At 72.5% G+C, this 56,788-nt stretch carries 50 protein-coding genes (1 of these 50 cut by a window edge); 28 read left to right on the top strand and 22 right to left on the bottom strand.

Annotation, left to right across the window (positions count from 1 at the left end):
* From ADK86_RS01525 to ADK86_RS42915, 5 genes are all read left to right on the top strand, one after another.
* Positions 1 to 176: the 3' portion of an ATP-binding protein gene (locus ADK86_RS01525; protein ID WP_030594971.1), read on the top strand. 322 nt of this gene lie to the left of the window's left edge; 176 of the gene's 498 nt are visible here — the last part of the coding sequence; its start codon lies beyond the left edge, outside the window; the stop codon is at positions 174 to 176.
* 321 nt (positions 177 to 497) lie between these two features.
* A complete protein-coding gene (locus ADK86_RS01520; protein ID WP_053694887.1) occupies positions 498 to 1,286 on the top strand; it encodes an LPXTG cell wall anchor domain-containing protein in 789 nt (262 codons plus the stop codon).
* 107 nt (positions 1,287 to 1,393) lie between these two features.
* Entirely contained in the window at positions 1,394 to 2,404 is a 1,011-nt protein-coding gene (locus ADK86_RS01515; protein ID WP_053694886.1) for a hypothetical protein, read from the top strand.
* Positions 2,401 to 3,558 (top strand): hypothetical protein, encoded by a 1,158-nt coding sequence (locus tag ADK86_RS01510; protein WP_053694885.1) that lies wholly within the window; start codon positions 2,401 to 2,403, stop codon positions 3,556 to 3,558. The genes ADK86_RS01515 and ADK86_RS01510 overlap by 4 nt, the downstream gene beginning before the upstream one ends.
* Positions 3,558 to 4,904 carry a hypothetical protein gene (locus ADK86_RS42915; protein WP_053694884.1) on the top strand — a complete coding sequence of 449 codons (1,347 nt, stop codon included), beginning with the start codon at positions 3,558 to 3,560 and terminating at the stop codon, positions 4,902 to 4,904. Before ADK86_RS01510 ends, ADK86_RS42915 begins: the two co-directional genes overlap by 1 nt.
* A gap of 89 nt (positions 4,905 to 4,993) precedes the next feature.
* On the opposite strand, the gene ADK86_RS01500 is transcribed toward ADK86_RS42915, so the two are convergent.
* A complete protein-coding gene (locus ADK86_RS01500) occupies positions 4,994 to 6,520 on the bottom strand; it encodes a peptide MFS transporter (RefSeq protein WP_030594959.1) in 1,527 nt (508 codons plus the stop codon).
* A 551-nt stretch (positions 6,521 to 7,071) separates the two neighbouring features.
* Between ADK86_RS01500 and ADK86_RS01495 the strand changes: the two genes are divergently transcribed.
* Together ADK86_RS01495 and ADK86_RS01490 are read left to right on the top strand one after the other, a co-directional pair.
* A complete protein-coding gene (locus tag ADK86_RS01495; RefSeq protein ID WP_003984832.1) occupies positions 7,072 to 7,752 on the top strand; it encodes a response regulator transcription factor in 681 nt (226 codons plus the stop codon).
* Between the two features lie 59 nt (positions 7,753 to 7,811).
* A complete protein-coding gene (locus tag ADK86_RS01490) occupies positions 7,812 to 9,062 on the top strand; it encodes an ATP-binding protein (RefSeq protein WP_053694883.1) in 1,251 nt (416 codons plus the stop codon).
* 33 nt (positions 9,063 to 9,095) lie between these two features.
* Here ADK86_RS01490 and ADK86_RS01485 read toward each other — a convergent pair whose 3' ends face one another.
* Both ADK86_RS01485 and ADK86_RS01480 read right to left on the bottom strand, forming a co-directional pair.
* Positions 9,096 to 9,638 (bottom strand): GtrA family protein, encoded by a 543-nt coding sequence (locus ADK86_RS01485; protein WP_053694882.1) that lies wholly within the window; start codon positions 9,636 to 9,638, stop codon positions 9,096 to 9,098.
* A 137-nt stretch (positions 9,639 to 9,775) separates the two neighbouring features.
* Complete coding sequence (locus ADK86_RS01480) at positions 9,776 to 10,213, bottom strand: protease inhibitor I42 family protein (RefSeq protein ID WP_053694881.1); 438 nt, start codon at positions 10,211 to 10,213, stop codon at positions 9,776 to 9,778.
* 95 nt (positions 10,214 to 10,308) lie between these two features.
* On the opposite strand from ADK86_RS01480, the gene ADK86_RS01475 reads away from it, so the two are divergent.
* The 3 genes from ADK86_RS01475 to ADK86_RS01465 are packed head-to-tail and all read left to right on the top strand — an operon-like array spanning position 10,309 to position 13,279.
* Positions 10,309 to 11,553 (top strand): 5-(carboxyamino)imidazole ribonucleotide synthase, encoded by a 1,245-nt coding sequence (locus ADK86_RS01475; protein WP_078951686.1) that lies wholly within the window; start codon positions 10,309 to 10,311, stop codon positions 11,551 to 11,553.
* A complete protein-coding gene (gene purE, locus ADK86_RS01470) occupies positions 11,550 to 12,086 on the top strand; it encodes a 5-(carboxyamino)imidazole ribonucleotide mutase (protein WP_003984827.1) in 537 nt (178 codons plus the stop codon). Before ADK86_RS01475 ends, purE begins: the two co-directional genes overlap by 4 nt.
* Complete coding sequence (locus ADK86_RS01465) at positions 12,083 to 13,279, top strand: dipeptidase (protein ID WP_053694879.1); 1,197 nt, start codon at positions 12,083 to 12,085, stop codon at positions 13,277 to 13,279. The genes purE and ADK86_RS01465 overlap by 4 nt, the downstream gene beginning before the upstream one ends.
* A gap of 66 nt (positions 13,280 to 13,345) precedes the next feature.
* On the opposite strand, the gene ADK86_RS01460 is transcribed toward ADK86_RS01465, so the two are convergent.
* Positions 13,346 to 14,686 carry a UDP-glucose dehydrogenase family protein gene (locus tag ADK86_RS01460; RefSeq protein ID WP_053694878.1) on the bottom strand — a complete coding sequence of 447 codons (1,341 nt, stop codon included), beginning with the start codon at positions 14,684 to 14,686 and terminating at the stop codon, positions 13,346 to 13,348.
* Between the two features lie 210 nt (positions 14,687 to 14,896).
* On the opposite strand from ADK86_RS01460, the gene ADK86_RS01455 reads away from it, so the two are divergent.
* Positions 14,897 to 16,069 (top strand): acyl-CoA dehydrogenase family protein, encoded by a 1,173-nt coding sequence (locus ADK86_RS01455; RefSeq protein ID WP_003983785.1) that lies wholly within the window; start codon positions 14,897 to 14,899, stop codon positions 16,067 to 16,069.
* 64 nt (positions 16,070 to 16,133) lie between these two features.
* Here the strand turns inward: ADK86_RS01455 and ADK86_RS01450 are convergent, their stop codons facing one another.
* The 7 genes from ADK86_RS01450 to ADK86_RS01425 all read right to left on the bottom strand — a co-directional run bounded on the left by ADK86_RS01450 (position 16,134) and on the right by ADK86_RS01425 (position 20,424).
* The gene (locus ADK86_RS01450; RefSeq protein WP_053694877.1) at positions 16,134 to 16,625 is read right to left on the bottom strand and encodes a hypothetical protein; all 492 of its coding nucleotides are present in this window, start codon (positions 16,623 to 16,625) and stop codon (positions 16,134 to 16,136) included.
* An 81-nt stretch (positions 16,626 to 16,706) separates the two neighbouring features.
* Complete coding sequence (locus tag ADK86_RS01445) at positions 16,707 to 16,937, bottom strand: hypothetical protein (RefSeq protein ID WP_053694876.1); 231 nt, start codon at positions 16,935 to 16,937, stop codon at positions 16,707 to 16,709.
* A 36-nt stretch (positions 16,938 to 16,973) separates the two neighbouring features.
* Complete coding sequence (locus ADK86_RS42910) at positions 16,974 to 17,288, bottom strand: hypothetical protein (protein ID WP_159393750.1); 315 nt, start codon at positions 17,286 to 17,288, stop codon at positions 16,974 to 16,976.
* Between the two features lie 62 nt (positions 17,289 to 17,350).
* Complete coding sequence (locus ADK86_RS01435) at positions 17,351 to 18,184, bottom strand: helix-turn-helix domain-containing protein (protein WP_053694874.1); 834 nt, start codon at positions 18,182 to 18,184, stop codon at positions 17,351 to 17,353.
* On the bottom strand, positions 18,174 to 18,698 hold the full coding sequence (locus tag ADK86_RS01430) for a DUF6879 family protein (RefSeq protein WP_030594929.1): 525 nt from the start codon (positions 18,696 to 18,698) through the stop codon (positions 18,174 to 18,176). Before ADK86_RS01430 ends, ADK86_RS01435 begins: the two co-directional genes overlap by 11 nt.
* Positions 18,682 to 18,891 (bottom strand): hypothetical protein, encoded by a 210-nt coding sequence (locus ADK86_RS44105; protein ID WP_078951684.1) that lies wholly within the window; start codon positions 18,889 to 18,891, stop codon positions 18,682 to 18,684. Before ADK86_RS44105 ends, ADK86_RS01430 begins: the two co-directional genes overlap by 17 nt.
* A 216-nt stretch (positions 18,892 to 19,107) precedes the next feature.
* Complete coding sequence (locus ADK86_RS01425) at positions 19,108 to 20,424, bottom strand: LCP family protein (RefSeq protein WP_053694873.1); 1,317 nt, start codon at positions 20,422 to 20,424, stop codon at positions 19,108 to 19,110.
* A 263-nt stretch (positions 20,425 to 20,687) separates the two neighbouring features.
* On the opposite strand from ADK86_RS01425, the gene ADK86_RS01420 reads away from it, so the two are divergent.
* Positions 20,688 to 21,239, top strand: coding sequence for an acyl-CoA thioesterase (locus ADK86_RS01420; RefSeq protein ID WP_030594923.1), 552 nt, complete (start codon positions 20,688 to 20,690; stop codon positions 21,237 to 21,239).
* 51 nt (positions 21,240 to 21,290) lie between these two features.
* Here the strand turns inward: ADK86_RS01420 and ADK86_RS01415 are convergent, their stop codons facing one another.
* A complete protein-coding gene (locus ADK86_RS01415; protein ID WP_053694872.1) occupies positions 21,291 to 21,986 on the bottom strand; it encodes a hypothetical protein in 696 nt (231 codons plus the stop codon).
* A 50-nt stretch (positions 21,987 to 22,036) separates the two neighbouring features.
* Positions 22,037 to 23,488: an LCP family protein gene (locus tag ADK86_RS01410; protein WP_053694871.1), complete on the bottom strand. Its 1,452-nt coding sequence runs from the start codon at positions 23,486 to 23,488 to the stop codon at positions 22,037 to 22,039.
* A gap of 304 nt (positions 23,489 to 23,792) precedes the next feature.
* Between ADK86_RS01410 and ADK86_RS01405 the strand changes: the two genes are divergently transcribed.
* The 3 genes from ADK86_RS01405 (at position 23,793) to ADK86_RS01395 (ending at position 27,684) form a co-directional block, all read left to right on the top strand.
* Positions 23,793 to 24,854 (top strand): glycosyltransferase family 2 protein, encoded by a 1,062-nt coding sequence (locus ADK86_RS01405; RefSeq protein WP_053694870.1) that lies wholly within the window; start codon positions 23,793 to 23,795, stop codon positions 24,852 to 24,854.
* Positions 24,855 to 25,084: 230 nt separating this feature from the next.
* The gene (locus tag ADK86_RS01400) at positions 25,085 to 26,515 is read left to right on the top strand and encodes an MFS transporter (protein ID WP_053694869.1); all 1,431 of its coding nucleotides are present in this window, start codon (positions 25,085 to 25,087) and stop codon (positions 26,513 to 26,515) included.
* A gap of 44 nt (positions 26,516 to 26,559) precedes the next feature.
* Complete coding sequence (locus ADK86_RS01395; protein WP_053694868.1) at positions 26,560 to 27,684, top strand: polyprenyl synthetase family protein; 1,125 nt, start codon at positions 26,560 to 26,562, stop codon at positions 27,682 to 27,684.
* Here the strand turns inward: ADK86_RS01395 and ADK86_RS01390 are convergent.
* The 4 genes from ADK86_RS01390 to ADK86_RS01375 all read right to left on the bottom strand — a co-directional run bounded on the left by ADK86_RS01390 (position 27,672) and on the right by ADK86_RS01375 (position 33,985).
* Complete coding sequence (locus tag ADK86_RS01390; RefSeq protein WP_053694867.1) at positions 27,672 to 29,648, bottom strand: LCP family protein; 1,977 nt, start codon at positions 29,646 to 29,648, stop codon at positions 27,672 to 27,674. The genes ADK86_RS01395 and ADK86_RS01390 overlap by 13 nt on opposite strands.
* A 108-nt stretch (positions 29,649 to 29,756) precedes the next feature.
* Positions 29,757 to 31,556, bottom strand: a complete 1,800-nt coding sequence (locus ADK86_RS01385) for an LCP family protein (protein WP_053694866.1) — start codon at positions 31,554 to 31,556, stop codon at positions 29,757 to 29,759.
* Positions 31,557 to 31,785: 229 nt separating this feature from the next.
* Positions 31,786 to 33,063, bottom strand: a complete 1,278-nt coding sequence (locus ADK86_RS01380; RefSeq protein WP_053694865.1) for an LCP family protein — start codon at positions 33,061 to 33,063, stop codon at positions 31,786 to 31,788.
* 169 nt (positions 33,064 to 33,232) lie between these two features.
* A complete protein-coding gene (locus tag ADK86_RS01375) occupies positions 33,233 to 33,985 on the bottom strand; it encodes a TIGR03089 family protein (RefSeq protein ID WP_053694864.1) in 753 nt (250 codons plus the stop codon).
* A 126-nt stretch (positions 33,986 to 34,111) separates the two neighbouring features.
* Between ADK86_RS01375 and ADK86_RS01370 the strand changes: the two genes are divergently transcribed.
* From ADK86_RS01370 to ADK86_RS01360, 3 genes are all read left to right on the top strand, one after another.
* Complete coding sequence (locus tag ADK86_RS01370; RefSeq protein WP_053694863.1) at positions 34,112 to 35,512, top strand: peptidoglycan recognition protein; 1,401 nt, start codon at positions 34,112 to 34,114, stop codon at positions 35,510 to 35,512.
* Between the two features lie 73 nt (positions 35,513 to 35,585).
* The gene (locus ADK86_RS01365) at positions 35,586 to 36,668 is read left to right on the top strand and encodes a nucleotidyltransferase family protein (RefSeq protein WP_053694862.1); all 1,083 of its coding nucleotides are present in this window, start codon (positions 35,586 to 35,588) and stop codon (positions 36,666 to 36,668) included.
* Positions 36,669 to 36,747: 79 nt separating this feature from the next.
* On the top strand, positions 36,748 to 37,662 hold the full coding sequence (locus tag ADK86_RS01360; RefSeq protein ID WP_053694861.1) for a DNA-3-methyladenine glycosylase family protein: 915 nt from the start codon (positions 36,748 to 36,750) through the stop codon (positions 37,660 to 37,662).
* A 22-nt stretch (positions 37,663 to 37,684) separates the two neighbouring features.
* On the opposite strand, the gene ADK86_RS01355 is transcribed toward ADK86_RS01360, so the two are convergent.
* The 3 genes from ADK86_RS01355 to ADK86_RS01345 all read right to left on the bottom strand — a co-directional run bounded on the left by ADK86_RS01355 (position 37,685) and on the right by ADK86_RS01345 (position 40,668).
* Positions 37,685 to 39,040: a coenzyme F420-0:L-glutamate ligase gene (locus ADK86_RS01355; protein ID WP_053694860.1), complete on the bottom strand. Its 1,356-nt coding sequence runs from the start codon at positions 39,038 to 39,040 to the stop codon at positions 37,685 to 37,687.
* The gene (cofD, locus tag ADK86_RS01350) at positions 39,037 to 39,993 is read right to left on the bottom strand and encodes a 2-phospho-L-lactate transferase (RefSeq protein WP_053694859.1); all 957 of its coding nucleotides are present in this window, start codon (positions 39,991 to 39,993) and stop codon (positions 39,037 to 39,039) included. The genes ADK86_RS01355 and cofD overlap by 4 nt, the downstream gene beginning before the upstream one ends.
* Before the next feature lie 177 nt (positions 39,994 to 40,170).
* Positions 40,171 to 40,668, bottom strand: coding sequence for a cysteine dioxygenase (locus tag ADK86_RS01345; protein ID WP_053694858.1), 498 nt, complete (start codon positions 40,666 to 40,668; stop codon positions 40,171 to 40,173).
* A gap of 688 nt (positions 40,669 to 41,356) precedes the next feature.
* On the opposite strand from ADK86_RS01345, the gene ADK86_RS01340 reads away from it, so the two are divergent.
* The 3 genes from ADK86_RS01340 to ADK86_RS01330 all read left to right on the top strand — a co-directional run bounded on the left by ADK86_RS01340 (position 41,357) and on the right by ADK86_RS01330 (position 47,306).
* On the top strand, positions 41,357 to 41,620 hold the full coding sequence (locus ADK86_RS01340; RefSeq protein WP_003983763.1) for a WhiB family transcriptional regulator: 264 nt from the start codon (positions 41,357 to 41,359) through the stop codon (positions 41,618 to 41,620).
* Positions 41,621 to 41,922: 302 nt separating this feature from the next.
* Positions 41,923 to 45,762 (top strand): glycosyltransferase family 2 protein, encoded by a 3,840-nt coding sequence (locus ADK86_RS01335; RefSeq protein ID WP_053694857.1) that lies wholly within the window; start codon positions 41,923 to 41,925, stop codon positions 45,760 to 45,762.
* Complete coding sequence (locus ADK86_RS01330) at positions 45,759 to 47,306, top strand: DUF5719 family protein (protein WP_053694856.1); 1,548 nt, start codon at positions 45,759 to 45,761, stop codon at positions 47,304 to 47,306. The genes ADK86_RS01335 and ADK86_RS01330 overlap by 4 nt, the downstream gene beginning before the upstream one ends.
* Before the next feature lie 191 nt (positions 47,307 to 47,497).
* Here the strand turns inward: ADK86_RS01330 and ADK86_RS01325 are convergent, their stop codons facing one another.
* Positions 47,498 to 48,034 carry a metallopeptidase family protein gene (locus tag ADK86_RS01325; RefSeq protein ID WP_226048696.1) on the bottom strand — a complete coding sequence of 179 codons (537 nt, stop codon included), beginning with the start codon at positions 48,032 to 48,034 and terminating at the stop codon, positions 47,498 to 47,500.
* Positions 48,035 to 48,305: 271 nt separating this feature from the next.
* On the opposite strand from ADK86_RS01325, the gene ADK86_RS01320 reads away from it, so the two are divergent.
* The 7 genes from ADK86_RS01320 to ADK86_RS01290 all read left to right on the top strand — a co-directional run bounded on the left by ADK86_RS01320 (position 48,306) and on the right by ADK86_RS01290 (position 56,148).
* Entirely contained in the window at positions 48,306 to 48,749 is a 444-nt protein-coding gene (locus ADK86_RS01320) for a DUF3499 domain-containing protein (RefSeq protein WP_078897859.1), read from the top strand.
* Between the two features lie 247 nt (positions 48,750 to 48,996).
* Positions 48,997 to 50,613, top strand: coding sequence for an L-lactate permease (locus ADK86_RS01315; protein ID WP_053694855.1), 1,617 nt, complete (start codon positions 48,997 to 48,999; stop codon positions 50,611 to 50,613).
* Positions 50,614 to 50,720: 107 nt separating this feature from the next.
* A complete protein-coding gene (locus tag ADK86_RS01310) occupies positions 50,721 to 52,079 on the top strand; it encodes a phosphomannomutase/phosphoglucomutase (protein ID WP_078951681.1) in 1,359 nt (452 codons plus the stop codon).
* A 184-nt stretch (positions 52,080 to 52,263) separates the two neighbouring features.
* On the top strand, positions 52,264 to 52,446 hold the full coding sequence (locus ADK86_RS01305) for a Trm112 family protein (RefSeq protein ID WP_030594873.1): 183 nt from the start codon (positions 52,264 to 52,266) through the stop codon (positions 52,444 to 52,446).
* A gap of 65 nt (positions 52,447 to 52,511) precedes the next feature.
* A complete protein-coding gene (locus ADK86_RS01300) occupies positions 52,512 to 53,654 on the top strand; it encodes an SIS domain-containing protein (protein ID WP_053694853.1) in 1,143 nt (380 codons plus the stop codon).
* A 208-nt stretch (positions 53,655 to 53,862) separates the two neighbouring features.
* Positions 53,863 to 55,065 (top strand): mannose-6-phosphate isomerase, class I, encoded by a 1,203-nt coding sequence (manA, locus tag ADK86_RS01295; RefSeq protein ID WP_053694852.1) that lies wholly within the window; start codon positions 53,863 to 53,865, stop codon positions 55,063 to 55,065.
* Between the two features lie 123 nt (positions 55,066 to 55,188).
* Positions 55,189 to 56,148, top strand: coding sequence for a cation diffusion facilitator family transporter (locus ADK86_RS01290; protein WP_053694851.1), 960 nt, complete (start codon positions 55,189 to 55,191; stop codon positions 56,146 to 56,148).
* Between the two features lie 168 nt (positions 56,149 to 56,316).
* Here the strand turns inward: ADK86_RS01290 and ADK86_RS01285 are convergent.
* Positions 56,317 to 56,788 (bottom strand): PTS sugar transporter subunit IIA (locus tag ADK86_RS01285; RefSeq protein ID WP_159393749.1); only part of this gene is annotated, 472 nt, incomplete at its 5' end.

Genomic DNA, 56,788 nt, shown 5'->3' with positions numbered 1-56,788 from the left:
TCGAAGTGACCGACCTGGGCGCGGGCTCGCCCGCTCCGCGCACCCCGCACCGGGCGGGGCGGCCCGGCGGGCACGGCATGTTCATCGTGCAGCGCCTGTGTCTGGACTGGGGGGTCGTCCGCAACCCCGACGGCACGGGCAAGACCGTGTGGGCGGAACTCGCAGCTCCCTCTTAGGGGCCCCTGGTCGGGGCCCCCGTTCGCGCCCTAAGGGAGTTCCGGCGGGACCGAGGGGGTTCCGGTGGGCAGGGGGGCTCCAGCGGGATGCCGTGGCCGTGTACGGCCTTCGATGACCCATGACGTACGGTCGTAACCCCGGGTAAGGGGACAGGCGCGTTGCGTGGTGCCGCTCCTGTGGCCGCTGATTTCCGCGCGCCGTACAGATCCGGCCTGTTCTGTGACTTCCCTCGACAAGGTCCCCGGCGTACCTTGAGCCACCGATCTGATGTGCCGTCAGTAACATCGGGCGGCGCTCAACCGCGAGAAGGGGAACTCAAGGTGGCCCGCTTCTACGAAGAGCACGCCGTGCGCCCCCGCCGCGCGGCCGGTCTGGCCGCGGCCGTGGCGCTGACGGCGGGGTCCGCGGTCCTGGTCGCCGCGCCGGACGCGCGGGCCGACGTCGTGGACGTCAACTACCAGTGCAGGACGCCGATCGGGAACAAGAGCGCGGTCTCGCCCATCGACATCCGGAGCACGCGCAGCGGCAGCGCGTACAAGCTCGTGATGTCGTTCCGGAAGGGCGTCTCCTCCAGCCCCGTCGAACTGGGCGCGGGCGCCATGAAGCCGAGCGCGCTCATCAAGCTGGGCGGCGCGGAGAGCGGCACGGTGCCCGTGTCCGGGCCGCCCAACGACAAGGCGATCCCCGCCAACACGCCGATCAAGGTCAGTGACCTGAGCGGGACGTACACGCCCAAGCAGAGCGGCAAGGTCACTTTCACCGCCTCCACGCTCACCATCAAGGCCCTCGGCACGACCACCACCTGTACCCCCGCCAACAACCCGAAGCCGTCGCTCACCCTGGACGTCAAGGGCTCGGGCGGAACGGACGGTTCCGGTGGTACGGGTGGCGGCGGCAGTACGGGCGGCAGCGACACCGGCGGCACGACCGGCGGCTCCCGGAGCGGCACTTCAGGGTCGGCTACAGGCGGCTCCGGCGGCGGGCAGCAGCTGCCGCAGACCGGCCCGGCCGACTCCGCCGTCGCCCTCGGCACCCTCGGCGGCACGGTGCTCCTCGCCGGTGCGGCGGGCGTGCTCTGGATCACGCGGCGCCAGCGCAGGGACGCGTAAGGCCCGCCCGGCGTCCGGTACGGCGACGGGAGACCGCCGCCCGGCGCCGTACGCCGCCGCCCCGCCAGCCGTACGCGCACGAGCCGCACCAGCACCAGGAGCCGCCCATGCCGTTCCGTACCCGCGCGGTGGTCACGGGGGCCGCCCTGACGGCCGCCGTCGCGCTGCTCAGCCCGGCCGGGGCATATGCCGCGCCCGCGGACGGCAGGCGGTGGACCGCCGCACCCGCGCCGGGCGGCGGCGCCCGGCCGAGCGCCCAGGACCGCCCGTACTTCTATCTGGAAGGCGCCCCCGGAGCGGTCCTGAAGGACCGCCTCGCGCTCACCAACCCGACCGGCAGCGCGGTGACGCTCCGGGTGGGCGGTGTGCCGGCCGGGCCGGGGCGCTGGCTCGCCACGGCGTCGAAAGAGGTACGGGTGCCGCCGCGGACCCGGGCGGACGTGCCCTTCACGGTGACCGTCCCCAGGGACGCGGCCCCGGGCGACCACCCGACCGCACTCGTCACCGAGGGGAACGGCCGGAAAGCCGCGGTCCAGGTGCACCTGCGGGTGACCGGGCCCGCGCTGGCCGCGCTGAGCGTCGAGGACGTGGTGGTGGAGCGCCGGGGAAGCGCGGCGGTCATCCGGTACGTGCTGGTCAACCGCGGCAACACCACGCTCGCGCCGCACCTCGCCGTCCATGCCGACGGGCTCTTCGGCCCGGCCCTGCACCGCGCCGCACGCGCGCTCCCCGTCACGCTGCCGCCGGGCCGCCGAATGCCCCTGACCGAGCCGTGGCCTGATCCGCCCGCGCTCGACTCGGTGGACGTACGGCTGACGGCCACGGCGGCGGGCGGCGCGCGCGGGACGGCCGGGGCGACCTACACGGCGGTGCCGTGGGTAGCCGCGGCGCTGCCGCCCGCCGGACTGCTGGCGGGCGCGGCCGTGTGGCGCGTACGGAGGCGGAGGCGGGCGGGGGAGTCCCGAGCGGTCGCCCAGCGGGCGGTGGCCCCGCAGGGGGCGGCCTCTCAGGTGGGGGCCTCCGAAGAGGCGGCCTCCGAAGCGGCGGACCCGCAGGTGGGGGCCTCCCAGGTGGGGGCCTCCCAGGTGGGCGCCTCCCAGGTGGGGGCGGACGCATGAGGGCCGGGGGCGGGCGCCGTACGGTACGGGTCCGCCGCCACCGCACCGCCGCCGTCACGAGCGTCCTGGCCGCCCTCGCCTTCCTGCTGCCCCTACAGGCCGCGCCCCCGGTCTCCGCCACCCCCGCAGCCGCCCTCGCCCCCACCCTCAGCCTCTCCGCCCAGCAAGCGGGCAAGGGCGGCACCCTCACCGTCACCGGCCGCGGCTGGCGCCCGAAGACGCTGCTCACCCTGCTGATCTGCGGGCAGAACATGATCGGCGGCACCAACGCCTGCGCCAACGGGTCGGGCCGGGCCGTGACCACCGGCCCGGATGGGGCCTTCCGCAAGGAGATCCCGGTCGCCGAGCCGCCCAAGCCCTGCCCGTGCGTCGTGCACGCCGCCACGGTGACCGGCGCGCCCGCCGCGGCCGACGCCCCGTTCACGGTGGCCGGGCACCCCGTCGCGCCGCTGCCGCAGGAGGATGCCGGCGGGCGGCTGAGCGTGCTGGCTCCGCCGCGCCTTGAGGGCTCCAGCGGGCTGCTGACCTGGTTCGGCGCGCCACCGCAGCGCCGACTGGTGATCACCGTGGGCAACCTCGGGTCCACCCCGGCCAAGGACCCGGTCTTCGAGGTGGGCACCTCGCACGGGGTCTACGCGCCGCAGTGGGAGGAGCGGCAGTGGCAGGGCACCGTGCCCGCCGGGCGCAGACAGCGCATCGAGCTGCCGGTGGAGCTGCCCGCCGGGGCGCACGGCGACTACCTCGTCTCGCTCAAGTACGGCGGCAAGGTGCTCGCCGAGCAGCCGTGGGGCGTCGGGCGGCCGTGGGGCGTGACGCTCTTCTGGATCCTGCTGTGCGTCGTCGTACCGGCCGCGGTCTTCCGTATCGGCATGGCGGTCGTCGACCGCGTGCGCCCGCGCGAGGGCACCGCCCGTACGCCGGGGAGAGCCATCCGTACGCCGGGGAGTCCCCTCCGTACGCCGGAGGGAGCCCACCGTAAGCCGGGAAGCGCCCTCCGTAACCCGTTACGGATGCGAAGGCGCGCCCCCGCACCCGACGCCGCGCCGCCCCCGGCGGACCCCGCCGCCACCCTGCCGTGGTTCACCCCGGACACCGCACCGTCCGCCACCACGTCCGATCCGGCCGACCCCCCGAGAGCGAAAGGTCCCATGTGATGAGGCGACACAGGAGAGCGGGCGCGGGCGGGATCGCCCTGCTGCTCGCCGGTGCGGGAATCCTGGCGGCCGCGGGGCCGGCCGGGGCCGCGGAGACGGCGTACCGCACCGAGTGCGTACCGCCGCCGATCTCGGGCCTGCCCGCGGTCCAGGGCACCACCAGGGCGGCGGTGACGGCGCCCGCGACGGCGAAGGTCGGCGACGAGGTGGAGGTCGTGTGGCGCACGGTCGAGGCCGCCTCCAAGAACCCCGACGTGCTCGACCTGGGCAAGGACACCGTGCGCCCCACCGGCACGATCAAGGTCGGTGGCGCGCAGAGCGGCGAGCTGAAGGTCCAGGGACCGCGGCAGAATCCGCCCATCCCCAAGAACAGCCCGATGAAGCTCCCGGACATGAAGGGCACCCTGAAGCTGGAGAAGCCCGGCGAGGTCACGCTGGCGCCCGGCGCCTACACCATCAACGTCAGCAAGCCGATCTCCACGGACACCAAGTGCGCCCCCAAGGAGGAGGTACGGCCCGCCGCCACGATCAAGGTGACCGACGGCGGGGGCAGCTCGGGAGGTACGACCGGCGGTAGCACGGGCGGCAGCGGTACGGGAGGCGGCGACACGGGCGGCGGCAGCACCGGGGCCACCACAGGCGGCAGCACCACCGGCTCCTCCGGCGGCGGCGATTCCGACGGCACGTCCCACGAAGGCAAGGTCGTCCAGGTCCCGTACGCCTGCAAGACCCCCATCGGCGACCGGAAAGCCACCTCGCCGGTGCAGATCAACGCCGTCAAGAAGGGCGGCGGCTACGGCCTGACGGTGAAGTTCGCCAAGTCGGTGATGGACAGCCCGGCGGACATCCCCGCGGGCGCCGTGAAGCCGTCCATGGACGTCCGGGTCGGCGGCGCCGACAAGGGCACGGTCAAGGCCGAGGGCCCGGCGAACAAGGAGCCCGTCAAGGCCGGGCAGCCGATCGCGATCCCCGACCTGAAGGGCACCTACACCCCGGGCGCGACCGGCAAGGCGACGCTGACGCCGGGCGTACTGACCGTACGGGCCCTGGGCACGACCACGACCTGTACCCCGGAGAAGGACCCGGGCGTCTCCCTCGCCCTGGACACCACCGCCCAGCAGGGCGGCACCGGCGGCACCACGGCGGGCGGCACCGGCACCACCGGAGGCACCACCGCGGGCAGCACGGCGGGCCCGGCGAGCGCGGGCGGCACCTCCGGCGACCTGGCCGAGACCGGCGCGGACGACCACGGCACCCTCCGCGCCCTGGCCCTCGTCGCGGGCACGGTGGTTCTGCTGGGCGGCGCGGTGTTCACCCTCACCCCGTGGCGGCGCCTGGGCCGGTGACCGGTCCGTACGGCCGGGAACGCCCGAGGGCCCCGGCGCGGAATCCGCGCCGGGGCCCTCGGGGAGTGAGGAGGAGGCAGTGTGCCGCCCTAGTTCACGTCGTTCATCTGCCCGTTGATCCGCTTCCGGTTCAGGAAGATGATCACGCCGGCCAGGGTGGCGAGCACCGCTTCGCCGATCAGCACTCCCTTGCCCGAGAGGTCGGCACCGGCCTGCCCCAGGAGGTTGACGACACTGTCGCCGGCGGTGTTGGCGAGGAACCACACACCCATCATCTGGCTGGCGTACTTCGCCGGGGCCAGCTTCGTGGTCACCGACAGGCCGACCGGGGAGATGCACAGCTCACCGATGGTCTGCATGCAGTAGATACCGATCAGCCACAGCGGGGTGACCTTCGCACCGTCCGAGGACAGGGTGATCGGCAGCAGGAAGATGAAGTAGGACGCGCCGATCATCACCATGCCCATGGTGAACTTCGCGGTGGTCTTGGGCTCCTTGCCGCGGTTGGCCAGTGCCAGCCACACCGAGGCGAAGACCGGGGCCAGCGCCAGCACCCAGATCGGGTTGACCGACTGCAGCCACGACGAGGGGAAGCTCAGCCCGAAGATCGTGTCCGCGGTGTTCTTCTCGGCGAAGACGTTCAGCGTCGAACCGGCCTGGTCGAAGATCATCCAGAACGCGGCGGCCGCGACGAAGAACCAGACGTAGCTGCTGACCTTGCTCTGCTCGTCGGCCGACAGGTCCTTGTCCCGCTTGATGCGGAACAGCACCACGAAGGGGACCAGGATGCCGATGATGCCGAGCGGCACCAGCAGCCACTTCTCGTTGAAGACGCCGGAGAACCCGATGACGGCGTAGAAGACCACGGCGAGGCCGGCCCAGAACAGGCCCTTGCGCAGCCAGCCGTTGCGCTCCTCGGTCGACAGCGGGGTCGGTACCTGGCTGCTCTTCGGGTCCAGGTGCTTGGTGCCGAACAGGAACTGGACCAGGCCCAGCGCCATACCGACCGCCGCGATACCGAAGCCCAGGTGCCAGTTGACGCTCTGGCCGATGCCGCCGATGACCAGCGGGGCGGCCGTGGACCCGATGTTGATGCTCATGTAGAAGACGGTGAAACCACCGTCCCGGCGCTTGTCCGACGGGCCGTTGTAGAGGTGGCCCACCATCGTGGAGATGTTGGACTTCAGCAGACCCGAGCCGAGCGCGACCATCGCCAGGCCGACGAAGAACGTCTGGCCGGGTATCGCGAGCACGACGTGACCGGCGATGACCACGGACGCACCGACGATCACCGTCTTGCGGGGGCCCCAGACGCGGTCGCCGAACCAGCCGCCGGGCATGGCGAGCAGGTAGACCATCGCCATGTAGACGGCGTAGATCGACAGGGCACTGCCCTGGGGGATGCCCAGACCGCCGCCCTGGGAGCCGTCCTTGGCATCAGGACCGCCCGAGATCAGATACAGGACGAGAAGCGCCCGCATCCCGTAGAAGCTGAACCGCTCCCACATCTCGGTCATGAAGAGGGTGGCCAGTCCGCGGGGGTGGCCGAAGAAGGTTTTGCCGTCGCTGGCAGGGTTCCCCTGCGCGGCGGCGTCCTTCGTCAGGCTGGACGCCATGGATTCTTCCTAGGTGTGCTCGGGACGCGTGGGGGGAGCCCGCAGCGCGCCCGGGTCGGGCTGACCGGCACCGGCGTCACCTTGCCCGCCCCCTACGTCCTCCGGGGGCCGACGCCACTGGAAGAGGAATCGGCGGAGCAGTCGTGACACCGGGATCCACGCCCCCCGTGCTGCTTGCGCGGTGGACCCGGTCGACAGGTCATTCACTGTGTAGCAGGACCGGTGGTTCCGGCCCGCACACAAGAGGGACCGATGACGTCTCTTGAGAGTCACTGGTCCCGAGGCTGTGCTACGGACGTTGGGACACCATACGTCCAGCAACCGCACCGGTGGGACGAGTGAGACAACGGTCACATGTGCAACCGGGAACCGCGAAGGGGGTCGCGGATGCGGCCCGCGGGCGGGCAGGCCAAGATCACCCGTCGGCCCCGGCATGTCGCGACCCCGCCCCGAAGCGGCCCCCGGGGCGCCACCCGGAGGTCGTTTTCCGGCCACCCGCGGGCGCACCGGGTCCCGCCCGAGGAGGTAAGACATCGGACTACCATCGGCCCATGACCCGTGTACTGCTCGCCGAGGATGACGCGTCCATCTCGGAGCCGCTCGCCCGCGCCCTGCGCCGCGAGGGTTACGAAGTCGAGGTGCGCGAGGACGGCCCCACGGCGCTAGACGCCGGTCTGCAGGGCAACATCGACCTGGTCGTCCTCGACCTGGGTCTGCCCGGCATGGACGGCCTGGAGGTGGCCCGCCGGCTGCGTAACGAAGGCCACTCCTTCCCCATCCTCGTGCTCACCGCCCGCGCCGACGAGGTCGACACCGTCGTCGGCCTGGACGCCGGTGCCGACGACTACGTCACCAAGCCCTTCCGGCTCGCCGAACTGCTCGCCCGCGTCCGGGCCCTGCTGCGCCGCGGTTCGTCCGCCGAGCCGCAGCAGCCGCCCGCGACCCACGGCGTGCGCATCGACGTCGAGTCGCACCGCGCCTGGATGGGCGACGAGGAACTGCAGCTCACGGCGAAGGAGTTCGACCTGCTGCGGGTGCTGGTGCGGGACGCGGGCCGGGTCGTCACCCGCGACCAGCTGATGCGCGAGGTCTGGGACACCACCTGGTGGTCGTCCACGAAGACGCTGGACATGCACATCTCGTGGCTGCGCAAGAAGCTCGGCGACGACGCGGCCAACCCGCGCTACATCGCGACCGTCCGCGGCGTCGGCTTCCGCTTCGAGAAGAGCTGAGAGGCCGCCGCCGGGCGGGAAGAAGTAGAAGAACCAACGCATCCCGCCCGGAGGACACCGTGCGCCGCCGTCTGATCAACTCCACCCTCGCCGTGGTGCTCGTGGTGATCGCCGTCTTCGGTGTGTCACTGGTCATCGTGGAGACCCGCACCATCCAGTCGGGGGCGCAGGAGAGCGTCGCCTCCGAGGCCGTACGGCTCGTCGGCATCGTGGAGAGCCGGCTGGGCAGCGGCGAGAAGCTGACGCCCGAGATCCTCTCGGAGCAGATCACCGCGAAGCGGTACGCCGAGATCGAGGTGCCCGGCCGGCCGCACATCGAGATCGGCTCCCGGCCGGCCGGCGACGTCATCGAGTCCACGCAGCACGGCGACCGCGGCGAGACGGTCACCGTGCAGGAGCCGCGCTCCACGGTCAGCGCCGAGATCGGCCGGACGCTGCTGGTCATCCTGGCCGTCGCGATCCTGGCGATCCTGGCCGCGGTGGTGCTCGCGGTACGCCAGGCCCGCCGGCTGACCGCGCCGCTGACCGACCTCGCGGAGACCGCCGAGCGGCTCGGCTCCGGCGACCCGCGTCCGCGCCACCGCCGCTACGGCGTACAGGAGCTGGACCGGGTCGCGGACGTGCTGGACGCCAGCGCCGAGCGGATCGCGCGGATGCTCACCGCCGAGCGCCGGCTCGCCGCCGACGCCTCCCACCAGCTGCGGACGCCGCTGACCGCGCTGTCCATGCGGCTGGAGGAGATCACCGTCACCGACGACCCGGACACGGTGAAGGAGGAGGCCACCATCGCGCTCGGCCAGGTCGAGCGGCTGACCGACGTCGTCCAGCGGCTGCTGACCAACTCCCGCGACCCGCGTTCCGGCTCCGCCGTCGCCTTCGACCTCGACGAGGTCGTCAAGCAGCAGGTCGAGGAGTGGCGCCCGGCCTACCGCAGCGCGGGCCGGGCCATCGTGCGCTCCGGCAAGAAGGGGCTGCGCGCGGTCGGCACGCCCGGCGCGGTGGCCCAGGTGCTCGCCACCTTGATCGAGAACTCGCTGATGCACGGGGACGGGACGGTGGCGCTGCGCACCCGCGTCACCGGCAACCAGGCCGTCGTGGAGGTCACCGACGCCGGCCGGGGCGTACCGCCGGATCTCGGCTCGCGGGTCTTCGAGCGTACGGTCAGTGGCCGGAATTCGACGGGGCTGGGCCTGGCCGTGGCCCGGGACCTCGCGGAGGCGGACGGCGGGCGGCTGGAGCTGCTCCAGCAGCATCCGCCGGTGTTCGCGCTGTTCCTGGCCCGCGAGGCGGAGCCGTCGTCGGGGGAGTGAGCGCCGGGCGGGCGTCTTTCGTAGCAGCGGGGGCTATTCGCGCGGACGCTTCGCGGCGGCAGCGCTCGCCGCCCGCCGCTCCTGCGCGCTCTCGGCCTCGGCCTCGGCGAGGAAGGACTCCGCCGTCGCCACGGCCTTGCGCGCGGGCAGCGCCCGGAACACCCAGGTGCGGTACGACCAGAAGCGGAACAGCGTGGCCAGGCCGATGCCGAGGAACTTGAAGACGTTGCTCTGCAGCGAGGAGTCCCAGCCGAACCCGTACGTCGCCACGTACAGGACGCCGTTCTCGATCACCAGACCGATGACGCTGAACAGCAGGAAGAGCGTCAGCTCCTTGGTGCGGCCGCTCTTGTCCCGGTCCCGGTAGGTGAAGTAGCGGTAGCCGAGGTAGTTGGTGCCGGTGGCCACCACGGTGGCGACGATGCTGGCCCGGACGACGGGCAGCTCGGTCAGGTGCCGTACGAGGTTGAACACCACGAAGTTGACGAGGACTCCCGCGCCCCCGACGGCGCCGAACTTCATGAGTTCGCGGGCCAGTGCGTCCAGTCGGGCCCGCAGTGCGCTCCGTTCACTCATAGTGATCGTTCAGCTCCTGGTGGTGGGCGTTCGTGGGCGTTCCGGTGCGGTCGTCAACCTGCATCCTGCCCGCTCATGCTAACCAGGGGAGATGTGTGCTGCCTGCCATCCGTGACCGGAGGGGCTCCGGGGTTATGTCAGTCCACGGTCACGCGGAACCGCCGCGTCCGGGCGTTCTCGTCCTGCTCGTCGGCCTGCGGGGTGCCGCAGCGGTAGCAGTACCTGAGAGTCACCTCGGTATGTCCGGTTCCGCGGGCCGTGAAATCGACGTAGCGGAAGCCGCCCGAGCCCGCGCGGGCCGGCTCGTCGGCGTCGTAGTGCCCGACGGCTCCTTGCAGTACGGCCGGGTCCGGCCGCGGTGCGGCGAGGACCCACCGGAAGCCGCTGGCCGGGTGGTCCTTGAGGCGGATGGAGAAGCGGGTGCCGGAGGTGACCGAGATCTCCCGGTCGCTCTCGTCGAACACGACCGGCCCGGTCAGCTGGGTGACCACCGCGTAGACGGCGGCGAGCAGGGCCGCCACGGCGAAGGCGATCCCCGCGGTCCTGGTGCGCCTGGGTATGCCACCGTCGTCCATGCGCTCTCCCCCTCCACGGCGGCGGTGAGCCTACCGCCCGGGTGATCTCCGCACACGGGGAACGGTGAGGGTGGCGCACTTGCGTTCGTGCGTTCATCCAAGGGGGCGGCGGTGCGCCACGGCCGTACGGATACCCTGGGGGCGTGACGTTCCCGGTAGTCGGCATGGTCGGCGGCGGCCAGCTCGCCCGTATGACCCACGAGGCGGGCATCCCCCTCGGCATCAGATTCAAGCTCCTCAGCGACACCCCGCAGGACTCGGCGGCCCAGGTGGTCGGTGACGTCGTCATCGGCGATTACCGCGACCTGGACACGCTGCGCGCCTTCGCCCGTGGCTGTGATGTGATCACTTTCGATCACGAGCACGTTCCCACCGAGCATTTGCGGGCCCTGGAGGCCGACGGCATCCCCGTCCGCCCCGGCCCCGACGCGCTGGTGCACGCCCAGGACAAGGGGGTGATGCGCGCGAAGCTGACCGAGATCGGGGCGCCCTGCCCCCGGCACCGCATCGTCGCCGATCCGGCGGATGTGGAGCGGTTCGCCGAGGAAATCAGCGGCAGCGGCGCGCAGCGCCTCGATGAGGGGCGGTGGCCGGGCGACGGGCAGGGCGGGGGATTCCCCGTCGTGCTGAAGACGGTCCGCGGGGGCTACGACGGCAAGGGCGTGTGGGTCGTACGATCCTCCAAGGAGGCCGCCGAGCCGTTCCGTGCAGGAGTGCCGGTTCTGGCCGAGGAGAAGGTCTCCTTCGTCCGGGAACTGGCTGCCAACATCGTCCGCTCGCCGCACGGCCAGGCCGTCGCGTACCCGGTCGTGGAGTCCATTCAGGTCGACGGCGTCTGCGACACGGTGATCGCGCCCGCCCCCGGTCTGTCCGAGGAGCTGTCCGGCCAGGCGCAGGAACTGGCGCTGCGCATCGCGCGGGAGCTGGACGTGGTGGGCCACCTCGCGGTCGAGCTGTTCGAGACCGCCGACGGCCGCGTCCTGGTCAACGAGCTGGCCATGCGCCCGCACAACTCCGGCCACTGGACCCAGGACGGCGCGATCACCTCGCAGTTCGCCAACCACGTCCGCGCCGTCCTCGACCTCCCGCTCGGCGACCCGCGCCCGCGCGCCACGTGGACGGTGATGGCCAACGTCCTCGGCGGCGACTATCCCGACATGTATTCCGCGTACCTCCATTGCATGGCACGGGACCCGCAGCTGAAGATCCATATGTACGGAAAGGACGTGAAGCCCGGCCGCAAGGTCGGTCACGTCAACACCTACGGCGACGACCTGGCCGACGTGCGCGAGCGCGCCGCGCACGCCGCCGGCTACTTGCGAGGAACCATCACCGAATGACAGCGAGCACTTCCCCCACGGTCGGCATCGTCATGGGCTCCGACTCCGACTGGCCCGTCATGGAGGCCGCGGCCAAGGCCCTCGACGAGTTCGAGGTCCCCTACGAGGTCGACGTCGTCTCCGCCCACCGCATGCCGCACGAGATGATCGCGTATGGCGAGCAGGCCGCCGGGCGGGGCCTGAAGGCGATCATCGCGGGCGCCGGGGGAGCGGCCCACCTGCCGGGGATGCTCGCGTCGGTCACGCCGCTGCCGGTCATCGGCGTGCCCGTACCCCTGAAGTACCTGGACGGCATGGACTCGCTGCTGTCCATCGTGCAGATGCCGGCCGGCGTGCCGGTCGCCACCGTCTCCGTCGGCGGCGCCCGTAACGCCGGACTGCTCGCCGCCCGGATGCTCGCCGCGCACGACCCGGAGCTGCAGGCCCGGATGCGCGAATTCCAGCAGCACCTGAACGAGCAGGCCACCGAGAAGGGCAAGCGGCTGCGCAACAAGGTCGCCTCCCCGGCCTTCGGCTTCGGGAGCGGCAAGTGAGCGCGTCCCTGGAGGCGGCCCGCGCGCTGCTCGCCGAGCACCCCGTCGTCGACGGCCACAACGACCTGCCCTGGGCCCTGCGCGAGCAGGTCCGCTACGACCTCGACCGGCGCGATATCGCCGCCGACCAGACCGCCCACCTGCACACCGACATCCCCCGGCTGCGGGCCGGCGGCGTCGGCGCGCAGTTCTGGTCGGTGTACGTACGGTCCGACTACGCGGGCGACCGGGCGGTCACCGCCACCCTCGAACAGATCGACGTGGTGCGCCGGCTCGCCGCGCGCTACCCCGACGACCTGCGCCTGGCCTACACCGCCGACGACATGGAAGCGGCCCGCGCGGACGGCCGGATCGCCTCCCTGATGGGCGCCGAGGGCGGCCACTCGATCGGCAACTCGCTGGCCACCTTGCGCGCGCTGTACGAACTGGGCGTGCGCTACATGACGCTCACCCACAACGACAACATCGACTGGGCGGACTCGGCCACCGACGAGCCGCGCGCGCACGGCCTCACCGCCTTCGGCCACGAGGTCGTCCGCGAGATGAACCGCCTCGGCATGCTGGTCGACCTCTCGCACGTCTCCGCCGACACCATGCGCGACGCGCTGGACACCAGCACCGCACCGGTCGTCTTCTCGCACTCCTCCGCCCGCGCGGTCTGCGACCACCCGCGCAACATCCCGGACGACGTGCTGGAGCGGCTGCCCGCCAACGGCGGCATCGCGATGGCCACCTTCGTACCGAAGTTCATCCTGCCCGCGGCCGTCGCCTGGACGCTGCGCGCGGACGAGAACATGCGCGCGCACGGCTTCCACCACCTGGACACCACCGCCGAGGCGATGGCCGTGCACCGCGACTTCGAGGCGGCGCACCCGCGCCCGCTCGCCACCGCCGCCACCGTCGCCGACCACCTCGACCACATGCGCGAGGTCGCCGGCATCGACCACATCGGCATCGGCGGCGACTTCGACGGCACGGCCTTCACCCCCGCCGACCTCGCCGATGTCTCCGGCTATCCGAACCTGATCGCCGAACTCCTCGACCGCAAGTGGTCCACGGCCGACCTGGCCAAGCTGACCTGGCAGAACGCGGTCCGCGTGCTGCGCGGGGCCGAGGACGTCGCGCGGGGGCTGCGGGCCGGGCGCGGACCGTCCATCGCGACGATCGAGCAGCTCGACGGCCTCGACGGCTGAGCGGCGCGCAGAACACCACGAGGGGCCGGACTCCGCGGAGTCCGGCCCCTCGCGTACGCATGTCCGCTACGCCTGCGGACGCCCCAGCGCCCGGTACGTCCAGCCCGCCTTGCGCCACAGCTCCGGGTCGAGCGCGTTACGGCCGTCCAGAATGCGGGGGCTGGCCACCACCTCGGCCAGCGCGGCCGGATCCAGCTCCCGGAACTCCCGCCACTCGGTCAGGTGCAGCACCACATCGGCGCCGCGCACCGCCTCCAGTGCCGTGTCCGCGTACCCGAGCGTCGGGAACACGCGCGCGGCGTTCGCCATGCCCTTGGGGTCGTACACCGTCACCTGGGCGCCCTGGAGATGGATCTGCCCGGCGACGTTGAGCGCGGGGGAGTCCCGTACGTCGTCCGAATCCGGCTTGAACGTGGCGCCGAGGACGGCGACGCGGGTACCGAGGAAGGAGCCGCCGACCGCCTCCCGGGTCAGCTCGACCATGTGGCCGCGGCGCCGCATGTTGATCGAGTCGACCTCGCGCAGGAACGTCAGCGCCTGGTCGGCGCCCAGCTCGCCGGCGCGCGCCATGAACGCCCGGATGTCCTTGGGCAGGCAGCCGCCGCCGAAGCCGATACCGGCGCGCAGGAACTTCTTGCCGATCCGCTCGTCGTGGCCGATCGCCTCGGCCAGCTTCACCACGTCGCCGCCGGCCGCCTCGCACACCTCCGCCATCGCGTTGATGAACGAGATCTTCGTGGCCAGGAAGGAGTTGGCGGAGGTCTTGACCAGCTCGGCGGTCGGGAAGTCGGCCACGACGAACGGCGAACCCTCGGCCACGGGCTTTGCGTACACCTCCCGCAGCACCTCCTCGGCCCGCCCGCCGTCGACACCGATCACGATCCGGTCCGGGTGCAGGGTGTCCTGGACGGCGAAGCCCTCGCGCAGGAACTCCGGGTTCCACGCCAGCTCCACGTCCTCGCCGGCCGGCGCCAGCTCCGCGACCCGCTTGGCCAGCCGCGCCGCGCTGCCCACCGGGACGGTCGACTTGCCGACCACCAGCGCGGGGCGCCGCAGCAGCGGGGCCAGCGACTCGACAGCCGACTCGACGTACGACATGTCGCAGGCGTACTCGCCGTGCTTCTGCGGCGTGTTGACGCACAGGAAGTGCACGTCGCCGAAGTCCGCCAGCTCTTCCCAGGAAGTGGTGAAGCGCAGCCGGCCGCTGGCGCCCTCGATGCCGGCGACGTGCGCCCGCAGCAGTTCCTCCAGGCCCGGCTCGAACATCGGGGTCTCGCCCCGCTCCAGCATCTCGATCTTCGCCGGATCGATGTCCAGGCCCATCACCTCGAATCCGAGCTCCGCCATGGCCGCGGCATGCGTCGCGCCGAGGTAGCCGGTGCCGATCACGGTGATCTTCAGGGCCATGGGTGCTCCAGGTGCATACGGGGAGATCTGAGCAGCCCGAGCATAGTCCGGCCGGTGTACGGGGCGGCCGGCCCGGTGGCCGGGACCAGACGGTCGGCTGTCGGCAAACTCACGTATCCCGCGTGTCATACCGCCCCTAGAATTCGGGTGACTCATCGAGTTACTTAACGGTAGTTAGCACTCAGGCAGCTCTCAGGGGAGTGAGAAACCTTGGCGGGAACCGCTGATTTCGATCTGTACCGGACATCCGAGGAGCACGACATGCTCCGCGAGTCGGTGCGCTCGCTCGCCGAGGCGAAGATCGCGCCGTTCGCCGCCGAGGTGGACGAGCAGGCCCGCTTCCCGCAGGAGGCCCGGGACGCGCTGACCCTCAACGACCTGCACGCCGTGCACGTACCCGAGGCGTACGGCGGCGCCGGGGCGGACGCGCTGGCCACCGTCATCGTCATCGAGGAGGTCGCCCGGGTCTGCGCCTCCTCCTCGCTGATCCCCGCCGTCAACAAGCTCGGCTCCCTCCCGGTCATCCTCTCCGGCTCCGAGGAGCTGAAGAAGAAGTACCTGGGCCCGCTCGCCAAGGGCGACGCGATGTTCTCGTACTGCCTGAGCGAGCCGGACGCGGGCTCCGACGCCGCCGGCATGAAGACCAAGGCCGTACGCGACGGCGACCACTACGTCCTCAACGGCGTCAAGCGCTGGATCACCAACGCCGGCGTCAGCGAGTACTACACGGTCATGGCCGTGACCGACCCCGAGAAGCGTTCCAAGGGCATCAGCGCCTTCGTCGTGGAAAAGTCCGACCCGGGCGTCTCCTTCGGCGCCCCGGAGAAGAAGCTCGGCATCAAGGGCTCCCCGACCCGCGAGGTCTACCTCGACAACGTCCGCATCCCCGCCGACCGCATGATCGGCGCCGAGGGCACCGGCTTCGCCACCGCCATGAAGACCCTGGACCACACCCGCATCACCATCGCGGCCCAGGCTCTCGGCATCGCCCAGGGCGCCCTCGACTACGCCAAGGGCTACGTCCAGGAACGCAAGCAGTTCGGCAAGCCGATCGGCGACTTCCAGGGCGTCCAGTTCATGCTCGCCGACATGGCCATGAAGCTGGAGGCCGCCCGCCAGCTCACCTACGCGGCCGCCGCCCGCTCCGAACGCATCTCCGCCGGCGGCAAGCCCGAAGACCTCACCTTCTTCGGCGCCGCCGCCAAGTGCTACGCCTCCGACGCCGCCATGGAAATCACCACCGACGCCGTCCAACTCCTCGGCGGCTACGGCTACACCCGCGACTACCCGCTGGAGCGGATGATGCGGGACGCGAAGATCACGCAGATTTATGAGGGGACGAATCAGGTGCAGCGGATTGTTATGGCTCGGAATCTGCCGTAAGGCGGTTCCGGCGGGGCTGGATGAACGCCCTGGCCCTGGGGGGCGGGGCGTTCGTCGTCTTTCGCTACGGCTGCCGACCGGGGCAGCTCAATTCGGTCGCGGTGGGGTTGGGGGTGCAGCACACCAGGGCCAGTGACAGAAACGAGGGGCGTTCGAGGTAGAAGCCGTGGGATACGTCTCGGCCCCGTCCCAGGCGCTCAGCGGCGGCGTTGACGAGTATGGCGAGGCGAGTGCTGTCACGATCTGCCTCGGAGGCGAATCGGAATGCGAACTCGGTCAGCCGTTCCCCGAGCCATTCGGCAGCTTCCTTCGGTTCGTCCCACGTACCCCGTACCAGCGTGCCGGGCTTGATGAGCCAGTAGGCCGTCTCCAGCGGTGGCAGGTCCATGACGGGAAACTCTGACCGCACCACTCGGTAGCGTTCGGCGAGCCGTTTCCCCACGGTGTCGTCATCACCCGCCGGAGCCGGCGGAGGAAGGGGGTGGGGCGGCCGTCTCAGCGCGTCCTCGTCGAAGTGCTGCTTGGGGCCGGCCCATAGATAGCCGTGGTAGTGCACCTGGTCGTCCTTGTCCGGAACAGGTGAAGGCGGCCCCCACCCTCCCTCGGAGGGCAGCGGCCGCCGGCCGGTGAGTGCCGGTCAGGCCGAGAGACCGAAGCGGGCCGGGTCGATACCGGCCGCGTTCAGTTCCTCGGTGGTGAAGCGCAGCGGGGCCATGTCGGGGCGCTTGTCATCGCCCAGCGCCCACGCGTCCGGGCCGATCCGCGCCAGCGTGGCGCAGGACTCGCCGTCCGGATGCGTGTTGCCTCCGCACGCCTTGGAGAACGTGGCTCCGTCGATCGGCAGGCTGTACAGGTCGGTTACGGGCATGGGTGCGCCTTCCTGGGAGATCAGTGACGGGCAAACTCAGAATCGGTACTGATCCGGCTTCGGCACGTACAGAACACCAGGAGCGAGAGCCGTCGCGGATTCCCGCAGCAATTCGTGCAGCATCGACCTGGGGTTGTCACGCAAAGCCCTGACCAGTCCGTCGATCAGCAAAGCCGCCTCGGACGGCAGCAGGACCATTTCCGTGTCCGCCATATGCCGACCGTTCTTCGTCAGCCACATCGGAACACGAATGTTCCCGTCCTCGTCCCGGTACGTCTGGCGGCTCGGGATGGGGTCGATGCGCCAATCCGGCGGGGTGTTTCGGCTGTGGTTCTTCGGTGCGGTCGGCATGGGTACATCGTCGATCGTTCAGCCTGAGATCTCCAGCTTTATTCGCGTTGTCTGGTAGAAGATCATGAACGGTATTGGGTGCTCCAGGAGGACAGGAGGTCTCTGGCTTCTTGGTTGAACAAGGCGCAACGCTCGTACTGGGTGAATACCCGGAGGTGCTCTGAAATGTCCCGGGCGTCCTGGAAAACTATGCGCCCGGTGAATGTCTCGACGGTCGCCAGTCGTTGGTCATAGACCGTGAACGTGTTCATGGGGCCACGTCCGAGAGCTGTCCCCAAGGGGAGTACGCCGATGCGCACATTGGGGAGGTGGGACAGTGAGGCGAGGTGGTCGATCTGCGCTGTCATCGCCGGGCGTGGGACAACGGCCCACCTGACGGCCTGTTCCGTCAACAGGAACGTGAACCGCTTCCCGGCGTCGTGGAGAACTGATTGCCGCTCCAGTTTCTTCGCGACCGTCTTGGAGATGTCCACCGGGGCGTGGCCCAGGCTCGCCCTGATGTACTCAGGGGTGGCCAGGAGCCCCGTCACCATCGCGGGCAGAAAGTAGCGGAGTGTGACGGCTTCTGCTTCGAGGCCCGCCAGCTCCGACTGCCGTTTTTCCAGCCCGCGCCGCCACGAGGCGCGCTTGCTCTGCCATTCCGTATTGGCCAGTCGCGCCAGCGTGGATACTTCCGCCACGATTTCCGCGGATGCGTCGAGGGCTCTCAGGATTAATTCGACATCGACAAGGCCCGGCGTGACCCGGCCGGTTTCGATGTTGCTCAGCTTGGTCTGAGACATGTTGCAGCGCTGGGCGAGCCACACCTGGGTACGGCGGGCCCGCCTGCGCATGGCGCGGAGAGTCTCCGACAGGTCGGCCTTCGACTGGCCCAGCTCTTCGGGTTCAAACGTCAAGGCCCTTCACATACTCCTCGAAAGGCACTGCGCGCTCCAAGGCGATTCGCTTCCACTCTCGGTATGGGGCGGGATCACCGTCGTACGCCTCGCGATTGATCTGGGTGCCGTCCGGCCGGAAGTTCAGATGGGCGATCCGGCTCTCGTCGAACATCCACCAGTCACGCCCCGAGAGCGGCAAACCGTAGTCATCCCGCGTCACGTCGAGGACGCGAATGTCCTCACCGGCCGCGATATTGCCGGGAATGCCCCACGCGAATTGATACCGCTGATAGTCGGTGAGCGGCCGGCGTACGATGCGGACCCGGCCGATGCGTCGTCCCGATTCGACGTAGCTGCGTACCCGTTCATGCCAGCGCGCGTTGTGGTCGATGGGCTTGTCCTCGCCCCGTAGGAAGCGGGCAACGTTTTCCTGTTCCCTGGGCATGGTGTAGGTGGGCTGTGCCTCGAACCGCCATGCCTCGCGCTCGAACGCGTCGAAGAACCTGTGCCAGTTCTCACCATCCAAGAGCACGGACAGCCTCCCTGAGGACGTGCTCGGGAATCTCTACCAGGCCCTCGCCCACAGGCGGCGTGAAGGCGGACGACACGTCCCCTTGCACGACGAATGAACCGCTCACGGTCCGGTAGACGTTAGGGCAATCGTCGTCGTCGCAGTGGGGCCCTCCGGCGCGGCCGGTAAGACGGGTCAGTTCCTCGCGTGCCATCGTGCCTCCTCCTGACACCGGGGGCCGCCCCCGGTGTCAGGAGGACCGTAGGCCGGGTACGTGGGCCGGGGCCATGGCACAGCGCCGATATCCGTGTTGTCGGGTAGGGGGGGGGGGGCCCCGCGGGCGGGGCCCCGCCGTAATGGCCTGCGGAACGCGGGAAAGCCCCCGGCCCGGCCGGAGGCTTCCGCGTATTCGTGACGAGTGCCGTCCCGCCTAGTTCCCGCTCACCGTAACCGGCTCGTCCTTCTTCAGCTGTTCGACGAGTTTGGCGACCTTGGCCTTGTCCCAGCGGAGGTTGCCGCCGACGGTGCCGGCGATGGGCATGTTCATGGACTTGCCGTCGCCGCCGGTGACGCCCTTCATGGCGAAGAACATCGAGCCGAGGTCGAACAGGCCCATGTCCTTGTCGACGACCAGGGTGTCCAGGCCCGCGCCGAGGGTCGGGTAGAGCTTGAAGGGGTTGAGGATGGTGGCGGGGGTGGCTGTCTGGTTGGCGAGGGCGGCGAGGAACTTCTGCTGGTTCTTCGTGCGGTCGAGGTCGCTGCCCGCGAAGGCGTAGCGGGTGCGGACGAAGGCCAGGGCCTGTTCGCCGTTGAGGGTCTGCTTGCCGGCCTGGAAGTCGGCGCCGGACTTCTTGTCCTTGAACGCCTTGGGGATGTCCATCTCCACGCCGCCGATCGCGTCCACGATGCCCGCGAAGCCGGCGAAGCCGATCTCGACGTAGTGGTCGATGCGCAGGCCGGTGTTGTGCTCGACGGTGCGTACCAGCAGCTCGGGGCCGTCCTCGGCGTATGCCGCGTTGAGCTTGGTGTGCCGGCCGCGGCCCGGGTACTTCTTGCCGGACTTGGAGCCGACGAACGAGGGGATCTCCACGTCCGAGTCGCGCGGCAGCGAGATCAGCGTGGGGCCGTTGCTGCCGTCGTGCAGGATCATCATCGAGTCGGTGCGCTTGCCCTCGGCGGAGCCGGTGTGCAGCTTCTTCTTGTCCTCGTCGGACATGCCCTCGCGGCTGTCCGAGCCGACGATCAGGTAGTTGGTGCCGTCGCCCGCCTCCGGCCGGTCGATGACCTTGCTCAGATCCACCTCGCGGCGCAGCTTGCCGTCGGCCCAGAAGTAGGTGGCGACCGAGGTGACGAGGAGTACGGCGACGAGCGTCAGGACGGTCCATTTGATGCGGCGGCCCCAGTTGGGGGCCGGGCGCCGACCGCGGTCGCCGCCCTGCCCGCCGCGGCCCCCGCCGCCGTAGACCTGGCCGGTGTTGTAGCCGTCGTCGTGGCCGCGGCCGGGGCCCTGCGGGTCGCCGTACTGGTCGTAGCCCTGGTTCTGGTGGGGGACGCCGGGGCCGCGGCGCGGCGAGAGGTGGGGCGGCAGCGGCGGTTCGGACGGCTGCTGGCCCGGCCCGGGACCGGGGCCGCCGGAGCCGTACGGACCGCCGCGTCGCACGTGCGGCATGGCGCGCGCGCCCTCCGGCTCGGCGCCGCTGCCACGTCCGTACCGGTCTCTGTTGTCGGACCCAGGCCACTCGTTCATGGGGGAAGTCTGCCTGTCCTACTGCTTCCCCATACAGCCCAGGTACGAGATCGGGCCGTCGCTGTTGCAGAGCTGATGCAAAGTGACGCGGGGCGTCGCTTGCACAAACCGGGTGGAAGTGCTCATTCCGGGGGGTTGTGCCTGGTCAGGAGGGAGGGGAAAAGAAAACGCCGGGCGCTGGGGCGCGTAACGGGGGAGCGGGAGGTGCGAGGTACGGGGCGGGCGCCGGGGGAGGGGGCGCACGCCGCGCATAAGCTGGGCGCATGACCGATCTCGTCACCACCGGCCCGGAGGGCGACCTTCCGGGCAAGCCCACCTCCGTCTCCCGTACGACGCTGTCGCACATCATGACGGCAGGCGACACCAACCTGCTCGGCACGGTGCACGGTGGCGTGATCATGAAACTCGTCGACGACGCGGCGGGCGCGGTGGCCGGCCGGCACTCCGGCGGCCCCGCCGTGACCGCCTCCATGGACGAGATGGCCTTCCTGGAGCCGGTCCGCGTCGGCGATCTTGTTCATGTGAAGGCCCAGGTCAACTGGACCGGCCGGTCCTCGATGGAGATCGGCGTACGGGTCCTGGCCGAGCGCTGGAACGAGTCCACGCCCGCGACCCAGGTCGGCTCCGCCTACCTGGTCTTCGCGGCGGTGGACGAGAACGGCAAGCCCCGTGCCGTACCGCCGGTCATCCCGGAGACCGAGCGCGACAAGCGCCGCTATCAGGAGGCGCAGATCCGCCGTACGCATCGGCTGGCACGCCGCCGCGCGATCAAGGAGCTGCGCGAGCAGGGCGCGGTGGGCGGGGCCGAGGACTAGGCAGACGCTGGAGCCCGCCCTCCCGGGCGGGTTGCGGCGCTTCCTGACGAGTCACGCCGCCCCCGGGCTGATCATTTCGATGATCGCCCGGTTGTCCGTCGTGCGTGCGCCCTCCCACAGAAGCACGCGGTCGGCGCCGGTTTCGGTGAGGAGCCGCTCGGCGAGCCGGGTTTCGCTTCCGAGGGCGCGGTCCACCACGTCCTGGCCGCTGCCGCGTACGGTCCACGCGCCGCCGTCGCGGACGTCGACGCGCCACGTGTAGCGGACGCGTTCGCGCAGGATGCGGTACACGTACGACGGTGTGACGGCCAGGTCGCGGGCGATGGCGGGCGCGTCGAGGCCGTCGGCCGCGGCCTCCAGGACCAGGCGCGGCAGGGCGGCTTCGGTGATCTTGTAGGCGCGGCGGATGCGGCCCGCCTCGGTGAGGGTGAGGTCCTCGGCGCTGATGCCGAGTTCCGGGACGGCCGTCGTGCGGGCCGGCCGCGGTGCGGCGCCGGGGGCCCGCCGGGCCGCGTGGTTGAGGCGTTCGACGTCCGCCTGGAGGGCGGCTTCCTCCTGTTCCAGCCGGGCCCGCTGCGCGGACAGGCGCGCGGCGCGGGCGGTCAGGTCCTCGGGTTCGGGGCGCTGCGGGACGGGTGAGTCGTCCGGTACGCGGGGGTCCGGCTGGGAGCGCAGGAACTGCTGCGCGACGGCGGTGATCTGGTCGATGAACCAGCGGTCGGTGAGGGGTGATCGCTTTTCGCCCATGGCGGGACTGTACTCAGTACATAGGCGTGAGAACCAGGTTCACAGCGGGATCAGGGGCAGGCTGCCTCGTCCCCTGTCAGCGTCCCGAAGTCGCCGGAACCCGACGGCTGGGTCGGGTCGTCGGAGCGGACCTTGTGGACCGCCTTGAAGTCCTTGCCGACCGTCACGCGCAGCAGCTCTCCCTGGCCGGGGGTCTGGCGCAGGGCCGCCCCGGGCAGGGCGGCGGACAGGGAGCGCACCGAGCGGTTCCAGCGCGGGTCGTAGGAGATCACCGTGCGCCGTACGCGCGTGGGGGCGTTGCCGGGTGTCCCGGTGGTGTCGAAGCCGGTGGCGCGCAGGGCCTTGTCCACCGTGCGGCCCAGGCCCATCCGCCCGGCGCCGTTGTCGACCTGCACCCGGATCGTGCCGGGCGGTACGTCCACCGCCGTCGGGCGCTGCCGGCCGGGCCGCCGCACGGCCAGCGGCCGGTCCTCGCGCAGGGCCTGGAAGAGCTTCTTCGCCTTGGCCTCGTTCCACATCACGGTCGAGCCCACGTTGGGCACCTGGAAGTCGATGTCGCTCACCGGCACCGAGGCGAACTCGGAGGACGACGGGTTGAAGCCGCGCAGCGCCTGGCCGAGGTCGACCATCTCGTCGGCGCCGAAGCCCTTGTCGGCCCGTACGGACTCCAGCAGCGCGTCGGTGATGTGCTTGAACTGGACCGGGTTCAGCAGCGCCCCGGAGCTGGTGATCTTGTGCATGAGCGCGGCGAAGAAGCGCTGCTGGCGCTGCATCCGCCCGAGGTCCGAGGCGCTGTCCAGGTGCCGGGCGCGGACGTACTGCAGTGCCCGGCCGCCGTCCAGCCGGGAGCGCCCGGGGGGCAGGTCCAGGCCGGTGTAGCTGTCCTTCAGGGGGCGCGTGGTGCAGATGTCTACACCGCCGACCGCGTCCACCGTCTTCATGAAGCTGGTGAAGTCGACCTCCAGGTAGTGGTCGATGTGCACCCCGGTCATGCGCTCGACGGTCCGGATGGTCAGGCCCGGCCCGCCCTCCGCGTACGCCGCGTTCAGCTTGACCGGGTGGCCGTGGTGCTTCTGCCCGGTGGTGGTGTCGGTGTGCGGCGGCGTCAGGGCGTACGAGTCGCGGGGCAGGCTGACGACGCTGGCGCGGTTCCGGTCGGCGGACAGGTGGACCACCATGATCGTGTCGGTGCAGTGGCACGGCTCGCCGCCCAGGTGGTAGCGGCGCTTCTCCTCGCGGGACAGCTTGTCCCGGCCGTCCGTGCCGACGACCAGGAAGTCCATGCCGTCCCCACCGCTGTTGTCCGGCCGGTCGCCCAGGCCCTTGAAGGCGTCCACCCGGGAGATGCCGTCCTCCACGCCGGTGACCATGGCGTGCCCGATGCCGCCCGCGGCCAGCAGCAGCAGCGAGACGCTCGCGGCCATGCGCAGCCCCCAGCGCGGCCGCCCGTCCGGGCGCCGGTGACGGGCGGAGGGACGGGGCGGGCGGTGCGGTGCGGTCATGGGGACACCTCCGCGGCGGGGTCGGGGCGAACGGAGCGGGGGAGGGCGAAGGGGTGGGGGACGGGGACGGGAGCGGAAACCGGGACGAGGGCGTACGGGCGGGACGCTGCGGATCCGGGCCGTCCGGCCGGGGACCGGAGGACCGTCTCCGGACCAGGACGAATCGTCTCCGCAAGGGAACGGAGCGGGCCGGGTCACCGTAGGCCCATATGATCGGCTGTAAAGCGCCACACGCCGGGCGCCGGGCCCAAGGCCACCCGCCTGCCGTCGGCTCCCGTCCCCCATACGCGGTAACGTGACCGCGATGAACGCCACGCCACCGCAGCAGCCCCCGGCCGTCTCCGTGATCATGCCGGTGCTCAATGAGGAACGTCATCTGCGCAGCTCGGTCGAGCACATCCTGGCGCAGGACTACGCCGGTGAGATGGAGGTGGTGATCGCGCTCGGGCCCTCGACGGACCGTACCGACGAGATCGCCGCCGAACTGGTCGCCGAGAACGCCGGGAACGAGCGCGCCCGGGTGCTGACCGTGCCCAACCCCACCGGCCGCACCCCGGCCGCCCTGAACGCGGCGATCAAGGCGTCCAGCCACCCGGTCGTGGTGCGCGTCGACGGCCACGGCATGCTCTCGCCCAACTACATCGCGACCGCGGTGCGCCTCCTGGAGGAGACCGGCGCGCAGAACGTCGGCGGCATCATGCACGCCGAGGGCGAGAACGCCTGGGAGGACGCGGTGGCCGCCGCGATGACCTCCAGGATCGGCGTGGGCAACGCCGCGTTCCACACGGGCGGCGACGCCGGCCCGGCCGAAACGGTCTACCTGGGCGTCTTCCGGCGCGAGGCGCTGGAGCAGCAGGGCGGGTACAACGAGGAGTTCATCCGCGCCCAGGACTGGGAGCTGAACTTCCGCATCCGCGAGGCGGGCGGGCAGATCTGGTTCTCGCCGGAGCTGAAGGTGCAGTACCGGCCGCGGCCCAGCGTCCGCGCGCTCGCGAAGCAGTACAAGGACTACGGGCGCTGGCGCCACGTCGTGGCCCGCTACCACTCCGGCTCGATCAACCTGCGCTACCTGGCGCCGCCGACCGCCGTGTGCGCCATCGCGGCGGGCGCCGTGGTCGGCGCCTTCGTCACGCCCTGGGGCTTCGTCGTACCGGCCGGTTACGTGGCGGCCATCGCGGCGGGCTCGGTCCCGGCGGGCAAGGGGCTGCCGCTGAAGGCCCGCGCGCAGATCCCGGTCGCGCTGGCGACCATGCACATGTCCTGGGGCTGGGGCTTTTTGACCAGCCCGCGGTCGCTGGCCAAGAAGGTCATCGCCAGCCGCCGCCCGGCGGTGACGGCCCCGCGCCGCCCGGCCGCGGCCGAGTGAGCCCGGCGGCCCGCACCGGCGCCTGACGCGCACCCGGCGCCCGTACGCGATCGCGTACGGGCGCCGACGCGTACCGCCCGGCCCGCCTCCGTCCCGTACCGCCTCATGCGCACCACCCGTCCCTCTCGTCACGGAAGGGGACACGGGCTGGGCACGGACGCAAGGTCATGGTTACGATACGTGTCCCGAGCGTGACGCATCGTGCTCGCCGACCGGCTGGAGGTGCCCCCGTGCGTCCATGGGCGGCGCTGGTTGTCCTGCTGTGCGGCACCTTCCTGGCCAACCTCGACGTCTTCATCGTGGTCGTGGCGATGCCCGCGCTGGAGCGGGACCTCGGAGCGGACGGCGGTCAGCAGCAACTGGTCCTCGTCGGCTACCAGTTGGTCTACGCCCTCGGCCTGGCCGCCGGCGGACGGCTGGGGGACGCGCTGGGCACGCTGCGCGTCTTCGGGCTCGGCATGGCCGTCTTCACCGGCGCCTCGGTCGTCTGCGGCGTGGCACCCGCCACGGCCGTGCTGGTCGTCGCGCGGATGGTGCAGGGCGCCGGTACGGCGCTGATGGTGCCGCAGGTCTACCGCGCGGCGCGCACCCTGTTCACCGGCGCGGCGCAGCGCCGGGCGTACGCCGCGATCGGCGCGGTGATGGGGCTCGGCGCCATCGGCGGCCAACTGCTCGGCGGCTGGCTGCTGTCGGCCGATGTCCTCGGGCTCGGGTGGCGCGCCGTCTTCCTCGTCAACGTGCCGGTGGGGGTTCTGGCGCTCGCGCTGCTGCCGTGGGCGGCGGGCGGACGGAGCCCCGTACGGCCCGGCCCGGTCCGCGCCGACCTGCCGGGCATCGGCCTCGCGGCGGGCGCGCTCGGGCTGTTCGTCGTCCCGCTGGTGGCGGGCGGCGCGGGCGGCATGGTGTGGTGGGGGCCGGCCTGCCTGGCCGCGTCGGTCCCGGTCGCGACCTGCTTCCTGCGCCACGAACGCGCGCTGGAGGCCCGGGGCGACTCCCCGCTCGTACCGCCGCGGCTGCTGCGCCTCGACGGCTTCAGCCGCGGCATCGCGCTGATCATCCTGATCAACTGCGGGCTCAGCGCGTTCGTCCTGATGCTCGGTCTGCTGCTGCAACGCGGGCTCGACTGGAGCCCGTTGGCCACCGGCCTGGGCATGGCCCCGGCGGCGGTCGCCTTCGCAGGCGGGTCGCTGCTCGCGCCGCGGCTCGCCCGCGGCGCCGAGCACCGGCTGCTGGCACTGGCCTCCCTCGCCGCCACCGCCGGCTACGCGGGCTGCGCCGCGAGCGCCCTCGGCACCGACCCGCGCCTGCTGATCTGCACGGTCTGCGCCGTCGGCGCCGCGCTCGGCCTGTGCGTCACCCCGGCCCTGTCCGTGACCCTGCGGACCGTGCCGGACGCCGTCGCGGGCGCGGCGTCCGGCGTGGTCTCCACGGCCCAGCAGCTCGGCGCCGCGCTCGGCGTGTGCGTCTTCGGCTTCCTGTTCTTCGCCCAGGTCCGCGCCACGGCCGATGTCGTCGGCGCCTTCGCGGTCACCACCGCCGCCCTGACCACGACGTCGGCCGCCGCCGGTGTCCTCGCCCGCGACCTGCCCCGGGCCGCCGCGCCCGCCGGCCTCCGCGAGGACGTCCCCGGCTCCCCGGCGCCGCGCGACCTCCCGAGGTGACCCCCGGAAGGTCCTCTGCCCCTCCCGACCGTACGGAGACCCGCTTGTCCCCTCATCCCCGGCCCGCCGCCGCGCGGCCGAGCGCCGAAGACCGGCTCGCCGAGGCCGTGCCGCGGGTACGGCAGTACCTGGCCGGGCTCCTCGACGGCTACCGGCCCCGGTACGCGTATCTGCGGCCCGCCCTCGAACGGCTCGTCGCCGACGGCCGGCGCACCCCCCTCGAATGCGCGCTGCCGCTCCTCGTCCACGGCGCCCTCGACGGCGGCCTGGAGCCGGCCGTGCCGCTGGCCGGGGCGCACGTCCTGTGGTGGCGGGCAGCCAACACCTTCGACGACGTGTCGGACGGCGGTACGGGCACCCGGCTGTACGGGGGCGACCCGGGCGCCGTCCTGATCGCGGCCCTGGAGTGCGGTTACGCCCTGCCGCTGCGCGCCCTGACCGCCCTGCCCCTGCCCGGGACGCTGCGCGAGCGGCTGGCCGCGGACTTCCTCGACGGCTGGACCGCCGCCTGCGACGGGCAGGTGGGCGACCTCCTCGGATCGCCGGCCGGGACCAGCCCCGAGGAGGTGCTGACCGTCTACCGGCACAAGAGCGGCGCGGTCTACGGCATGGCCGCCACCCTGGCGGCCCGTCTCGCGCTCGGCGCGGACCGCGCCGACGACCCGCGCGTCGCGGCCTGGGGCGAGTTCGGCCAGGCCGTCGGCCTGCTCGCGCAGTTCCGCAACGACGAGGACGACCTGCGCTCCGGCCACCACGAGGACCTCGGCAACCGGACCGCCACCTACCTGCTGGTCCAGCTGCTGCACGCGGCCACCGACACGGAACGGGAACGTGCCCTGGAACTCCTCGGCCGGGCCGCCGAGTCGGCCGCCGACCGCCGGGAACTGGCCGCCATGATGTTCGCGCCGGACGTGCTGGCCCCGTACCAGCGCTGTCTCGCGGACGTCCACCAGCGCGCCCACGCCCTGCTGGACACCCTCGCCCCCGACTCGCCGTACACCGCCTGTCTGCACCGGCGCGTGGACGACGAGGTGCGGACCACCGCGTACGCGGTCGCCCCGGCGGGCCCGCACGGCGCGCACTGCACGCTGCCCCCGGGCCCGGCGGTGCCTCCAGGCCCGGCGGTGCCGGCGGGCCGCGCCCGGGGCCGGTCCGGTCAGAAGGTGTAGGCCGGGTTCACCTTCATGCATGCCTTCTTGTCCTCGCCGTTGAGGGCGTCGGCGCTCTCCGGGGCCTTGTCGGCCCCCTTCTTGTCCTCCGGCGGCTTCGGGAACGAGGTGCCCTTGCGCCAGTCGTTGCCGATCACCAGCCGCAGGTGGGTGGCCGTGCTGGACTCCTTGACGGCGGACTTGGGCAGGCCGAGGGCCTTCGCCAGGGCCAGGGCGTCGCCGCTGCCCCCCTTGGCCGGGTAGGTGATCGTGGTGTCGGCCTGGGTGGTGAGGCGGGAGTCCGTGGAGGCGCCCGAGTAGCCGAGGGAGACGAGACGGCTGTAGATCACGTTCGCGCGGCCGGAAACCGGGCCGCGGACCGTGCTGTTGGTGCCGTTCTGCACGATGACGTCCAGCTTGTCCTTGGCGGTCGTCGGCTTCGGCTCGGGCGCCGGCTTCTTTTTCTTCGTGTCCTTGCCGTCCAGCGCGGTGTCGTTGCGCAGGAGGGAGAAGGTCTGCTCGGCGTCCCCGGGCTTGGGGACGACGTACTCGCCGCCCGCCGCGTACTGCCACGGCATGGTGACCATCGTGATCCGCTCGGTCGGCACCCGCTGGAGGTCGCCGCCCAGGTCGTACAGCTTCTTGACGCTGCCCAGGCCCTCGTCCACCGTCAGCGCCTTGGTGGCGGCCTCGGCCAGGTCGCGCAGCTTCATCGGGTCGGTGAGCTTGGTGCCCGCCTTGAGCTCGCGGACCATGGAATTCATGTACATGTGCTGGGCCTTGGCCCGGCCGATGTCGGTGTTGTCCTCGAAGCCGTACCGGGTGCGCAGCCACTGGAGGGCCTGTACGCCCTTGACCGAGTGGGTGCCCGCGGTCAGCTTCAGACCGCTGCCGTGGCCCTTCTTGTCATGTGAGTAAACGTTTTTGTCCACGCATACGGGGACCCCGCCGATCGCGTCCGCCATGTCCACCACGCCGGCGAAGTCGACCATCATGAAGTGGTCGATGTAGATGCCGGTCAGCTCCTTCCAGGTGGCGACCGTGCAGCCGGGGCCGCCGTGCTGGAGCGAGGTGTTGATGGCCGCGGTGGTCTGCGGATAGACCTTGCCGTCGTCCGGGTCGGTGCACTTCGGGATCGTCACGCGGGTGTCGCGCGGGATCGAGATGACCGACATGTTGCTGCGGTCCGCGGAGACGTGCAGCAGCATCTGCACATCGGCCAGCGGCTTGCGGTCCGCGTCCTGGCGGGCGCCGCCGAGCTCGATGTTCTTCTCGCTGTTCCGGCCGTCCGAGCCGAGCAGCAGGATGTTCAGCGGAGTCTGCCCGAAGGCGTTCGGCTGGGGCTTCTCCAGGCCGCCGGAGCCCAGGTCCAGGGCGTCCTTGCGGAGGTTGCTGTTGAGGTGCTCGTAGTACCAGTACGCGGCCCCGGCCGTGCCGGCCAGCAGCACGGCCAGGGATATCGCGCTCCAGCGCAGCACGCGCCTGGCCTTGCCGCGCGGTTTGCCGGCGCGGCGGGTGCCCTTGGCGGTGGGGTCGGTGTCCGCGGAGTCCTCGGGGGCGGGGGCGTCGGGGATGGCGGCACCGGGGGTGGCGGCACCGGTGACGGGTCCGGGGGCGGCGGCACCGGCCGGGGGAGTGGAGCCGGCCGCCGGGGACGCGGCGGGCTCCGCCGCCGCTTCCTTCGCGACCTTGGTGTCCTGCGCGGCGGCGGCCGGACCTTTGACGCCCCCGGTGACCACCGGAGGTGCCGCTGCCGGGCCGCCCGCGGCCACCGGTGTGCCGGTGCTGCCCGGGGCGGCGGGAGCAGCGGGAGCAGTGGCGTTCTGCGGGTTCGGCGCGCCCTGCGGGTTCTGCGCGTTGCCCGTACGGTCCGCCGCCGCCCCGTTCTCCTCGTCGTCCTCGTACAGGCTGTCGTCCCAGCCCAGATCCTTGGCGTCCGGCCGGCGCCGGCGCGGTCCGTTTCCGCGCACACTGCTCTGCCGCATTGGGTTCTCCCCCGTCAATCGGCGCCGGTCACGGCGGCCGGGGCTCGCTTGGTGGTTCGGCTGCCCCGTGCAGCCGTGGCCCGGCCGGGGAGCCCGGCCGGTGTCCTGCTACTTGGCGCAGACGTTCTTGTCGTCGGCGTTCACGTTCTGCACGCCGTCCGGCGTCTTCGTCGGCGCCTCGATCGACTTGCCCGCTCCCTGGAAGTCCTTGCCGAGGATCAGCTTCATCGGGACCTTCGGCCCCGCGTCCGCGGTGGTCTTCTTCAGCGCGCTCTTGGGCAGACCCATCCAGGCGGCCAGGGTGGCGGCCTGGTCGGCCTGGTTGGGCGCGTACTCAAGACGGGTCGCGGCCAGTTTCGTCGGCGCGTTGCCGGCGTTCGTCGAGAGCTTCGCGGCCTTGCTGTTCTGCAGCCAGTCCACCGTCTCCTGCGCGGCGCCGATCGGCCCGCCGCCGTTGCTGACATCGACCCGGACCTTGTCGGCCGGCGCCTTGGGAACCTGCTTGTCGTCCGAGGTGCCCTTGCCCTTCTTCTCGTCGGTCTTGGACAGCGAATGGTCGGCGCGGATCATCTGGAACAGCGGCGCGGCCTTCGCCTCGTCCAGTACGACGGTCGCACGGTCCTTGGGGTTGTCCAGGACGGGCACTGTGGCGAAAGTGATGTTCTTGATGTCGACCCGGCTGAGGTCCTTGGCCAGGTCCACGAGCTTGCCCGCGCTGCCGATGCCGGTGTCCACGGTCAGCGCCTTGGTGGCGGCCTGGGCCAGGTCGTAGAGCTTGGGCACGCTGGTGAGGGTGTCGCCGGACTTCATCTTGCGGATCATCGAGCCGATGAACTGCTGCTGGAGCTTGATGCGGCTCAGGTCGCTGCCGGTGCCGACGGAGTGCCGGGTACGGACGAACGCCAGCGCCTGCTCGCCCTTGACGACGCTCTTGCCCGCCGGCAGGTGCAGATGGGACTTGGGGTCGTTTATCGGCTTCGCGGCGCACACCTCCACGCCGTCCACCGCCTCGGAGAGCTCTTTGACCGCGTTGAAGTCGGCCATCATGAAGTGATCTATGGACAGGCCGGTCATCTTCTCCACGGTGCGCCAGGTGCAGCCGGGGTCGCGGTCCTCCTGGCCCAGGCTGGTGTTGAAGCGGACGTTGCGCTGGCCGGGGATGGTCTTCGTGGTGCCGTTCTTCTTGGTCGGGCAGTCCGGGATGTCGGTGATCATGTCGCGGGGGATGCTCAGGGCCGTCGCGTTGGACCGGTCCTTGGAGACGTGCATCAGGATCGTGGTGTCCGCGTGGCCCACGCTGCCCGTGTCGCCGTAGCCCTGGTTGCCCTTGCCGGAGCGGGCGTCCGTGCCGATGATCAGGATGTTGACCGGGCCGTCCTTGACCGCCGGGTTCTCCTTGCCGACGTCGACCTTGGAGATGTTCCCGTTCAGCTGCTGGTAGAGGTAGAACGCGCCGCCGCAGCCCGCGACGAGGACGAAGCCGAGCGCGCCGGACGTCCAGTAGAGCGCCTTCTTCTTGGCGGACTTCTTCGGCTTGGGCTTACGGCGGCTGGGCGGGGTGCCGCCACCGCTCGTGCCACCGCCACCGCCGCCGCTCGCGGATCGGCTTCCGGCCCGCCGGTCGCGCTGGGCCGGCAGTTCGCGGGTGTCGCCGTTCTGACGTGGCGGCCTGCCGCGTCCAGAACCGTTTTGCCCCGTACCGCTGCCCGGTCCCCGGGGGCCGCGGCCCCCTTCGGGCCCGGCCGCTCCGCTGCCGCGTCCGGGTGCCGGAGTCCCGCGGCCGGCCGGCCGCGGTGCCGGAGCGTCGGCAGGGTCCAGCCGCAACTCGTAGTTGCCGGTGTTGGGATCGAACACCCACTGATCAGCGGGATCGAAGTCGTCCGCTCGCCCACGGCCTTGCGCGTCCACGGTGCCTTGTGTCCTCCGTCGGTGCCACGCGGCGCCTCCCCCTCAAGGCGCTCGGTCGGTCGGTTGTGCAATGCGCGGTCAGCCTGGTCGTGCGGACCGGATCGCTCACACTATCCGCCCAGTTCAGCGTCGAGCGACGCCCGTGACAAATTCCACTCCCCTACAACTGGGCAATTCACCCCAACCTTTCGACAGCTTTCGATCAGCCGACTGTACCTTTGCAGAGCTTTTATCGGCAGATCCCGCGCTCTGCGGTGGTTCCCTGGAACGTCGGCTCGGACGGCGAAGGTGAAGCCCCATTCGCGGAATCTTCACGCGGCCCTGACGCCGGGCCCGGCCCCGGGGGAGCGGGCGAGGGCGGTGTGGAGGTGGGCCGGACGGACACCGGGCGGTCCTTGCCCAGCTGCCGGAAGAGGCGTTCCGCGGCCGGCTGGGCGAGTTCGTCGCGATCAGCGTTGTAGCGGTACTCCTGGCGCGGAACGGTCAGGAACTGCACCTTCTCGGTCGGAATGCTGCGCAGGCCGCGCACCCATTCGTACAGACCGCGCAGCGACGCCAGGTCCTCATCGGTGATCAGAGAACTCGTCGCGGCGTCCAGCAGCGGGTAGAGCCGGCGGGGATTGAGCAGCACGCCATTGCTCTGGACCTTGTTCACCAGCGCCGCGAGGAACTGCTGCTGACGTTCCATGCGCTGGGTGTCGCTGCCGTCGCCCAGGCTCTTGCGGGCCCGTACGTAACCGAGCGCGTCCTCGCCGCGCAGCGTCTGCCATCCCGCCGGCAGCCGCAGATGCGCCTCGTCGTCCTTCACGGGCCGTTCCAGGCACACGTCCACCCCGTCCACCGCGTCCACCATTTTCTTGAACCCGGTGAAGTCCACGATCATGTGGTGATCGATGCGAATGCCCGTCATCTTCTCGACCGTACGGATCGAGCAGGCCGCGCCCGCGAACTCGAACGCCCAGTTGAACTGGTTGAATTGCGGCGCCGACTGCTTTCCGTCGGAACGCTTGCATTCGGGAATCTGCACCATCAGATCCCGTGGGATGCTCACCGCCGTCGCGCTCTGCCGGTCCGCCGAGGCGTGCAGCAGGATGGTGGTGTCCGAGCGCTGGGTGCCGTTGTCCGGGCCGTACTTGCCGTTGTTCTCCCCGGAGCGCCGGTCGGTGCCGATCAGCAGGACGTTCTCCGCGCCGCCCGGCTCCGATTTCGGCCGCTCCGCCTCGTACTTCTCCAGCTCGTTACGGGTGTCGGAATCGGTACGGATATTGCCGTCCAGCTTGGTGTAGACCAGCCAGCCGAGGCCGGCCAGGGCCAGCACCAGGACGGAGAGCCCGACGGCGGTCCAGCGCAGCCACCGCCGCCTCGGCCCCGGCCCCGTGGACGTCGCGCCGCTCTCCGCCGTGAGATCCAGCGGCGGCGCGGCGAGCGGGGCGTCCCGCGCACCGGTCTCTCCGGCGGGGCCCTGCGGGCCGGGCCGGCCGGAAGGGTTCTCCGGGCTGTCGGTCACGAGTGCGTCCCCATCCCTCCGGAGTCGGCGTCGCGCCCGCGCGGGCCGACTCCGAAGGCCGGACGTGCGGACCCGCGCGACGGCGCCCGTACCCCAAGATCATGGCCCGCGCGGCGCCGCCCGGCCCCTCACGCAGCGCCGGGCGTCCGCCGGACGGGGGAGGGGAGGCTCAGAGCGCCCGGTGGGTGACCCGCTCGCTCTCCTCGCGCTTGGCCAGGCCGTCCGCGTCCAGGCGGTCCACGTTGCGGCACAGTACGACCGAGCCGCCCGCGGCCAGCGGGGCCAGCAGCCCGGCGGACAGGCCCGCCCAGGTGTCGTACGGCAGGCCGGACAGCAGCCGGGAGCCCGCGGACAGTCCGCGCTCGGCGGCGTCGGCCAGCGCCGCCGCCACGGTCTGCGCGCCCGTCAGTTCCCAGCCGTCCACCGCGAGCGCCGCGTCCTGGGGGGACACCGGCACGTAGGGCGCGAACCGGTCGCCCTGGCCGGGCACCTCGGCCGCGTAGTCCGCGAAGCCCTCCGGAGGCTGCGGGAAACGGCCGCCCAGCGGGCGCAGGGCCAGCGCCACCCGCTCGCCGGAGCAGGCGCGCGCCTCCTCCAGCGTGTCCGGGCCGCTCACGACGAGGCCGGCCGCCGCCGGGTCGCCGCCGACGTCGGCGATCACGCCGACCGAGGAGCAGGCCAGCAGCCATACGGCGGTCTGCCAGTGGGCGGGCAGCAGCAGCGCCAGCCGGTCGCCGGGTTCGGCGGCCAGGTCGTCCTGGAGGTAGTTGGCGGTCTTCGCCACCCAATTGGCGAAGGTGGCCACGGACAGTTCCACGCGTTCGCCGGTGGCATCGTCGTAGAAGGTCACCAGCGGCCGGGACGGGTCCGCGGCGAGCGCGGAACGCAGCAGGTCGGCGGGGGTGCGATCGGTGGTGTTCATCGGCGTCAGGGTACGCGCGGAAGTGACCGGGGGTCAGCCGGACGGCGGGCGGGCACGGGGCGTGCGGGCCGACGCGCCGTCAGATTACGAATGGCATGTTATGCCCTATTCGTTCACGATTTCTCCATGCGTGCCATTCTTGCTACCTCGATCGCCGTGACGTGCACCGCCGCCCTCACCCTCCCGCTCGCCCTGCCCGCAGGAGCGACCGCCCCGGAACGCACCGCCGCCTCCACCGCCCGCGCGCCCTCCGCACCGGCCGCCCCCGAAGGCATCCCCGGCACCACCCGCTCCCTCCCGCTGCGCCCCCTGCGGCCGTCCGACCGCGGCGCGGCCACCGGCGCCCAGGGCCTGGCCGCCTACGGCGTCGCCCCGTTCTCACTGGTCGGCGTCGTCTGGGACGACCCGGCCGCCGCGCTCGACGGCCGCGCCCAGGTCCGTACCCGCCCCGCCGGCGGCACCGGCTGGTCCGGCTGGCAGGACATCCAGGCACACGACGACGACGCGCCCGACCCGCGCTCCTCCGAGGGGCACGGCGGCTCCGTACGGGGCAGCACCGCACCCCTGTGGGTCGGCCCCTCCGACGCCGTGGAACTGCGCGTCGTCCCGGAGCGCGACGGCGCCGGCCGCGCACCGGCACGCCGGGCACTGCCCGCCGGAATGCACCTGGAACTCGTCGACCCCGGCGAGGACTCCACCCAGGTGCGCGCGGCGCGGGCCGGCGAAGGCCAGCCGAAGCCGCCGGACGGCACCGGGACCCTCGCAAGCGTCGGCTCCGCCCTCGGCTCCCTGCTCGGCGTCTTCCGCATCCCGGCGGTCAACACCCCCACCCGCCCCCGCGACGACGGCGACGACACGTCCGAGAGCCGCCCCAGCACCCCCCGCCCCGGCACCTCCCAGCCGTCCACCGGGTCCCGCTCGCACGTCGGACCGCGCCCGGCCATCGTCACCCGGGCCGGCTGGGGAGCCGACGAGAAGCTGCGCGAGCGGAACTTCGCCTACACCAGGACCGTCAAGGCGGCCTTCCTCCACCACAGCGCCACCGGCAACAACTACACGTGCCGGCAGGCCCCTTCCGTCCTGCGCAGCATCTACCGCTACCACGTCAAGAGCAGCGGCTGGCGGGACCTGGGCTACAACTTCCTCGTCGACAAGTGCGGCACCGTCTACGAAGGCCGCGCGGGCGGCGTCACCAAGCCGGTCAAGGGCGCCCACACCCGCGGCTTCAACGAGAACACCATGGGCATCGCCGTTCTCGGGACGTTCGAGAATGCAAACCCGCCAACCTCCGCCGTTTCCGCGGTGGCGCGGCTGACGGCGTGGAAACTCGGGCTGTACGGAATGGACCCGCGCACCACAACATCCCTAGTTTCCGGCGGAGGCAACCGGTACAAGAAGGGCACCCGGGCTAGGCTGCACGTCATCTCGGGCCACCGGGACGGCTTCTCCACCGAGTGTCCCGGTGACCACCTCTACGGGAAACTCGGCAGCGTACGCAGTTCCGCGGCGCGCCTCCAGGGCCGCTGAAAGTCCGTTCGAAAGCATCTGCCTACACTGGTCCGCCGACCGGCCGACCCCAGCAGGAAGCAGAGAAGACAAGGTGACAGAAGCGATCCTCCTGGTCGGCGGCAAGGGCACCCGACTGCGCCCGCTGACGGTGCACACGCCCAAGCCCATGGTCCCGGCCGCCGGTGTCCCCTTCCTCACCCACCAGCTGGCGCGCGCCCGCGCGGCGGGCGTGGAGCACATCGTGCTGGCCACCTCCTACCTCGCCGAGGTCTTCGAGCCGTACTTCGGCGACGGGTCCGCGCTCGGCCTGCACCTGGAGTACGTCACCGAGGAGGAGCCGCTGGGCACCGGCGGCGCCATCCGCAACGTCGCCTCCCGCCTCCACTCGGCGCCCGACGACCCGGTCCTGATCTTCAACGGCGACATCCTCACCGGACTGGACATCGAAGCCCTGGTCGACACCCACCGCACCGCGGGCGCCGATGTCTCGCTGCACCTGACCAAGGTCGCCGACCCGCGCGCCTTCGGCCTGGTGCCCACCGACGAAACCGGCCGGGTCACCGCCTTCCTGGAGAAGCCGCAGACGCCCGAGGAGATCGTCACCGACCAGATCAACGCGGGCGCCTACGTCTTCAACCGCTCGGTCATCGACACCATCCCCACCGGCCGCCCGGTCTCCGTCGAGCGCGAGACCTTCCCCGGCCTGCTGGCCGACGGCGCCCACCTCCAGGGCATGGTCGACTCCACCTACTGGCTCGACCTGGGCACCCCGCACGCCTTCGTCCGCGGCTCCGCCGACCTGGTGCTGGGCCGCGCCCCGTCCCCGGCCGTCCCCGGCCGCTGCGGCGACCGGCTGGTGCTGGACACCGCCGAGGTCGCCCCGGACGCCAAGCTCACCGGCGGCACGGCCATCGGCCCCCGGGCCCGGGTCGGCGCGGGCGCGCGCATCGACGGCAGCACGGTCCTGGAGGGCGCCGTCGTCGAGCCCGGCGCCCGCGTCCACGACTCGCTGATCGGCGCCGGGGCCCGCATCGGCGCCCGTACGGTCCTGGAAGGCGCGGTCATCGGCGACGGCGCGGTGATCGGCGCCGACAACGAGCTGCTCGACGGCATACGGGTGTGGTGCGGGGCCGAGATACCCGCGGCGTCGGTGCGGTTCTCCTCGGACCAGTAGGCCGGGGCGACGGGAGAGCCCCGCCACTTCCGCATCCTGGGCCCCCTCACCGCGCACCCGCATCACTTACCCTGGCCGGATGCCCGCCCCCCTCCGCCGCACCTGGGTCCCGCCCGGCCCCTACGACCTGCACCGGACCCTCGGTGTACTCGGGCGCGGGCCCGGCGACCCGGCATTCCGGGTGGCGGACGGCGCCGTCTGGCGGGCCAGCCGTACGCCGCTGGGCCCGGCCACCCTGTGCGTACGGGCGCGGCCCGGCGCCGGGCAGGTCGAGGCCGAGGCGTGGGGGCCGGGCGCCGCATGGATGCTGGACGGGCTGCCCGCCCTGCTGGGCGAGGGGGACGATCCGGCGGCCTTCACCCCGCGGCACCGCCTCGTACATGAGGCGCGCCGCCGCCACCCCGGCGTACGGCTCGCCCGTACCGGCCTGGTCCTGGAGTCGCTGATCCCCTCGATCCTGGAGCAGAAGGTCACCTCCGACGAGGCGTACCGCGCCTGGCGCCTCCTCCTCCAGCGGCACGGCGAGCCCGCGCCCGGACCCTGGGACCGGCTGCGGGTGATGCCCGATCCGCGCGGCTGGGCGCTGATCCCGTCCTGGGAATGGCACCGCGCGGGCGTCGACCACAAGCGGTCGGCCACGATCCTGCGGGCCGTACGCGTCGCCCGCCGCCTCGAAGAGGCCGCGGCCATGGACCTGCCGGACGCCCTGCACCGGCTCCAGCTGGTCCAGGGCATCGGCCCGTGGACGGCCGCCGAGGCGCTCCAGCGCTCCAACGGCGCGCCCGACGCGATCACCGTCGGCGACCTGCACCTGCCGCGCATCGTCGGCTACGCGCTGACCGGGCGGCGCGACGGCACCGACGAGCAGATGCTCGAACTGCTCGCCCCCTACGAGGGCCAGCGCCACCGCGCCACCCGCTTCATCCTGCTGTCGGGCCGCACCCTGCCGCGCCGCGCGCCGCGCTTTCCCGTCGGGAACATCGCGCCGCTGTAGCGGGCGGCAGGAATACGAACGCTCAGCGCACCACGACGAAGTCGTCGCCCGCGCGCGCCGGGCGCGGCCGGGGCGCAGCCGCGGGGCGGCCCACGGCCACCGCGCCCATCGGGTCCCAGTCGGCCGGCAGGCCCAGCACGTCCCGTACGACATCGCGGCAGAACATCGTCGAGGACACCCACGCCGAGCCCAGCCGCTCCCCGGCCAGCGCGACCAGGAAGTTCTGGATGCCGGCGCCGTTGGCGACGACGAACATCTCCCGCTCGGCGGCGTTGCGCCGCGCGTCCGGATACGTGTGGGAACCGTCCATCACCAGGCACGGCACGACCAGGTACGGCGCGTTGCGCAGCACATCGCCCCGGCGCACCCGCTTGGCGATCGACTCCTCGCTGAAGCCGTCCCCGCGCAGATCGGCGATCCACGCCTCCCGCATCGCGTCCAGCAGTTCCGTACGCGAGCGCTCGGACTCCAGGAGGACGAAGCGCCACGGCGTGGTGTGGTGCGGCGCGGGCGCGGTGACCGCGGCGGCGACCGCGCGCCGGACCGCACCCGGGTCCACCGGGTCGTCGGTGAACTCGCGGACCGTACGCCGCAGGGCCACCGCTTCCCGCACGGCCTCGGAGGTGCCCAGCCGGAACATGTCGTTCTCGGCCGTGCGCACCAGGTCCCGGGCCCCGGCGTCGTCCCCGTCGCCGGCCTCGTCCGTACCGGCGTCGCGCACCACGTGGGGCAGCCCGCGGACCACCGCGACCGGCAGTCCCTCCGCCTTGCCCTTCACCAGGTCGCCCGCAGCGGCCAGTTCGTCGGCGGTGGCGACCACCGTCGCGCTGAGCGGATTGCCGTACGCGTCCACGCCGCCGCGCAGGTCGTCCAGCACCCGCACCCCGGCAGCGCCGATCGCGACGTCCGTCAGCCCGCTGCGCCACGGCCGCCCGAAGGTGTCGGTGACGACGACGCCGACGCGCACGCCCAGCGCGGCCAGCAGCCCGTCGCGGATCGCGCGGGCCGAGGCGTCCGGGTCCTCGGGCAGCAACAGCACGGTCCCGGCCGCGGTGTTGGAGGCGTCCACGCCCGCCGCCGCCATGACCAGGCCCTGCCGGTTCTCCACGATGCGCAGCGTGCCGCGGCGCGCCACGACCCGTACCGTCTCCTGGTCGATGGCCGCCTCGCGGTCGGCGGCCTCCATGATCCGGCCCTCGGCCTTGCTGACGATCTTCGAGGTCACCAGCAGCACATCGCCGTCGGCCAGGCCGGGCAGCCCGTCACCGGCCGCCGCGGCCGCGATGATCTTGGCCAGGTCGTCGCCGGGCCGCACCTCGGGGATGCCGGGCAGCGCCCACACCCGGTAGGCGGGGGCGGCGGCACCGGGGTCGCTCATCCGCGGACCTCCTCGGCCAGCGCCAGCGCCTCGCGGGCCATCGCGGCCGTCGCGTCCAGGTCCGTCATCATCAGCGGTACGGCCTTGCAGCGGATGCCCGCCTCCTCGACCCGGGGCACCGCGGCGGCGTCCACGGTGTCCACGAGCCAGCCGTCCAGCAGCCCGGAGCCGTAGTGCTCGGCCACCGCGGCGGCCGTCGACTCGACGCCGACCGCCGCCAGCACCTTGTCCGCCATGCCGCGCACCGGCGCGTCACCGACGATCGGCGACAGGCCGACCACCGGCACCCCGGCGTCCGCGATCGCCTCGCGGATGCCCGGCACCGCCAGGATCGTGCCGACGCTCACCACCGGGTTGGACGGCGGGAAGAGCACCACGTCCGCCTCCGCGATGGCCTCCAGCACGCCCGGCGCGGGCTTGGCCTGCTCGGCGCCGACCGGCACCACCGCCTGCGCGTCGACCGAGGCGCGCAGCCGTACCCAGTACTCCTGGAAGTGGACGGCCTTGCGCTCGCCGTCGATGTCCACGGCCACATGGGTCTCGATCCGGTCGTCCGACATCGGCAGCAGCCGCACCCCGGGCTTCCAGCGCGCGCACAGCGCCTCGGTCACCGCACTGAGCGGGTAGCCGGCGCCGAGCATCTGCGTACGGACGATGTGGGTGGCGAAGTCCCGGTCGCCGAGCCCGAACCACTCGGGCCCGACCCCGTAGGCCGCCAGCTCCTCCTTGACCCGGAACGTCTCGTCGGCCCGGCCCCAGCCCTGCTCCTCGTTGATGCCGCCGCCGAGCGTGTACATCACGGTGTCGAGGTCCGGGCAGACCTTCAGCCCGAACAGGTGGATGTCGTCACCGGTGTTGCCGATGACCGTGATGTCGGCGTCCGGCGCCGCTGCTTTCAGACCCCGCAGGAAGCGGGCGCCGCCGATGCCGCCGGCGAGAACCACAATGCGCATGGGGCCAGCATGTCAGAGCCTGTGTCTATCCCCCGGTCGGATAAGCGTACGTCGTCTGGTGCGTGCGATCGCAAGGCGCCGGAAGGCCCTCGTAGCGGAGCTACGCGGGCGTTTCGGCAACACCGCGAGCGTGCGTGCCAGGCGGCGTGCGCCCGGCCGGGGGATAGACACAGGCTCTTAGGGCGCGACGTGCTCGTGGGAGGCGCCCGCCGCGCAGCGCGCGCTGTGCATGGGCATCTCGGTCAGTCCTGGGAAGTACACGTGGAGGCTGACGGCCGGTGCCAGTGTGTCGTTGACGACCTCGTGGACGTAGCCGGGCGCGAAGACGCGCTGCGCGCCCGCCGTCAGGGCGCGGTGCCCGGACGTGGTGCGCTCGCTCAACTCGCCCTCCAGCACGGTCAGTACGCCGGAGGAGGGGCCGTGGTCGTGGCGCCCGCTGCCCTGGCCGGGCAGCCAGCTGAGGAGCCAGATCTCGTAGCCCGGCCCTGTGCGGAGCCGGTGGTACCAGCGGGTGGTGGCGTCGTAGCGCACCAGCGGGGCCCAGGCGGCGCGGTCGGCGGCGATGTCGCGGGCGAGCCCGGCGAAGCCGGCGACGGTGGCCGGGTGGGCGGGGACGGGCGGGAGCAGATGCGGAATGGCGAGCGGGTCGCCGGCGATCTGGACGTCGCTGTTCATGAACGGGGATTCCTCGGCAAGGTGCTCAGGTGGCGCGGATCGGATGACGCGAAAGCGGTGCTCGGCCGCGCGCGGGGTGCGGGCGGCGGGCACGGGAGCCGTGCGGCGGGGTGCTGCGGGGAAGAAAGCTGGAGCTCGGTGGCGTCAACAGCTGGAACAGCGACAGCGGGCCTGGGCAGCGCAGCGGGACCCGTAGGCACGGGTCAGGCGGAGCGCAGGAATCGCTGGCATGCATGTAAGGAGACCGGGTACTCGGCGCCGTGTCAACCGGATGCCGGGTTTGGGCGAGATGTTTCACCTCATCCGGTTGCTGCGCCCGGCGAAAGGTTTGTGCAAACGAGGTTCGGAGCAGACGGCCGACATCCGCGCGCCCCTGCGCGCCGTTGCGCTCTCGTGACCTGAATGTGATCCGGCCCGCTTCGGTACGCGAGGTGCAACGGCTGCGGTGCCCGTCGCGTCCTTGGGAGTGAGAAGGAAGTTACGGGTGATACGGCTGAGGAAGTGTCCTGTTTTTTGCCGATTTGAACACTTTCTGCATAGGCTTGGTTCCGCAGAGTGAATAAGGGGCCCAATAGCAGATCTCGGCTTGACTGGCCCGGATCGGCACACTTGTAATTTCACTCGTGTCGTTCAGCCGTCATCGGTAACGGCTGCATCACGGGGACGCAAAGACAGACGAGGGGCGCACATGACCGAGCTGTTCCAGGAATTGCTGGTCGAAGAGGCGGACGAGGAGCTCGGCTGGCAGGAGCGCGCGCTGTGCGCCCAGACCGACCCCGAATCCTTCTTCCCGGAGAAGGGTGGCTCCACCCGCGAGGCCAAGAAGGTCTGCCTCGCGTGTGAGGTCCGCTCCGAATGCCTCGAATATGCCCTCGCCAACGACGAACGCTTCGGTATCTGGGGCGGACTGTCCGAGCGCGAGCGGCGCCGGCTCAAGAAGGCAGCGGTCTGACGTCCGGCCGCACGGCCCGGCCACCGGGTCACAGCACCTCCCCAACTCCCCCAAATCTCTCCATAGACAACGGTCCGCCTCCGGCTCCCACGCGCCGGAGGCGGACGCCTGTGTACGCGGCCGACGGACCCGCCGCCCGGAACCATTAGTGTGGGGCCGCGTCCGAGGCGCACCGACGCCCAGACGGGCAACCCGGCCACGGGACGTGCCGTCGCCCGCACCGCGTCGCCGTCCGTCGCAGTCCACAGCGAGCGCTATGCCGGGGGAGGACCCCGAGACCCCCGGGGAGGGCCCCTACCTCGATGTCCCTGCACAGTCAGCCGGCCGCCCAGGCCGCGCAAGCCGCCGCCCAGTACCACGACGGCACCCCAGAGTTCCCCCGGCACGTCGTCACCGCCGTGCTCGTCTCGCACGACGGCGAACGCTGGCTGCCCGACGCGCTGGCCGGGCTGCTCGGCCAGGAACGCCCGCCGCAGCAGGTCGTCGGCGCCGACACCGGCAGCGCGGACGGCTCCGCCCGGCTGCTCGGCGAAGCCCTCGGCGACGACCGGGTGCTCCACCTCGCCCGCCGCTCCGGCTTCGGCACCGCCGTCGACGAGGCCGTACGCGCCGCCCCCGTCCTCGGCCCCGACGACCTCCCGTACCTGCAACGCCCCAGCGGCTGGGACCCGGTCAGCCGCACCTGGCGCGACGACGCCTACGACCTGCCGGAACTGCCGCACGGCGAGCCCGTCCAGTGGCTGTGGCTGCTGCACGACGACTGCGCGCCCGAACCCGGCGCCCTCGCCGAACTGCTGCGGGTCGCCGACGCCAGCCCCTCCACCGCGATCGTCGGCCCGAAGCTGCGCAGCTGGTACGACCGCCGCCAGCTCCTCGAAGCAGGCGTCAGCATCGCCCGCAGCGGCCGCCGTTGGACCGGCCTGGACCGCCGTGAACAGGACCAGGGCCAGCACGACCAGGTCCGCCCGGTGCTGTCCGTCTCCACCGCGGGCATGCTCATCCGGCGCGACGTGTACGAGCAGTTGGGCGGCTTCGACCGCCGACTGCCCCTGATGCGCGACGACGTCGACCTGTGCTGGCGCGCCCAGGCCGCCGGCCACCAGGTCCTCGTCGCCCCCGACGCGGTTCTGCGGCACGCCGAGGCGTCCGCCCGCGAACGCCGCCCCATCGACTGCGTCGGCCGCTCCGTCGCCGGCCCCCACCGGGTCGACAAGGCGGGCGCCGTCTACACCCTCCTCGCCAACACGCGCGGCGTCCTGCTGCCGTACGTCGCCCTGCGCATCGTCCTCGGCACCCTGCTGCGCGTCCTCGCCTACCTCGTCGGCAAGGTCCCCGGTCAGGCCCTCGACGAGCTCGCCGGACTCTTCGGCACCCTGCTGCGCCCCGGCACGATCCTCGCCGCGCGCAGGAAACGCGGCCGGCCCGCCGTCGAAGCGAGCGAACTGCGGCCCCTCTTCCCGCCGCCCGGCGCGACCGTGCGGGCCACCGTCGAACAGGTCGCCGGCAACCTCGCCGGCCGCTCGGCGCCCGAAGCGGCCTCCGCCGGACGGCACGGCGCCGTCGAGTCCGGGCCGGGCGGCGACGACGCCGACTACCTGGAGATCGAGCAGTTCGCCCGGCTCAAGCGGATCGCCCGCCGGCCCGCCCCGGTGCTCTTCCTCGTCCTGCTCGTCGTCTCCCTCGTCGCGTGCCGCTCCCTGCTCGGCTCCGGCGCCCTCACCGGCGGCGCCCTGCTGCCCGCCCCGGACAGCCTCGGCGACCTCTGGTCGAGCTACCTCGACGGCTGGCACGCCACCGGCACCGGCAGCACCGCCGCCGCACCCCCCTATCTCGCCATCCTCGCCCTGGCGGCCACCTTCTTCCTCGGCAACACCGGCCTGGCGATGACCGTGCTGCTGGTGTGCTCCGTACCGCTCGCCGGACTGAGCGCCTACTTCGCCTCCCGGCCGCTGGTCACCTCCCGCCTGCTGCGCGCCTGGGGCAGCGTCGTCTACGCCTTCCTGCCCGCCGCCACCGGCGCCCTCGCCGGCGGCCGCATCGGCACCGCCGTCCTGGCCGTCCTGCTGCCGCCGATGGCCCGCGCCGCCGTCGCCGCAGGCGGGCTGCGGCTGAACCCCGGCACCCGGCCCAGCTGGCGCGCCGCCTGGGCGTACGCGCTGCTGCTCACCTTCACCACCGCCTTCACCCCGGTCGTCTGGCCCGCCGCCGTGGCCCTGGGCCTCGGCCTGCTGGTGCTGCGCGCCTTCGACGGCAACCGCGGCCTGCTCCTGCCGTACGCGCTGCGCTTCCTCGCCGTCGCGGTCACCCCGCTGATCGTCCTCGCGCCCTGGTCGCTGTCCCTGCTCACCCACCCCGCCCGCTTCTTCCGCGAAGCCGGACTGGACCTGGGCGCCGGACCGGCCTCCGTCCTGGACCTGGTCGGCATCAGCCCCGGCGGGCCGAAGGCCGCCGGCGGGGTGCTGCTCCTGGGCATCGTGCTGGCCGCGCTGGCCGCCACCCTGCGCGCCGACCGGCAGTTCGCGGTCCGTACGGCCTGGGCCGTCGCCGTGACCGGCCTGCTCCTCGCCGTCCTGGCCAACCGCTCCGCGTGGGCCGGGCCCGCCGTCCTCGTCTACGGGCTGGCGCTGCTGTGCGCCGCCGCCGTCGGCGCCGAGGGCATCCGCGCCCGTATGGAGACCCTCGGCTTCGGCTGGAAGCAGCCGGTCGCCGTGCTGATCGCACTGTCCGCGCTGATCGCCCCGCTGTACGCGGCGGCTGGCTGGATGATCACCGGCGCGGCCGGGCCGCTGGAGCGCCGCGCCGCCGTCCAGGTCCCCGCGTTCGTCGCCGAGGACTCCGGCTCCGTCGACCGGGCCCGCACCCTCGTCCTCGACGGCGACGCCGGACATGTCGCGTACACCCTGGTACGCGGCTCCGGCGCGCGCCTCGGGGACGCCGACATCGCCGCGGAGACCGGCGAGGACAAGCGGCTCGGCGGCATCGTCGCCAACCTGGTGGCCGGCTCCGGCGCCGACCAGACCAACCAGCTCGGCGGCTACGCGATCCGCTACGTCCTGGTCCGCGACGGCGCGCCCCGCGAGATGGGCCGCGTCCTGGACGCCACACCCGGCCTGACCCGGCTCAGCCAGGAGGACGGCAGCGCCCTGTGGCGCGTGGACCAGCGGGTCGCACGCGTCACGATCGTGCCGTCGGAGACCAAGGACGGCACCCGCGCGGGCCGCGCCGCCGCGCCGGTCCCGGTCGCCGCCGGACCGGTCGAGGCCCACACCGACCTGCCCAACGGCCCCGACGGCCGGGTGCTGCGCCTCGCCGACGCCGCCGACGCGGGCTGGCAGGCCACCCTCGACGGCAAGGCGCTCAAGCCGGTCAAGGCCGACGGCTGGGCGCAGGGCTTCGAGCTGCCCGCGACCGGCGGGCGCCTGGACCTCACATACGACGACCCCATGGGCCACACCCTGTGGCTGTGGGCCCAGGGCCTGCTCGCCGTCGTCCTGGTGGTGCTCGCGCTGCCGGGCCGCCGCCGGGAGATCGACGACGACCTGCCCGAGGACGGCGTGGCCGCGATGGCCGCGCAGGCCGCCGCGGGCGAGGGCCGCCGGGCCCGGCGGCTGCGCGCGGCGCAGGCCGCCGGCGCCCCCGAAGGCGCGGAAGCGGGCGTCCCGGCGCCGCGCACCGGCGGCGAGCCGGCACCCGACCCGATGGCGCCCGCGGGCGCCGAGCACCCCGACCCGATGGCCGGCCAGACCGCCGACCCGTACGCGGCCGTCCCGCAGCAGCAGGTCTTCGACCCGGGGCAGGGCTACGACCCGCAGGGCTACGGACAGCAGCCCGGATACGGGCAGGAGCAGCCCTACGAGGCGGGCGACCCGTACCAGGGCGCCCAGCAGCCGCCGTACGGGCAGGGCCAGGACGCCCCGCCGTACGGGCAGGACCAGGGCCAGTACGCCCATCCGTACCCGGGCACCGCCCCCTACCCGCCGGACCCGGACCAGGCCGTCGGCCCGTACCAGCCCGGCGCCTACGACCCGTACCACTACGGCCAGCAGCCCCAGCAGCCGCCGCACCAGCAGCCCTACGGCGACGGCACGACGTACCCCGGCTCCTACCCCGAGCCCCGCCGCGACGGGAGCGACCAGCAGTGAAGCGCACCATCATGACCCTGATCGGCGCGGCCGCGGCGCTCGGCGCGGTCACCGGCGTCGCCGCCGTCGCCGCCCCGGACGCGCCACGGGACAGCGCGGCCAAGGGCGGCACCCGGCTGCCCGTCGAGCGGTCCGCCCTGCTGTGCCCGCCGCCCACCTCCTCGGAGGTCGGCGACACCGCGTACACCGCCTTCACGCCCAAGGGGACGGGCGGCAAGGCGGGCGCCCAGGGCACCGCCGGACTGCTGCCGGCGCAGCCCGGCAAGCAGCAGGACGGCAAGGGGAAGCCGCCGCAGGACGGCAAGGGCAAGGACGGCGGGCAGGGCGCGCAGCCGGACGCCCAGCCCGTCGCGCCCCTGAAGCAGCCCGGCACGCCGGTCACCGCGACCACGGACCGCGCGGACGCGCCCGCCCTCGTCGGGGCCGCCGACGGCGCCCTCGCGCCCGGCTGGACCGTCCAGCAGACCACCAGCGTCGCGGCCGGCAACGGGCGCGGCCTGCTCGGCCTGTCCTGCGCTGCACCCGACACCGACTTCTGGTTCCCCGGCGTGAGCACCGCCAAGGACCGCCAGGACTACGTCCACCTCACCAATCCCGACAACACCCCGGCCGTCGTCGATCTGGACCTGCGCGGCAAGGACGGCCCGATACAGTCCGCCTCCGGCGAGAACATCAGCGTCCCGCCGCACGCCACCGTGCCGGTGCTGCTCTCCACGCTGACCGGCACGCCCACCCAGGACGCGGCGCTGCACGTGACCGCGCGCGAGGGCCGGGTCGGCGCCTCCGTCCAGGCCGCCGACGCCAAGCTCGGCGGCGACTGGCTGCCCGCGGCGGCCGACCCTGCGCCCGGCCTGGTGCTGCCCGGCATCCCGGCCGACGCCACCTCCGTCCATCTCGTCGCCGTCGCCCCCGGCAAGGCGGACGCCGACCTGAAGGTGCAGCTGGCCACCCCGAACGGCCTGATCACCCCGGCCGGACTGGAGACCCTGCACGTCAAGAGCGGCATGACCACGACCGCCGACCTGAAGGACCTCACCAAGGGCGAGGCGGGCTCGCTCGTCCTCACCCCGGCGGACGGCTCCACGGCACCGGTCACCGCGGCCCTCCGGGTCACCCGCGGCAAGGGCGACAAGCAGGAGATGGCCTTCATCCCGGCGACGCGGCCGGTCGGCGAGCGGGCCACCGCCGCCGACAACCGGGACAAGGGCAGCACGCTGTCCCTGGTGGCGCCGGAGAAGGGCAAGGACGCCAAGGTCACGGTCACCGCGTCGGCGGGCAGCGGGGGCGGTACGCCGGTCTCCAAGACGTACACGGTCAAGGGCGGCAGCACCCTCGCCGTCGAGCCGCCGCGCCCGCAGGGCCTCAAGGGCTCCTACGCGCTGACCGTCACCCCGGAGGCGGGCAGCGGCCCGGTCCACGCGGCCCGCACCCTGGCCCTGCCGCAGGGCGGCCTCCCGGCCTTCACCGTGCAGACGCTGCCGGACGACCGGGGGACGGTCGTGGTGCCGACGGCGGGGGAGGACCTTTCGCTGCTGACGAAGTGAGGACGGGGGGTCAAATTCCCGTCGTTCGCCCGTAGGGCGGGCCGCGCGGCGTCTGGTGCGTGCGATCGCAAGGCGGAGGGTCTTCCCGGTACTGGGTGTACCGGGAAGAACCCGACAACGCGGCGAGCGTGCGTGCCAGGCGTCGCGCGGCAGGCGGGAATTTGACGACAGGGCCTAGCGCCCGCCCGGTCTCAGTCCTGGCCGTACCGCGGGTCCACCGACTCCGGTGCCAGGCCGAGCAGCTCGGCGACCTGCTCGACGACGACCTCGTGGACCAGGAGCGCCCGCTCGTCGCGGTTCTTCGTACGGATCTCGACCGGGCGGCGGTAGACGAGCACCTGGTCCCGCCGGTCGCCGTCGGCGGGCAGCAGCCGGCCCAGCGGCACCGTCTCCTCGTCGTCCGGCAGCCCGGCGGCCCCGTCGGGCCCGAACCCCGGCACCTCGACCACCAGGAAGTCGACGTCCGCCAGCTGGGGCCAGCGCCGCTCCAGCCGGTCCCGTGAGTCGTAGACCAGGTCGACGAAGGCGTCCGCGCGGCTCACGGAGAGCGGTACCTGGGGCGGCGCGACCGGGCCGCGCATGCCGCGGCCGTGGCGGTCGCGGCGGCGCGGGCGCGGCTCCGCCGGTGCGGGGCTTCGCCCGGCGCCGCCCGGCGCGGTGGTCCCGCCGGTGCCGGCCGGGGCAGGGGTCCCCCCGGCGTCGGCCGGAGGGGGTACGGGGTTGTCCATCAGAACCGAGCGTAACCGTCCGGGGGCGGGCGGCGCGGGAGAGCGGCGGATCCGGTGCCATGTCGGCGAGTGACCGGTCATAGGCTCGTTGCGTCCGTTCGCGACTATGCGCCGGACCGTGAACAGCATGAGGAATGACACGAAATGCACACAGTCGTGACGGGATTTGACCCCCTGCGCCGTCCGGCGCAGTGCTTCCCCCGTGGGCCGGGCCTGACGCCCGCAGGTCAGGCGCACCGGACGAACCAGGACGACACGGTCGGGTGAGGTCGTGGAGAGTCATCGCGGCCCGCTCAAGAGTGCGGTACCGTCCAACGTCGTGAGCCCTGTACGTCGCTGTTCGCGCACTGCGTGCGGCCGCCCCGCCGTCGCAACGCTGACGTACGTCTACGCGGATTCGACCGCCGTGCTCGGACCGCTCGCCACCTACGCCGAGCCCCACTGCTACGACCTGTGCGCCGAGCACTCCGAGCGGCTGACCGCGCCGCGCGGCTGGGAGGTCGTGCGCCTGGCCACCGACGCCGGACCGGCCCGCCCCAGCGGCGACGACCTCGAAGCGCTCGCCAACGCGGTGCGCGAGGCCGCCCGCCCGCAGGAGCGCGCCGCGGGCGGCGGCAACGGACCACAGGTCTCCGGGCCCAACGGCCGTGACGCGCATCCGATGGAGGTCGCCCGCCGGGGGCATCTGCGGGTGCTGCGGTCGCCGGACTCCTGAGGACGGACGCCGGATTCCCGGGGACGGTCACCGGATTTTTGCGGACCGCCGTCGGCCCGCGGGCGGCCACGGCCCGCCCGCACTCCGGCACTTCAGCCTCTTTCGCACGTCGGCACTTCCGTACGCGGCATTGACGCCGCCTCGGCGCGGACACCACCATGCCTCCACTCCCGGGTGATCCGCTTCCGCATGCCGGAAACGGCGGGGGAGCTGTCCGATCTGTCCACCGGGAGGCCCGGGAGGCCGAGTGTTCGTACAGCCGCTGGAGCCCGTAGCCGGTTCGCTCGCCCTGTCCGCGCTCGTCGCGGCCCTGCCGCTGGTCACCGTCCTCGTCCTGCTCGGCGCCGTACGGATGCGGGCCCACCGCGCCGGGCTCACCGGCCTCGCCGTCGCCCTCGCCACCGCCTGCCTCGGCTACGGCATGCCCGCCGGGCAGGCGCTGTCCGCCGCCGCGCAGGGCGCGCTCTTCGGTCTTTTCCCCATCCTGTGGATCGTCGTCAACGCCCTCTGGATATACCGGATGACGGTCCGCACCCGGCACTTCGACGTCCTGCGCCGCTCCTTCTCCGGCCTCTCCGCCGACCCCCGCGTCCAGGCCCTGGTCATCGCGTTCTGCTTCGGCGCGCTGCTCGAAGCGCTCGCCGGGTTCGGGGCGCCCGTCGCGATCAGCGCGGTGATGCTGGTCGCGCTCGGCTTCGCGCCGGTACGGGCCGCCGTCGTCGCGCTCGTCGCCAACACCGCGCCGGTCGCCTTCGGCGCCATGGGCACGCCCGTGGTCACGCTCGCCCAGGTCACCGGCCTGCCGCTGGACGCCGTCGCCCCGGTCGTCGGCCGCCAGACCCCGCTGCTCGCCCTCGTCGTACCGCTGCTGCTGGTGTTCCTGGTCGACGGGCGGCGCGGTCTGCGCGAGACCTGGGTGCCCGCGCTGGCCTGCGGACTGGCCTTCGCCGCCGTGCAGTTCGCGGCGGCCAACTACGTCTCCGCGCAGCTCGCCGACATCGGCGCCGCCCTCGCCGGAGCCGCCGCGCTGGTCGCCGTACCCGGCGCCCGCAGGCCCGCCGCCGAACCGGTACGGGCCGCCGTGCTGACCGGCGCCCGCAGCGCCGACCTGGACGTCCGCGACTCCCGCGCCGACGTCGTACGCGCCTACGCCCCGTACGTCCTCATCGTCGCCGTCTTCTCCCTCGCCCAGCTCCCGCCCGTCAAGGACCTCCTCGCGCGGGCCACCCGCACCTTCGACTGGCCCTTCCTGGACGTCGTGGGCCCGGACGGCACGCCGGTCGCCGGCAACACCTTCGCCCTGCCGCTGCTCGCCACCGGCGGCACGCTGGTGCTGCTGGCCGGCGCGCTGAGCGTCCCCGTCCTGGGCGTACGGGCCGCCACCGCCGTACGGGAATGGGCCGCGACCGTGAGCGAACTGCGCCTGGCGATCCTCACCGTCACCGCCGTCCTGGCCCTCGCCTACGTCATGAACCTCTCCGGACAGGCCGCCACCATCGGCCACTTCGTCGCCGCCGCGGGCGCCGGACTGGCCTTCCTCTCGCCCGTGCTCGGCTGGTTCGGCGTCGCCGTCACCGGCTCCGACACCTCCGCCAACGCCCTCTTCGGCGCCCTCCAGGTCACCGCGGCCCGGCAGTCCGGCCTCTCGCCCGTCCTGCTCGCCGCGGCCAACAGCTCCGGCGGCGTCCTCGGCAAGATGATCTCCCCGCAGAACCTGGCGATCGCCTGTGCCGCGGTCGGCCTGGCCGGCCGCGAGGGCGATCTGCTGCGCAGGGTGCTGCCGTGGAGTCTGGGACTTTTGCTGGTGATGTGCCTGATCGTGGTGGGACAGAGCACGGACGTGCTGGGGTGGATGCTGCCGTAGGGGCGTGGGCACACGCGGATGTGCGTACGGGCTCCGTACGCTCCGGCCTCCCGTCGGTCGCGTACGGGTAGGTTTGGGACCCCGTCATGACATCAGGAGGGCTGGCTGTGACTGATCTGTCGCAGATCGTGAAGGCGTACGACGTGCGCGGTGTGGTCCCCGACCAGTGGGACGAGACGCTGGCCGAGCTGTTCGGGGCGGCCTTCGCCCAGGTGACCGGAGCGGCCGCGATCGTGACCGGGCACGACATGCGGCCCTCCTCGCCCGGCCTGTCCCGGGCCTTCGCCCGCGGCGCCGTGGCGCGCGGCACAGACGTGACCGAGATCGGGCTCTGCTCGACCGACCAGCTGTACTACGCCAGCGGCGCGCTGGACCTGCCCGGCGCCATGTTCACCGCCTCGCACAACCCCGCCCAGTACAACGGCATCAAGATGTGCCGCGCGGGCGCGGCGCCGGTCGGCCAGGACACCGGCCTCGCCGAGATCCGCGCGCTGGTCGAGCAGTGGCGCGACGGGGAGGGCCCGCAGCCCGCGGACCGGCCCGGCACCATCACCCAGCGCGACGTCCTCGGCGACTACGCCGACCACCTGCGCGGCCTGGTGGACCTGACCGGCATCCGCCCCCTGAAGGTCGTGGTGGACGCCGGCAACGGCATGGGCGGCCACACCGTCCCCACCGTCTTCGAAGGGCTCCCGATCGAACTGGACGCCCTCTACTTCGAGCTGGACGGCACCTTCCCCAACCACGAGGCCAACCCGCTCGACCCCAAGAACATCACCGACCTCCAGGCCCGCGTCCGCGAGACCGGCGCCGACATCGGCCTGGCCTTCGACGGCGACGCCGACCGCTGCTTCGTCGTGGACGGCGACGGCGAACCGGTCTCCCCTTCCGCGATCACCGCCCTGGTCGCCGCCCGCGAACTGGCCAAGCACCCGGCCGGCACCGTCATCCACAACTGCATCACCTCCTGGTCCGTGCCGGAGGTCGTCAAGGAGTGCGGCGGCACCCCCGTCCGCACCCGCGTCGGCCACTCCTTCATCAAGGGCGAGATGGCCCGGACCGGCGCCATCTTCGGCGGCGAGCACTCCGCGCACTACTACTTCCGCGACTTCTGGAACGCCGACACCGGCATGCTCGCCGCCCTCCACGTCCTGGCGGCGCTCGGCGGCCAGGACGGCCCGTTGTCCCAGCTGGTCGCCCAGTACGACCGGTACGCCGCCTCCGGCGAGATCAACAGCACCGTCGACGACCAGACGGGCCGCCTCGCCGCCGTCCGGGCCGCCTACGAGGGCCGCGAGGGCACTGAACTCGACGAACTGGACGGCCTGACGGTCACCACCGCCGACTGGTGGTTCAACCTGCGCCCCTCCAACACCGAGCCGCTGCTCCGCCTGAACGTCGAGGCCCGGGACCGGGAGACGGTCGAGCGGGTGCGGGACGAGGTGCTGGGGATCGTACGGGGCTGAAGCACGGTCCTGGACGGTTCCGGCCGTCCCTGAACGTTCCCGGATGCTCCTGAACGTCCTTGAACGTTTGACGACGGGCCGGTGGCCGGACATGTCCGGCCACCGGCCCCACCTGCGCCGCGTCCCCGCCCCGCCCCGGCGGTACGCTGGCAAGTGCCGTATTCACGCCGAAGGAGAAGCCCCCATGCCGGTCGACGCCAGCCTGATCGAGATCCTCGCCTGCCCGGCGTGCCACGCCCCGCTGGCGGACCGGTCGGACGCCGACCCGGCCGAGCTGCGGTGCACCGGCACCGCATGCGGCCTCGCCTACCCCGTCCGCGACGGCATTCCCGTACTCCTGGTGGACGAGGCACGGCGCCCCGCCTGACCCGGGCGCCGGAGCCGTTCCGGACCCCACCCCGCCCGTACCGGCGATCGGAGGCAGCGCACACCATGCTCGACGAGTCCCTCCTGGACGCACCCGAAGCGCTGGCCGGCGCCGACCGCCACGGACTGCTGCGCGGCGTCGCCGAATCCGGGGCCCGGGTCCGCACGGCGGCCCGCAACGCCGCCGAGTCCGGCATCACCGACCTGCGGCCCGACGGCCGGCCCCGCACCGTCCTCGTGGCGGGCCCGGGACCGGCCGCCGCCTGCGTCGCCGACCTCTTCGGCGCCCTCGGCGGCGGCAACTGCCCGGTCACCCTCATCCGGCCCACCGGCGTCGCGGCCCGCACCGGCGCGCTCCGCTGGACCCTGCCCGGCTGGTCCGGGCCCCTGGACCTGCTGCTGATCACCGCCCCGGACGGCACCGACCCGGCCCTGGCGCAGCTGGTCGAGCAGGCATACCGCCGCGGCTGCTCGATCGTCGCCGTCAGCCCCGCCGGCGGCCCGCTCGCCGACGCCGTCGTCCAGGCCCGTGGCCTGACCGTCCCACTGGCCACCACCCCGTACGACGCCGAGTTCGACGGGGAGGGCGCGCCGCCCGCCGCCCCCGGCACCCTCTGGTCGCTGCTCACCCCGCTGCTCGCGCTCGCCGACCGGATCGGCCTGCTCAGCGCCACGCCCGAAGCGCTCGCCCAGCTCGCCGACCGCCTCGACCAGGTCGCCGAACGCTGCGGCCCGGCCGTCGGTACGTACTCCAACCCCGCCAAGACGCTCGCCGCCGAACTCGCCGACGCGCTGCCGCTGATCTGGACCGAAGGTCTCGTCGCCGGGGCCGTCGGCCGGCACTTCGCGACCGTACTGGCCGGACTCGCCGGCCGGCCCGCGCTCGCCGGCGAACTGCCCGAGACGATGACCACGCACGGCGCGCTGCTCGCCGGGCCGTTCGCGGCCGGCGCCGACCCGGACGACTTCTTCCGCGACCGCGTCGACCAGCCCACCGCCCTGCACGCCCGCGTCGTCCTGCTGCGCGAGGAGCCGCCCGGCCCGCTCTCCGCTGCGCCCGCCGCCCGCGACCTGGTGCTGGAGCACGACACACCGGTCAGCGAACTGGAACCGGACGACGGCAGCGACCTGGAGAAGGCCGCCGAACTCCTCGCCGTCACGGATTTCGCCGCCGTTTACCTGGGGCTCGCCGGGACCGGGGGATCATGACCGTGGGCGGGTGAGCCCGAGCCACCCACGAGCCCGAGCCGCCCACGAGCCCGAGCGGCCAGGGCACGGCCCGTTCGGTGGGGCGTGCCCCGTCCGGTCGGTACAGCCTGCTCAGTGGGCGTGGCCTGTCCAGCAGGAACGTCCCGCCCGCCCCGTACGGTTCGACACACGCGAGCAGCCCGCACGAGAAGTCAGGAACCCCGCCACCATGGATCGCCTCACGAACACCGTGCGCCCCTACGCCTGGGGCTCGACCACCGCCATCCCGGAACTCCTCGGCACCGAACCCACCGGCGAACCGCAGGCCGAGATGTGGATGGGCGCCCACCCCGGCGCCCCCTCCCGCACCGACCGCGGCGCCGGCCCGGTGTCGCTGGCCGACGTCATAGCCGCCGACCCGGAACGCGAACTCGGCCCCGACGCCGTCCGCGCCTTCGGCCCCCGGCTGCCCTTCCTGCTCAAGCTGCTCGCCGCCGGCTCCCCGCTCTCCCTCCAGGTCCACCCCGACCTCGACCAGGCCAAGGAGGGCTACGCCGACGAGGAACGGCGCGGCGTCCCCCTCGACGCCCCGCACCGCAACTACAAGGACGCCAACCACAAGCCCGAACTGATCTGCGCCCTCACCCCCTTCGAAGGGCTCTGCGGCTTCCGCCACCCGGCCGAAACCGCCGCCCTCCTCGAAGCGCTCGGCGTGGGCGCCCTCAAGCCGTACGCCGACATCCTGCGCGCCGCCCCGGCGGACGCCGCGCTGCGCGAGGTACTCACCGCCGTACTGAGCGCCGACCACGCCGAGACGGCCGAAACCGTCGAACAGGCCGCGGCCGCCGCCCGCCGCCTGGCCGCCGAGGACGGCCCGTACGCCGACGCCTGCGCCGCCTACGCCGCCATCGCCCACCACTACCCGGGCGACCCCGGCGTGCTCGCCGCCATGCTCCTCAACCACGTACGGCTCCAGCCCGGCGAAGCCCTCTTCCTCGGCGCCGGCATCCCGCACGCCTACCTCGGCGGCCTCGGCGTGGAACTGATGGCCAACTCCGACAACGTGCTGCGCTGCGGCCTGACGCCCAAGCACGTCGACGTACCGGAACTGCTGCGCGTGGTCCGCTTCGAACCCCGCGACGCCGGGGTACTGCGCCCCGAGGAGGCCACGGCGTCGGGCGAGGAGGTCTACGGGACCCCGACCGACGAATTCCGGCTCTCCCGCTTCGTCCTGGCCCCTGGCACCGCACCCCACCCGCTCGACGACCGCACGCCGCAGATCCTGCTGTGCACGGCGGGCGAGGTGACGGTGCGGTCCGGTACGGACGGCGCTGCGGCTCTCGCCCCGGGCGAATCGGTCTTCGTACGGGCCGGGGAACGCGTGGAACTCACCGGAGAGGGCACCGTCTTCCGGGCAACGCTGGTGGCCTGAGGAAGGGCCGCCGGGGCGGGCTGCAACAATGACCCGCCTAAAGGGTTCGTAAAGCCGCCCACGCAGCGGCCTCGGAACAGGCTGCGCACCGCGGCCGTTCGACGGAAGGGAAACGCGCCACCCATGAGTGCATCAGGCGGTACCAAGGCGATCGTCGCGGCGCTGGGCGCCAACCTGGCCATCGCGGCGGCGAAGTTCGTGGCCTTCGCCTTCAGCGGATCGTCCTCGATGCTGGCCGAAGGCGTCCACTCCATCGCCGACTCCGGCAACCAGGGGCTGCTGCTCCTCGGCGGCAAGAAGGCCAAGCGCGCCGCCACCGAGGAACACCCCTTCGGCTACGGCCGCGAGCGCTACATCTACGGCTTCCTCGTCTCCATCGTCCTGTTCACCATCGGCGGCGTCTTCGCCCTCTACGAGGGCTACGAGAAGATCCACGACCCGCACGAGCTGGAGCACTGGTACTGGCCGGTCGGCGTCCTGGTCTTCGCGATCATCGCCGAGGGCTTCTCCTTCCGTACGGCCATCAAGGAGTCCAACGAACTGCGCGGGCAGCAGAGCTGGGCCCAGTTCGTGCGCCGCGCCAAGGCGCCCGAACTCCCCGTCGTCCTCCTGGAGGACTTCGGCGCCCTGGTCGGCCTGGTCCTCGCGCTCGGCGGCGTCGGCCTCACCCTCGCCACCGGCAACGGCGTCTGGGACGGCATCGGCACCATGTGCATCGGCGCCCTGCTCGTCCTGATCGCCCTGGTCCTCGCCGCCGAGACCAAGTCGCTGCTGCTCGGCGAGGCGGCGGGCCCCGAGCAGGTCGCCAAGATCCGCGCGGCCGTGGCCGACGGCGACACCGTCACCCGCGTCATCCACATGCGCACCCTCCACCTCGGCCCGGAGGAACTCCTCGTCGCCGCCAAGATCGCGGTCCAGCACGACGACACGGCGAAGGAGGTCGCCGATGCCATCAACGCCGCCGAGGAACGCATCCGCGCGGCCGTCCCGATCGCCCGCGTGATCTACCTGGAGCCGGACATCTACCGGGAGTCGGCCGCTGCGGCGGGGGATGATCCGGCGAAGACGCCTGGGGGGATCTGAGGGGAGCGTCGGGAGCCCGCTCTCCTGTCTCCTGTCCGGGCCTCTTGTTGTACGGGGGAGGGCCCCGCACCTGGTGTGGTGCGGGGCCCTCTCGCTCGTTCGTACGGCTTCGGCCGTTCGGTCTTGGTCGTACGGTCTTGGTCGTACGGTCTTGGTCGTACGGCTCGGTCAGCCGACCTCGCTCAGCACCCGCAGGACCGCCGTCTCGTCCGGCGCGCTCTGCAACCGGGCCCGGAAGTCCGCGTCCATCAGCTTCCGCGACAGCAGCGCCAGAATGCGCAGATGCTCGTCGCCCGCGGCGGCCTCCGGCACCGAGATCATGAACACCAGCCTGGCGCGCGTACCGTCCAGCGAGTCCCAGTCGATGCCCTCCTCCGAACGCGCGAAGCCGACGACCGGCGCGGTCACCGCGTCCGTCTTGGCGTGCGGGATGGCGATCTCCTCGCCGAGGCCGGTGGTGCCCTGCGCCTCACGCGCGAGCGCCACCCGCACCAGCTCCTCCACATCCGCCACCCTGCCGGTACGCGCCGCCAGCTCCGCCATCTCCCGGATCGCGGCTTCCTTGGTGTCGGCGGTCAGATGGAGCCGCACGGTGTGGGGGGTGAGGTAGCCGGAGAGGATCTTGGGGGTGGGGGTGGTG

This window comes from Streptomyces sp. NRRL F-5755 (genome assembly GCF_001279365.1).
GTDB lineage: Bacteria > Actinomycetota > Actinomycetes > Streptomycetales > Streptomycetaceae > Streptomyces > Streptomyces rimosus.
Note: the sequence above shows the minus strand (reverse complement) of the source record. Positions and strands in the feature narration are given on the sequence as shown.

What these genes read in the sequence shown, in the direction of transcription:
- ADK86_RS01415 (WP_053694872.1), bottom strand. Translation starts at nt 21,986, where the DNA reads ATGGGCGAAAAGCGATCACCCCTCACCGACCGCTGGTTCATCGACCAG.
- ADK86_RS01290 (WP_053694851.1), top strand. Translation starts at nt 55,189, where the DNA reads ATGAGTGCATCAGGCGGTACCAAGGCGATCGTCGCGGCGCTGGGCGCC.
- ADK86_RS01370 (WP_053694863.1), top strand. Translation starts at nt 34,112, where the DNA reads ATGCGTGCCATTCTTGCTACCTCGATCGCCGTGACGTGCACCGCCGCC.
- ADK86_RS01345 (WP_053694858.1), bottom strand. Translation starts at nt 40,668, where the DNA reads ATGAACAGCGACGTCCAGATCGCCGGCGACCCGCTCGCCATTCCGCAT.
- manA (WP_053694852.1), top strand. Translation starts at nt 53,863, where the DNA reads ATGGATCGCCTCACGAACACCGTGCGCCCCTACGCCTGGGGCTCGACC.
- ADK86_RS01445 (WP_053694876.1), bottom strand. Translation starts at nt 16,937, where the DNA reads ATGCCCGTAACCGACCTGTACAGCCTGCCGATCGACGGAGCCACGTTC.
- ADK86_RS01355 (WP_053694860.1), bottom strand. Translation starts at nt 39,040, where the DNA reads ATGAGCGACCCCGGTGCCGCCGCCCCCGCCTACCGGGTGTGGGCGCTG.
- ADK86_RS01425 (WP_053694873.1), bottom strand. Translation starts at nt 20,424, where the DNA reads ATGAACGAGTGGCCTGGGTCCGACAACAGAGACCGGTACGGACGTGGC.
- ADK86_RS01500 (WP_030594959.1), bottom strand. Translation starts at nt 6,520, where the DNA reads ATGGCGTCCAGCCTGACGAAGGACGCCGCCGCGCAGGGGAACCCTGCC.
- ADK86_RS01390 (WP_053694867.1), bottom strand. Translation starts at nt 29,648, where the DNA reads ATGCGGCAGAGCAGTGTGCGCGGAAACGGACCGCGCCGGCGCCGGCCG.
- ADK86_RS42915 (WP_053694884.1), top strand. Translation starts at nt 3,558, where the DNA reads ATGAGGCGACACAGGAGAGCGGGCGCGGGCGGGATCGCCCTGCTGCTC.
- ADK86_RS01300 (WP_053694853.1), top strand. Translation starts at nt 52,512, where the DNA reads ATGCTCGACGAGTCCCTCCTGGACGCACCCGAAGCGCTGGCCGGCGCC.
- purE (WP_003984827.1), top strand. Translation starts at nt 11,550, where the DNA reads ATGACAGCGAGCACTTCCCCCACGGTCGGCATCGTCATGGGCTCCGAC.
- ADK86_RS01305 (WP_030594873.1), top strand. Translation starts at nt 52,264, where the DNA reads ATGCCGGTCGACGCCAGCCTGATCGAGATCCTCGCCTGCCCGGCGTGC.
- ADK86_RS01485 (WP_053694882.1), bottom strand. Translation starts at nt 9,638, where the DNA reads ATGAGTGAACGGAGCGCACTGCGGGCCCGACTGGACGCACTGGCCCGC.
- ADK86_RS01360 (WP_053694861.1), top strand. Translation starts at nt 36,748, where the DNA reads ATGCCCGCCCCCCTCCGCCGCACCTGGGTCCCGCCCGGCCCCTACGAC.
- ADK86_RS01510 (WP_053694885.1), top strand. Translation starts at nt 2,401, where the DNA reads ATGAGGGCCGGGGGCGGGCGCCGTACGGTACGGGTCCGCCGCCACCGC.
- ADK86_RS01480 (WP_053694881.1), bottom strand. Translation starts at nt 10,213, where the DNA reads ATGGACGACGGTGGCATACCCAGGCGCACCAGGACCGCGGGGATCGCC.
- ADK86_RS01325 (WP_226048696.1), bottom strand. Translation starts at nt 48,034, where the DNA reads ATGGACAACCCCGTACCCCCTCCGGCCGACGCCGGGGGGACCCCTGCC.
- ADK86_RS01515 (WP_053694886.1), top strand. Translation starts at nt 1,394, where the DNA reads ATGCCGTTCCGTACCCGCGCGGTGGTCACGGGGGCCGCCCTGACGGCC.
- ADK86_RS01340 (WP_003983763.1), top strand. Translation starts at nt 41,357, where the DNA reads ATGACCGAGCTGTTCCAGGAATTGCTGGTCGAAGAGGCGGACGAGGAG.
- ADK86_RS01405 (WP_053694870.1), top strand. Translation starts at nt 23,793, where the DNA reads ATGAACGCCACGCCACCGCAGCAGCCCCCGGCCGTCTCCGTGATCATG.
- ADK86_RS44105 (WP_078951684.1), bottom strand. Translation starts at nt 18,891, where the DNA reads ATGGCACGCGAGGAACTGACCCGTCTTACCGGCCGCGCCGGAGGGCCC.
- ADK86_RS01335 (WP_053694857.1), top strand. Translation starts at nt 41,923, where the DNA reads ATGTCCCTGCACAGTCAGCCGGCCGCCCAGGCCGCGCAAGCCGCCGCC.
- ADK86_RS01410 (WP_053694871.1), bottom strand. Translation starts at nt 23,488, where the DNA reads ATGACCGCACCGCACCGCCCGCCCCGTCCCTCCGCCCGTCACCGGCGC.
- cofD (WP_053694859.1), bottom strand. Translation starts at nt 39,993, where the DNA reads ATGCGCATTGTGGTTCTCGCCGGCGGCATCGGCGGCGCCCGCTTCCTG.
- ADK86_RS01420 (WP_030594923.1), top strand. Translation starts at nt 20,688, where the DNA reads ATGACCGATCTCGTCACCACCGGCCCGGAGGGCGACCTTCCGGGCAAG.
- ADK86_RS01375 (WP_053694864.1), bottom strand. Translation starts at nt 33,985, where the DNA reads ATGAACACCACCGATCGCACCCCCGCCGACCTGCTGCGTTCCGCGCTC.
- ADK86_RS42910 (WP_159393750.1), bottom strand. Translation starts at nt 17,288, where the DNA reads ATGCCGACCGCACCGAAGAACCACAGCCGAAACACCCCGCCGGATTGG.
- ADK86_RS01495 (WP_003984832.1), top strand. Translation starts at nt 7,072, where the DNA reads ATGACCCGTGTACTGCTCGCCGAGGATGACGCGTCCATCTCGGAGCCG.
- ADK86_RS01460 (WP_053694878.1), bottom strand. Translation starts at nt 14,686, where the DNA reads ATGGCCCTGAAGATCACCGTGATCGGCACCGGCTACCTCGGCGCGACG.